Source organism: Pseudomonas sp. SYWMCR5, from assembly GCF_057197165.1.
Map to the genome: position 1 here is coordinate 286250 of NZ_JBXUNH010000005.1, position 57671 is coordinate 343920.

39 protein-coding genes and 1 pseudogene (2 of these 40 running past the window's edge) are annotated in these 57671 nt (G+C 64.1%); 18 read left to right on the forward strand and 22 right to left on the reverse strand.

What is annotated here, in order from left to right:
• The 7 genes from AC2CGW_RS15860 to AC2CGW_RS15890 form a co-directional block, all read left to right on the forward strand.
• Positions 1 to 160 carry the end of a Csu type fimbrial protein gene (locus AC2CGW_RS15860; RefSeq protein WP_186669513.1) on the forward strand. Its footprint begins 368 nt before the window's first position, so only the last 160 of its 528 coding nucleotides appear in the window; its start codon lies off the left edge, out of view; it ends in the stop codon at positions 158 to 160.
• 33 nt (positions 161 to 193) lie between these two features.
• Positions 194 to 727: a Csu type fimbrial protein gene (locus AC2CGW_RS15865; RefSeq protein ID WP_186709219.1), complete on the forward strand. Its 534-nt coding sequence runs from the start codon at positions 194 to 196 to the stop codon at positions 725 to 727.
• Between the two features lie 17 nt (positions 728 to 744).
• Positions 745 to 1278, forward strand: coding sequence for a Csu type fimbrial protein (locus AC2CGW_RS15870; RefSeq protein WP_054894731.1), 534 nt, complete (start codon positions 745 to 747; stop codon positions 1276 to 1278).
• 3 nt (positions 1279 to 1281) lie between these two features.
• Positions 1282 to 1785 carry a Csu type fimbrial protein gene (locus tag AC2CGW_RS15875; RefSeq protein WP_112897910.1) on the forward strand — a complete coding sequence of 168 codons (504 nt, stop codon included), beginning with the start codon at positions 1282 to 1284 and terminating at the stop codon, positions 1783 to 1785.
• 51 nt (positions 1786 to 1836) lie between these two features.
• Positions 1837 to 2616, forward strand: a complete 780-nt coding sequence (locus tag AC2CGW_RS15880; protein ID WP_186669508.1) for a fimbrial biogenesis chaperone — start codon at positions 1837 to 1839, stop codon at positions 2614 to 2616.
• 107 nt (positions 2617 to 2723) lie between these two features.
• Positions 2724 to 5021 (forward strand): fimbria/pilus outer membrane usher protein, encoded by a 2298-nt coding sequence (locus AC2CGW_RS15885; RefSeq protein ID WP_186669660.1) that lies wholly within the window; start codon positions 2724 to 2726, stop codon positions 5019 to 5021.
• Positions 5018 to 5989: a Csu type fimbrial protein gene (locus tag AC2CGW_RS15890; protein ID WP_484574279.1), complete on the forward strand. Its 972-nt coding sequence runs from the start codon at positions 5018 to 5020 to the stop codon at positions 5987 to 5989. The genes AC2CGW_RS15885 and AC2CGW_RS15890 overlap by 4 nt, the downstream gene beginning before the upstream one ends.
• Before the next feature lie 28 nt (positions 5990 to 6017).
• Here the strand turns inward: AC2CGW_RS15890 and AC2CGW_RS15895 are convergent, their stop codons facing one another.
• The 3 genes from AC2CGW_RS15895 to AC2CGW_RS15905 all read right to left on the reverse strand — a co-directional run bounded on the left by AC2CGW_RS15895 (position 6018) and on the right by AC2CGW_RS15905 (position 8542).
• Positions 6018 to 7166 carry a M14 family metallopeptidase gene (locus tag AC2CGW_RS15895; RefSeq protein ID WP_186669504.1) on the reverse strand — a complete coding sequence of 383 codons (1149 nt, stop codon included), beginning with the start codon at positions 7164 to 7166 and terminating at the stop codon, positions 6018 to 6020.
• A 111-nt stretch (positions 7167 to 7277) separates the two neighbouring features.
• Positions 7278 to 7793: a DUF4880 domain-containing protein gene (locus AC2CGW_RS15900; RefSeq protein WP_484574280.1), complete on the reverse strand. Its 516-nt coding sequence runs from the start codon at positions 7791 to 7793 to the stop codon at positions 7278 to 7280.
• Between the two features lie 440 nt (positions 7794 to 8233).
• Positions 8234 to 8542: a DUF6124 family protein gene (locus AC2CGW_RS15905; protein ID WP_186709216.1), complete on the reverse strand. Its 309-nt coding sequence runs from the start codon at positions 8540 to 8542 to the stop codon at positions 8234 to 8236.
• Between the two features lie 130 nt (positions 8543 to 8672).
• Between AC2CGW_RS15905 and AC2CGW_RS15910 the strand changes: the two genes are divergently transcribed.
• Positions 8673 to 9332, forward strand: coding sequence for a S24 family peptidase (locus tag AC2CGW_RS15910; RefSeq protein ID WP_238343291.1), 660 nt, complete (start codon positions 8673 to 8675; stop codon positions 9330 to 9332).
• A gap of 96 nt (positions 9333 to 9428) precedes the next feature.
• On the opposite strand, the gene AC2CGW_RS15915 is transcribed toward AC2CGW_RS15910, so the two are convergent.
• Genes AC2CGW_RS15915 through AC2CGW_RS15930 form a run of 4 tightly spaced genes read right to left on the reverse strand, consistent with a single transcriptional unit; the run spans position 9429 to position 14987 of the window.
• Positions 9429 to 11384 carry an acetyl/propionyl/methylcrotonyl-CoA carboxylase subunit alpha gene (locus AC2CGW_RS15915; RefSeq protein ID WP_186669498.1) on the reverse strand — a complete coding sequence of 652 codons (1956 nt, stop codon included), beginning with the start codon at positions 11382 to 11384 and terminating at the stop codon, positions 9429 to 9431.
• Positions 11381 to 12193: a gamma-carboxygeranoyl-CoA hydratase gene (locus AC2CGW_RS15920; RefSeq protein WP_484574281.1), complete on the reverse strand. Its 813-nt coding sequence runs from the start codon at positions 12191 to 12193 to the stop codon at positions 11381 to 11383. Before AC2CGW_RS15920 ends, AC2CGW_RS15915 begins: the two co-directional genes overlap by 4 nt.
• A 3-nt stretch (positions 12194 to 12196) precedes the next feature.
• Positions 12197 to 13804, reverse strand: a complete 1608-nt coding sequence (locus tag AC2CGW_RS15925; protein ID WP_426353180.1) for a carboxyl transferase domain-containing protein — start codon at positions 13802 to 13804, stop codon at positions 12197 to 12199.
• Positions 13805 to 13823: 19 nt separating this feature from the next.
• Positions 13824 to 14987, reverse strand: a complete 1164-nt coding sequence (locus tag AC2CGW_RS15930) for an isovaleryl-CoA dehydrogenase (protein WP_484574282.1) — start codon at positions 14985 to 14987, stop codon at positions 13824 to 13826.
• 279 nt (positions 14988 to 15266) lie between these two features.
• On the opposite strand from AC2CGW_RS15930, the gene AC2CGW_RS15935 reads away from it, so the two are divergent.
• Positions 15267 to 16928: an AMP-binding protein gene (locus AC2CGW_RS15935; RefSeq protein WP_186709745.1), complete on the forward strand. Its 1662-nt coding sequence runs from the start codon at positions 15267 to 15269 to the stop codon at positions 16926 to 16928.
• Between the two features lie 54 nt (positions 16929 to 16982).
• Here the strand turns inward: AC2CGW_RS15935 and AC2CGW_RS15940 are convergent, their stop codons facing one another.
• Positions 16983 to 17144 (reverse strand): hypothetical protein, encoded by a 162-nt coding sequence (locus tag AC2CGW_RS15940; RefSeq protein ID WP_186669484.1) that lies wholly within the window; start codon positions 17142 to 17144, stop codon positions 16983 to 16985.
• A 139-nt stretch (positions 17145 to 17283) separates the two neighbouring features.
• On the opposite strand from AC2CGW_RS15940, the gene AC2CGW_RS15945 reads away from it, so the two are divergent.
• The 3 genes from AC2CGW_RS15945 (at position 17284) to glgB (ending at position 25077) form a co-directional block, all read left to right on the forward strand.
• Positions 17284 to 19317, forward strand: coding sequence for an alpha-1,4-glucan--maltose-1-phosphate maltosyltransferase (locus AC2CGW_RS15945; protein ID WP_411384179.1), 2034 nt, complete (start codon positions 17284 to 17286; stop codon positions 19315 to 19317).
• A gap of 146 nt (positions 19318 to 19463) precedes the next feature.
• Complete coding sequence (treS, locus tag AC2CGW_RS15950; RefSeq protein WP_484574283.1) at positions 19464 to 22775, forward strand: maltose alpha-D-glucosyltransferase; 3312 nt, start codon at positions 19464 to 19466, stop codon at positions 22773 to 22775.
• 91 nt (positions 22776 to 22866) lie between these two features.
• Positions 22867 to 25077: a 1,4-alpha-glucan branching protein GlgB gene (glgB, locus tag AC2CGW_RS15955; RefSeq protein ID WP_484574284.1), complete on the forward strand. Its 2211-nt coding sequence runs from the start codon at positions 22867 to 22869 to the stop codon at positions 25075 to 25077.
• Positions 25078 to 25122: 45 nt separating this feature from the next.
• Here the strand turns inward: glgB and AC2CGW_RS15960 are convergent, their stop codons facing one another.
• Positions 25123 to 26199 carry an autotransporter domain-containing protein gene (locus AC2CGW_RS15960; protein ID WP_186709741.1) on the reverse strand — a complete coding sequence of 359 codons (1077 nt, stop codon included), beginning with the start codon at positions 26197 to 26199 and terminating at the stop codon, positions 25123 to 25125.
• 708 nt (positions 26200 to 26907) lie between these two features.
• On the opposite strand from AC2CGW_RS15960, the pseudogene AC2CGW_RS15965 reads away from it, so the two are divergent.
• A pseudogene (locus tag AC2CGW_RS15965) lies at positions 26908 to 27666 on the forward strand (Tc toxin subunit A); the annotation flags it as partial.
• A gap of 4235 nt (positions 27667 to 31901) precedes the next feature.
• A complete protein-coding gene (locus AC2CGW_RS15970) occupies positions 31902 to 36581 on the forward strand; it encodes a SpvB/TcaC N-terminal domain-containing protein (protein WP_484574309.1) in 4680 nt (1559 codons plus the stop codon).
• Between the two features lie 105 nt (positions 36582 to 36686).
• Here the strand turns inward: AC2CGW_RS15970 and glgX are convergent, their stop codons facing one another.
• The 8 genes from glgX to AC2CGW_RS16010 form a co-directional block, all read right to left on the reverse strand.
• On the reverse strand, positions 36687 to 38840 hold the full coding sequence (glgX, locus tag AC2CGW_RS15975; RefSeq protein ID WP_484574285.1) for a glycogen debranching protein GlgX: 2154 nt from the start codon (positions 38838 to 38840) through the stop codon (positions 36687 to 36689).
• A gap of 144 nt (positions 38841 to 38984) precedes the next feature.
• Positions 38985 to 39248 (reverse strand): DUF2934 domain-containing protein, encoded by a 264-nt coding sequence (locus AC2CGW_RS15980; protein WP_186669466.1) that lies wholly within the window; start codon positions 39246 to 39248, stop codon positions 38985 to 38987.
• Positions 39249 to 39265: 17 nt separating this feature from the next.
• On the reverse strand, positions 39266 to 42040 hold the full coding sequence (locus AC2CGW_RS15985; protein WP_484574286.1) for a malto-oligosyltrehalose synthase: 2775 nt from the start codon (positions 42038 to 42040) through the stop codon (positions 39266 to 39268).
• Positions 42037 to 44106: a 4-alpha-glucanotransferase gene (gene malQ, locus AC2CGW_RS15990; RefSeq protein WP_484574287.1), complete on the reverse strand. Its 2070-nt coding sequence runs from the start codon at positions 44104 to 44106 to the stop codon at positions 42037 to 42039. Before malQ ends, AC2CGW_RS15985 begins: the two co-directional genes overlap by 4 nt.
• The gene (gene treZ / locus AC2CGW_RS15995; protein ID WP_186709730.1) at positions 44103 to 45845 is read right to left on the reverse strand and encodes a malto-oligosyltrehalose trehalohydrolase; all 1743 of its coding nucleotides are present in this window, start codon (positions 45843 to 45845) and stop codon (positions 44103 to 44105) included. Before treZ ends, malQ begins: the two co-directional genes overlap by 4 nt.
• A 15-nt stretch (positions 45846 to 45860) precedes the next feature.
• Positions 45861 to 47420 carry a glycogen synthase GlgA gene (gene glgA / locus AC2CGW_RS16000; protein WP_186669459.1) on the reverse strand — a complete coding sequence of 520 codons (1560 nt, stop codon included), beginning with the start codon at positions 47418 to 47420 and terminating at the stop codon, positions 45861 to 45863.
• Between the two features lie 445 nt (positions 47421 to 47865).
• Complete coding sequence (locus AC2CGW_RS16005; protein WP_186669457.1) at positions 47866 to 48324, reverse strand: SgcJ/EcaC family oxidoreductase; 459 nt, start codon at positions 48322 to 48324, stop codon at positions 47866 to 47868.
• Between the two features lie 178 nt (positions 48325 to 48502).
• Positions 48503 to 48670 (reverse strand): DUF6026 family protein, encoded by a 168-nt coding sequence (locus AC2CGW_RS16010; protein ID WP_186669448.1) that lies wholly within the window; start codon positions 48668 to 48670, stop codon positions 48503 to 48505.
• A 180-nt stretch (positions 48671 to 48850) separates the two neighbouring features.
• Here AC2CGW_RS16010 and gnd point away from each other — a divergent pair, with 180 nt between their 5' ends.
• Both gnd and zwf read left to right on the forward strand, forming a co-directional pair.
• Complete coding sequence (gene gnd, locus AC2CGW_RS16015; protein ID WP_288375576.1) at positions 48851 to 49858, forward strand: phosphogluconate dehydrogenase (NAD(+)-dependent, decarboxylating); 1008 nt, start codon at positions 48851 to 48853, stop codon at positions 49856 to 49858.
• On the forward strand, positions 49855 to 51360 hold the full coding sequence (gene zwf, locus AC2CGW_RS16020) for a glucose-6-phosphate dehydrogenase (protein ID WP_186669444.1): 1506 nt from the start codon (positions 49855 to 49857) through the stop codon (positions 51358 to 51360). Before gnd ends, zwf begins: the two co-directional genes overlap by 4 nt.
• 176 nt (positions 51361 to 51536) lie before the next feature.
• Here zwf and AC2CGW_RS16025 read toward each other — a convergent pair whose 3' ends face one another.
• A complete protein-coding gene (locus AC2CGW_RS16025; protein ID WP_186669443.1) occupies positions 51537 to 51914 on the reverse strand; it encodes a glycine zipper domain-containing protein in 378 nt (125 codons plus the stop codon).
• A 75-nt stretch (positions 51915 to 51989) separates the two neighbouring features.
• Positions 51990 to 52169, reverse strand: coding sequence for a hypothetical protein (locus tag AC2CGW_RS16030; protein ID WP_186669441.1), 180 nt, complete (start codon positions 52167 to 52169; stop codon positions 51990 to 51992).
• A gap of 224 nt (positions 52170 to 52393) precedes the next feature.
• On the opposite strand from AC2CGW_RS16030, the gene AC2CGW_RS16035 reads away from it, so the two are divergent.
• Positions 52394 to 53539, forward strand: a complete 1146-nt coding sequence (locus tag AC2CGW_RS16035; protein ID WP_186669658.1) for a GGDEF domain-containing protein — start codon at positions 52394 to 52396, stop codon at positions 53537 to 53539.
• A gap of 21 nt (positions 53540 to 53560) precedes the next feature.
• Here the strand turns inward: AC2CGW_RS16035 and AC2CGW_RS16040 are convergent, their stop codons facing one another.
• From AC2CGW_RS16040 to AC2CGW_RS16050, 3 genes are all read right to left on the reverse strand, one after another.
• Positions 53561 to 54514: an ABC transporter substrate-binding protein gene (locus AC2CGW_RS16040; protein WP_186669439.1), complete on the reverse strand. Its 954-nt coding sequence runs from the start codon at positions 54512 to 54514 to the stop codon at positions 53561 to 53563.
• A gap of 9 nt (positions 54515 to 54523) precedes the next feature.
• The gene (locus AC2CGW_RS16045; protein ID WP_186669657.1) at positions 54524 to 55588 is read right to left on the reverse strand and encodes an LLM class flavin-dependent oxidoreductase; all 1065 of its coding nucleotides are present in this window, start codon (positions 55586 to 55588) and stop codon (positions 54524 to 54526) included.
• A gap of 178 nt (positions 55589 to 55766) precedes the next feature.
• On the reverse strand, positions 55767 to 56393 hold the full coding sequence (locus tag AC2CGW_RS16050; RefSeq protein WP_186669437.1) for a glutathione S-transferase family protein: 627 nt from the start codon (positions 56391 to 56393) through the stop codon (positions 55767 to 55769).
• A 266-nt stretch (positions 56394 to 56659) separates the two neighbouring features.
• Between AC2CGW_RS16050 and AC2CGW_RS16055 the strand changes: the two genes are divergently transcribed.
• Positions 56660 to 57671 carry the 5' portion of an OprD family porin gene (locus AC2CGW_RS16055; RefSeq protein ID WP_484574288.1) on the forward strand. 299 nt of this gene lie beyond the right edge of the window, so the window shows 1012 of its 1311 coding nt (coding positions 1-1012); the start codon lies at positions 56660 to 56662; its stop codon lies beyond the right edge, outside the window.

The window sequence follows — 57671 nt, forward strand, 5'->3', positions numbered from 1 at the left end:
TGCCTGGCGTGAGCCACTGGCCGTGGACGTCGCACAATCGGCGCGGGTGCCGGACAGCGGTTCGGTGGAGCTGCCCTTGTACGCGCGCATCGATCGACTGGCCTGGGTACCGAAAGCCGGGCTGTACACCGACCTGGTCAAAGTCACGGTCACCTGGTAGGGAGCGGACCCACATGCGCAAGGACGCGCCGACATGAACCGTACTTCTTTGCTGCTGTTGACCCTCGGCCCATTGCTGCTGCCCGGTGCCTCGGTGCATGGCAGCACCACGGGATTCATCCAGGCGCGCCTGGTGATCAGCTCTGCCTGCCAGATCAGCAGCGACCAGCAACCGGCGACCCTTGCCAATCCCGGGCTGATGGACTTTGGCTCGCAGGCCCCGAGCTGGGATGGTCCGCTGCGCACCCGCGTGGATGATGCGGGCGGGCAGGGCAGCCTGCAGATCAGTTGCACGCCTCAGGTGCGCGCTTTCAGCGTGCGCATCGACGAAGGACGCAATGGCGCAGGGGGTGTGCGACAACTGAGCAACGGGCGCGTGCTCATCCCTTACCAGCTGGCTATCGACCCGGGCGGCAACACCCGATACGGCATCGGCCAGGCGCGCACCTTCACCATCCAAGGCACCCAGCAGGTGCCCGTCCCGATCTACGGCGTGGTCGTCGCCCAGCCGCGCGCGCTGCCGGCCGGGCTGTACCGCGACACCCTTCGAGTAACCCTGGACTGGTAAAACGCAAGGAGATTCCCATGGCAAGCACATCGATTCGCTGCATCCTTACCGCCCTGGGTCTCGCCCTGGCGGCCCAGGCCCAAGCGGCCACCGTGACCGGGACGATCAACTCGACCTTGACGTTGATCTCGGCCTGCCAGGTCAATGGCAGCGCCGGCACCTCCGGGCTCAATTTCGGTAGCCTGAACTTCGGCACCCAGGATGCTCTGTTCACCACTGCCAATGGCCAGGTGCTCGGTGGCGGCGGCGGGGCCATGAGCATTCTCTGCTCGGCTGGCACGGTGCCGGCGATCCGGGTGCGGGCCGGTGCCCACGACGGTGCATCCAGCGGCGGGACGCGCGCGCTGGCCGACGGCGCTGGCAACTTCGTACCGTACGACTTCTACACCGATACCGGTCGTACTCAACTGCTGGCCATCGACGGCACCATCACGCTGCCGACCAGCACCGGTGTCGCCCAGACCGTCAACCTCTACGGCCAGGCGCGTGGCAAGGCGGGCCTGCCGGCCGGGGTGTACACCGACACGGTCGCGGTCGAGCTGACCTTCTGACCCATGCGCGGTTGGCCCCACGCACTGCTGGCGGGCCTGTGGCTGGTGTGGACGTCGCCCTCGACGGCAGCGACCACCAGTACCTTCCAGGTCAGCGCGCAGATCACCGCAGGCTGCCTGGTGGTCGGCGGCGTGAGCGCCTACGGCGTACTCGATTTCGGCACCCAGTCGGCGCTGTCCACCGCCACCCTGAGCACCGCGCTGGGCGGCACCACGGTGACCTTTCAATGTACGCCGGGCGTGACCCTTGGCATGAGCCTCGATGGCGGGCAGAACAGTGCCAGCGGCACGCGCAATCTCAAGCGCAGTGGCGGCACGCAGCTGGTGGCCTACCAGCTGTTTCGCGATGCGGCGTTGAGTCAGGCCCTGACCATCGGCACCAGCGTGCCGGTGAGCTATAGCGATCCGACGGCGATCAAGTTGCCGGTGTATGGCCGCACCCAGTTGCCCGGCAATGTGCCGGCGGGGACCTACACCGATGTAGTGCAAGTGACAGTGACCTGGTGATGCTGATCCGCACGTCCAGGCACGGCTATCGACAAGACAGAGGAGAGCGGCATGGGGGCAGGCGCGAACACGGCGCGGAACATCATCATCGGGGCATTGCTGCTGGCCAGCCTGCCGGTGCCAGCCGCGACGTCGGTGCTGATCTGGCCGATCGATCCGGTGCTCGAGGCCGACCAGAAGGCCGGCGCGCTATGGCTGGAGAACCGCGGTAGCGCGCCGGCCAGCCTGCAGGTGCGGGTGTTCGCCTGGCGCCAGGGCGATTATCAGGAGCAGTTCCAGGCGCAGCGCGAGATCATCGGCAGCCCCCCTGTGGCCAATATCCCGCCAGGTCAGAAGCAACTGATCCGGCTGACCCGCACCGGCAGCTCGCCGGTGGGCCAGGAGCAAGCCTACCGGATCATCATCGACGAGATCCCCTCGCCAACACCGGCCGATGCCAGCACCGAAGGGCCGAAGGCAGCCATTCGCCTGCAGATGCGCTATTCGGTGCCGCTGTTCGTGTATGGCGAAGGCCTGTGGGGCAAGCCCGACCCGGAGGGCAAGCGCAGCGCCGAAGGTGTCGGCAAGCCTCAATTGAGCTGGCGTGCAGTGACGGTACAGGGCAAGCCGTATATCGAGCTGCGCAATACCGGGCCGGTTCATGCGCGCCTCACCGATGTGGTGCTGCAGCAAGGGGGCCAGCAGAAGCCGCTGGTCGAGGGGCTGCTGGGTTATGTGCTGCCGGGGGCCAGCATGCGCTGGCCGGCACCGACCGAACTGGGCGCGAGCAGCGTGCTCAAGGGACGGGTCAATGGCCAGGAGGTGGCTCAGGCCATCCGCCAAGGGCAGTGACCTGCAAACGCGGGTAGTGGAGGGGCCAGGGAGGACCCGCCGATGGTTGGAAACCGTGTGTGAGTGGCTGGCGGCGGACGACGCGCCGGTGGTGGCTGGGCCTGGCGATGCTGGGGCCGATGCTGGGCGTGGCCGCCGATCTGCCGCCACCCCCGACAGAAAGCACCGCGATTGCCGATGCCACCCTGTACCTGGACATGCTGGTGAATCAGGTGCCCAAGGCTGAGCTGGTGCCGGTGCAGCAGCGTGCCGGGCGACTGTACCTGGCCAGCGATGCGCTGCGTGCGGCGGGCATCCTGGTGCCGGGCGATCCTCAGGGGGAGGTGGCGCTGGAGAGCATCGTCGGCCTGCATGTGGACTACGACAGCCCAAACCAGCGCCTGCTTCTGCAGGTGCCGCCGGCGTGGCTGCCCGACCAGCAGTTCGGTGGACGCAACCTGTATCCGGCCAGCGATGCGCGCAGTAGTTTCGGCGCCTTGCTCAACTATGACCTGTACCTGAACGACACCGATGATGCCGGCACCTATCTCGCCGCCTGGAACGAGCTGCGGGTGTTCGACAGTTGGGGCACCTTCTCCACCACCGGGCAGTGGCGTGAGTCATTCAACGGTGCCCCCCGGAATCAGAGCCGCGAAGGCTTTCTGCGCTACGACACCACCTGGCGTTTCACCGACGAGCAGCGCCTGTTGACCTACGAGGCAGGCGATCTGGTCACCAGCGCCTTGCCCTGGAGCAGCTCGGTGCGGGTGGGCGGCTTGCAGGTTTCCCGAGACTTTGCCGCACGCCCGGACCTGGTCACCTATCCGCTGCCGGCCTTTGCCGGAGAGGCGGCGGTACCCACGTCGCTGGATCTGTTCATCAATGGCTACAAGACCAGCACCACCGATCTGCAACCGGGGCCCTACACACTCACCAACGTGCCGTTCATCAACGGTGCCGGTGAAGCCGTGGTGGTGACCACCGATGCGCTCGGGCGCCAGATCTCGACGACCTTGCCGTTCTACGTGACCAGCAGCTTGCTGGCCGAGGGGCTGTCGGACTTTTCGGTGGCTGCCGGTAGCCTTCGCCGTGACTATGCCGTGAAGGACTTCGGCTACGGGCCCGCAGTGGCATCGGCGAGCTTGCGCCATGGTGTGTCCGATTACTTCACCCTCGAAACCCACGCCGAAACGGCCGAGTCGATGATGCTCGGTGGCCTGGGTGGCAACCTGCGCCTGGGAACCTTCGGTGTGCTCAACGCCGCCGTGGCGCAGAGCCGTTTCGAGGGCGACACAGGGCAGCAGGTGGCCTTGGGTTACCAGTACAACAGCCGACGTATCGGCTTCAACTACCAGCGGATCGAGCGCCATGGCGATTATGCCGACCTGACGCTGGTCGACAATCCCTATACCCGCCTGAGCACGCGCAGCGAGCAGGCGACCGTAAGCCTGAACCTGGATCGCTACGGCAGCGTCGGTGCTGGCTATTTCGACGTGCGCGCGGGGGATGGCTCGCGCACGCGGCTGATCAACCTGAGCTGGAGCAAGCCGTTGTGGCGCAACAGCAGCCTGTACCTGTCGGCCAACCGCGATGTCGGTGACAGCCAGTGGGCAGTGCAGGCACAACTGGTGGTCCCGTTCGATACCCATGGCACCCTGGCCTTCAGCGCCGAGCGCAGCAAGGACGGCCAGGACCTGCAGCGCGTCAACTACAGCCGCGCAGTGCCAGTGGGTGGCGGTGTGGGTTACAACCTTGGCTACGCCAATGGGGGGGATCGCGGCGCCTATCGGCAGGCCGATGTGACCTGGCGCCTGCAGTCCGTGCAGCTGCAGGCGGGGGTCTATGGCAGCAGCGAGGAGATGACCCGCTGGGCCGATGCCAGCGGTTCGCTGGTGCTGATGGACTCGGGCATGTTCGCCGCCAACCGTATCGATGATGCGTTCGTGGTTGTCAGCACCAGTGGCTACGCCGATGTGCCGGTGCGCTACGAGAACCAGATGGTCGGTCGCACCGACCGCAATGGCCACCTGCTGGTCCCGTACAGCAGCGGTTACTACCGTGGCAAGTACGAGATCGATCCAATGGAGCTGCCCGCCGATGTGATGGCTTCGACGGTCGAACAACGCGTCGCGGTGCGTCGGGGCAGTGGCTATCTGTTGGAGTTCCCGCTCAAGCGGGTGCTGGCAGCGAGCATCGTGCTGGTCGATGCCAACCAGCAGGAGCTCAAGCTGGGCAGCCGGGTGAGGGGCATCCAGGGTGGCAGCGAGGCCGTGGTGGGGTGGGATGGCCTGGTCTACCTGGAGAACCTGTCGGCGCACAATCGCCTGCAGGTCGAAGTCGCTGATGGCGGCCAGTGCCAGGTCGAATTCGACCTGCCTGAAGGGGAAGGGGCGATTCCGCTGATCGGCCCTCTGGTGTGCCGATGAATGCCCTGGGCAGGGTGGTGCTGGGGCTCGGCCTGTGTGCCGGTTGCGCTCAGGCGTGGTCGGCCTGTTCGGTGGGGGCCACGGTGCCTGCGTCCTTCGGCACGATCAATTCGACGCTGGTGCGCACCACGGTGCAACCGGCTTCGACCACCAATGCCGGGCTGTCCTGCACCGGCTCACTGTTGTCGCTGTTGACCAGCAACGACCATTTCTACGCCACCATCACCTCCGCCAGCACGGGCATGGTCGGCCCGACTGGCGATGTCATCCCCTATACGATCTACGCCAACAACACCACCAACTTTCCGATCAGCCGCGGCACGCGTTTCGATTTCGTCCCCAACGGCATCATCGACGCCCTGGGGCTGCTCAACGGCACCTCGCCCAAGTCGGTGCCGCTGTACCTGCGCACCGTGGTGGGGGCCAACGTTGCGGCCGGGGTCTACACCGAGACCCTGTCGATCTTCTGGGACTGGAACTATTGCTCAGGCATCGGCCTGGGCGGTATCTGCCTGGGACGGGATATCGGCAGCGGTACGCAGACCCTGACAGTGACGCTTACCGTCAGCAACGACTGCCAGATCACCACCCCCAACATCAGTTTTGCCAGTGCGCCGGTGGTGGCCGGGTTTGCGACGGTGAACCAGAGCATCAACATCGCCTGTACCAAGGGCAGCAACTACACGGTCGGGCTGGACGATGGGCAGAACGTGTCGGGTGGGCGTCGGCGGATGAAGTCCACGGCCAACAACTACCTGGCCTACGACATCTTCAAGAGCGCTGGCACCGTGCGTTGGGGATCGGTGGGCGCGGCCCGGCGCGCGAGCAGCGACGCCAACGTGAACCCCGGTGCCGGCACGGGCACCGGCAGCCAGGTGTTCAACTACAACGCCAAGGTCTACACCGATCAGGCGACGCCGCCTGCAGCGACCTACACCGACAGCGTGATTCTCGACGTGCAGTTCTGAGCGGATCAATGGGCCGCTGTCTTGCGGATCAGCGCAACTCCTTGACCATCTTTTCCAACGTTTCCAGCACTGCGCCTGCCAACTTCTTGGAGCGCGCGCCCGACCAGCCGCACTTGGCGTCGGGGTTGTCGTCGTGGTCCTTGAACGGCATTTCCAAGGTCAGCGACAGGCAGTCGTAGGCCTGCCCGACCGCATTGCAGGCCAGCGTCATGTTCGCTTGGCCAGGCTGGTCGCGGGTGTAGCCGTGGACGGTCTGGAAGTCTTTGGTCACGCTGCACAGGGTGCTACGAAACTGCTCCTCCAGCTTGGCGATGCGTGGTGTGTAGCCCGGGTTGCCTTCGCAGGCCGCGGTGAATACATGGGGGATTTCCTCGTCGCCATGGGCGTCGACGAAGGCATCCACGCCGTACTGCTTCATCTGGCTCTGGGCGAAGAACACCTCCGGGCTGAGCTCGACACTGGCGTCCTGCCAGGCACGGTTGAGGTCCTTACCCTTGAAGTTGGTGCGCAGATGGCCGAGGAAGGCGCCGTCAGGGTTCATGTTGGGGATCAGGTACAGGTCGGCTTGGGCAAGCAGGCGCTGGACCGTTGCATCGTTGCTCTCAAGGCAGTCGATCACGCCCTCCATGAACCACTCGGCCATGTGTTCACCGGGGTGCTGCTGGGCGATGATCCACAGTTTGCGCTTGCCGTCGGCGCCATCACCGGCACGCAGCAGCGGGATGTCGCGGCCCTGCACGCTACGACCGCTGGCCAGCAGCGTGACGCCGGGAATATGCCGGGCCCGCTCGATGAGCTGGTTGTGGCGCGCGCGTGGGTAGGGTTCGAAATAGGCGAACCAAGCCTGTGGCTGTTCGGCCGTGAAATCGAACGCCAGGGCCTTGCCGTCGAAGCTGCTGGGTACGCGGAACCAGTTCTGCTGGTCGTACGACGCCACGGCGTGGTAGCCGTCCCAGGCGTTCTTGTAGGAGGACTCATGGGCGTTGTCGAGGCTGAAGCGGTGGGTCTGGCCGACCGTCAGGCCGCTCACCTTGAAATGGAACCACTGGAAGTGGCCGCTGTGGGTGTCGGGGCGGATGGCCAGGCGCACCTGGCGCGGGTCACTGGCATCCAGTACCTGGATATTGCCGGAATCGAAATCGCAGTCGATCTGCAGTGGGGACAGCGTCACGGTCATTGCCAGACTCCTGTGGCTTTGTTGTGACGCTACTGTAGCTCAACGACAGGTGGGGTGTCTTTGCTGGCCCCTTTATGCGACAAGCTCCCGCGCGAGGGCGGCGCCTGCGTATCAGGCGAGCAGCCCGAGGGCGATCAATGCGGCCACGCCCAGGCCTACGGCAATCGAACACCCGCCCAGCGATAACGCGGCACGGCCATTGCGATACCCGCCATCCTGGCCCAACTGGCGAGCTGGAGCCAGCAGGCTGCGCCAGCACAGTTCGATCTGCTCAAAGGCCTGCAGGTGCTGCGGCGCGGCGTCCAGCCAACGGCGGAAATCGATGCGCTCGCAGGTTGTCGCCTCCGGGCTTTGCAGGCGCACGTACCATTGGCCGGCAATGCTGGCCAGGCGGTCGCCACGTGGCAATGCGCTTTGCAGTGCCTGGAAGAGATGGCGTTCGATGGTCAGCTGGGGCAGGTCGAGGCGGGCAGCAATGTCGGCAATGCCGAGCTGGTCGAGGCGATTGAGCAGAAACACCTGCTGAACCCGGCGTGGCAAGCGCCTGAGGCCATGCAGCAACGTGTCTTCGGTAGGCGGGCGGGCGACTTGCGGGCCATGCTCGAGGGGCAGCAGCAGACGGGTCATGGACGGCTCCTTGCGCGAGAAGAGGGGGAGAGGGGGCATCCTCCCTGATGCGCAGGCAGCTTAATCTTAACGAGATTGATTCTCAAGTGCTGTTTGCGCAAAACGCTGTAACACGCATTCACGAATTGACACACCTTTGCTATCATCGCGGCCATTCAACGCGGTAACCCTTCTTCATTAGCCTGAAGAGCCAAAAAAAATGACCCGGCAAAAAGCCGGGTCAAAAACCGTGATTAGCCTGATGAGGAGATAATCTGAGCGCCCGACCTGAGGGCTCCAGGTTATCCAGCGGGTCTCGCGACCTGCTGAGTGCAATAATAATCGTTATCATTTGCAAGTCAAATGATTTTTCTGTCCTCCAGAAAAATAATTTCTTGTGCACTTCCTCTGTCCGGCAACCGGGCAGTGTCAGTTACCCGGTCATCACGTACTCCCGTCTTTCACAACCCTTGTGGCGCATGCCGTTGCTCCAGCATCGCGCGGGCCATGTTCACCATATGCATCAATGCGAACAGCACCTCGCGGGTCGTGCCCTGTTGGTGGCTGCCGGTCTCTTGTGCCGTGGCTGCTGCGCAACGCAGCAGGGCCATGGCGTGGGCGCTGGCCTGCTCTGGGGAGACCTCCTCGCGAAGGGTCCAGGGCACGCTGTCGATGCTGGTGTGGGGGGGCGTCGGGTTGAGGTAGTAATCGAGCGCGCGACGCGCGGCCTCGCTGTCCAAATCCTTTTCTGGATGTGTCATCGGTTTCATCCTGTTACCTGTTGAGCGTGATAGGGAAATCAGTACACTCGAATACTAATACGAAAAGTACTTATGCCTATCAGATTAATAATACAATATGTGTATTGAGCGCTGATGGGCAGTCCGTATCGTGCGGGCGATGGAAAAATGGATCGCGCTGGTCAAGCAAAGGATGCGGGAGCTGGGGCTTTCGCAGGAACAACTCGCCGAACGTGTTGGGGTGACCCAGGGCGGTGTCGGCCATTGGCTGCGTGGCACCCGTCAGCCGAAGGTGGGCATGATGAACCAGGTCCTGCAGGCCCTGGGGATGGCGCACCTGCATGTTTCGCTGCGCATGGTACGCATCGACCAACTGGCCGAGCCCAATGGCGCCTACGCCGCCGAGGCAGGCGGGGATGACGACGACCTGCTGCAGTACATCATGTGCTTCCGCTATCCGGTGCTGGCCTGGACCGAGCTGGAGGGGCCGTGGCCCGAGGGGTGCATCGTCTATGAGCAGACCGACTACCCGGCGCTGGGCAAGGCATTCTGGTTGCCGGTCGAAGGCGACCTGATGAGCGCCGCCACCGGCCCCAGCGTGCCCGAGCAAACGCTGGTGCTGGTGGATCCTGGGGTGCCGGCGGCGCCAGGCAAACTGGTGATCGCCCGGCAGAAGGGCACCTCGGCGATGTTCCGGCAGTTGGTCGAGGATGGCGGGCAGCGGTATCTCAAACCGTTGAACCCGACCTACCCGAAGCTGCTGTGCGGCGAGGATTTCGAAGTGCTGGGCGTGGTGGTGAGGTCGCACGGGCGGCATTGAGCCCGCCCGGCCATGTGGTGCGGCTAGTCTTCATCCAGGCGCGGAAAACCAGCGCAATCCCTGCAGGAGCGGCACATGGCCGCTCCTGCAGGCCCCTCAGCTCTCTTCCAGTTCCACCAGCACCGTCCCTTCGCTGACCATGTCGCCTTCCTGGCAGAACAACGCCTTCACGATCCCCGCCTGCGGTGCACGAATACTGTGCTCCATCTTCATCGCCTCCAGCACCACCAGCGCCGTTCCGGCTTCCACTGCCTGACCCGCTTCGACCAGCACGCGCACGATGCTGCCGTTCATGGGCGCGCCAAGCCCCCCCTGATGGCCATGGCTGGCCTCGGCGGCGGCAATCGGATCGAACGCCGTGACTGCGTGCAGTTCGCCCGCCCATTGCAGGTACAGCACGCCCTCGCGACGAATGGCCAGGTAGCGTCGCCGCAGGCCATCCTGGTCCTGCACCAGTTGCTCGCCGAACAATTGGAACGCTGAGGGCGCGCTGTTCTGCAGCGCCACGGCCTGGTCCTGACCCTCGCATGACAGATGCAGGCTGCTGCGGGCTGGCAGGCCCAGGCGCAAGCCATCGCAGCGGGCCCAGGGCGAGTTGCCGTCGTCTGTGCGACGTCGTGGCGAGCCGCTCTGCAGCCAGGCTTCGGCAGCGGCTTGCCAGAACAGCGCCGGACGCTCGCCGGTGGCGGGCAGCAGCACTTCGTGATGACGGCCAATGAAGCCGGTATCCAGTTCGGCGGCCGCGAAGGCCGGATGGGCGAGGATGCGCCGCAGGAAGGCGATGTTGGTTTTCAAGCCGCCGATGGCGAACTCGTCGAGCATGGCCAGTAGTCGCAAGCGCGCCTGTTCACGATCCTGTCCCCAGGCGATCAGCTTGCCCAGCATCGGGTCGTAGAACGGCGAGATCACATCGCCCTCGCTGACCCCGCTGTCGACCCGGCGCCCTTCGCCTGGCGCCGATTCGCGGTACAGCGCCAGGGTGCCAGTGGCCGGCAGGAAGTCATTGGCCGGATCTTCCGCATACAGCCGCACCTCGATAGCATGGCCAACCAGCGGCACCTGCTCCTGGGTGATCGGCAAGGCCTCGCCGCAAGCGACACGGATCTGCCAGGCCACCAGGTCCAGCCCGGTGATCGCCTCGGTGACCGGGTGTTCGACCTGCAGGCGGGTGTTCATTTCCATGAAGAAGAACTCGCCGCGGGCATCGAGCAGGAACTCCACGGTGCCAGCGCCGACATAACCGATGGCCTGGGCCGCGCGCACCGCCGCTTCTCCCATGGCTTGGCGCAGTTGCGCCGACAGGCCTGGAGCCGGAGCCTCTTCGACAACCTTCTGGTGGCGACGCTGGATCGAGCAGTCGCGTTCGTTGAGGTACAGGCAATGGCCGTGTTGGTCGGCGAACACCTGGATTTCCACGTGCCGAGGCTTGAGCACGTACTTTTCCACCAACATTCGCGCATCGCCGAACGACGATTGCGCCTCGCGTTGTGCCGAGGCCAGGGCGTCGGCCAGCTCGCTCTCCTGCTCGACCACCTTCATGCCCTTGCCGCCACCCCCGGCACTGGCCTTGAGCAGCACCGGATAACCAATGCGTTCGGCAGCGGCACGGAAGGTCTCCAGGTCCTGGGCGTCACCGTGATAGCCGGGCACCAGCGGCACCCCGGCGGCTTCCATCAGGGCCTTGGCCGCCGACTTGCTGCCCATGGCATCGATGGCGCTGGCCGGTGGGCCGAGGAAGATCAGCCCGGCCTGCTCGATGGCGCGGGCAAAGCCTGCGTTCTCGGAAAGAAAGCCGTAGCCGGGATGGATCGCCTGTGCGCCACTGGCCTTGGCTGCAGCGATCAGCTTGTCGATCACCAGGTAGCTGTCGGCGGCCTTGGTGCCGCCCAGGTCGACGCGGATATCGGCTTCGCGGCTGTGCCGGGCGTCACGGTCGGTGGCGCTGTGCACTGCGACGGTGGTCAGGCCCATGGCCTTGGCGGTGCGCATCACCCGACAGGCGATCTCGCCGCGGTTGGCGACCAGCAGGGTGGTCAGCGGGGGGTGGCTCATGGGCGAGGTTCCTTGTCGACGGGCTGCCAGGCGGGGCGGCGTTTTTCCAGGAAGGCGCTCAGGCCCTCCTGGCCTTCGGCGCTGACACGAATGCGGGCGATGGTGTTCTCGGTGTAGCGGCGCAGGGCAGGGCTCAGTTCGCCATCGTCCACCTCGCGCAGCAGGTCCTTGGTGGCGCGCAGGGCCTGAGGGCTGTTGAGCAGCAGGTTGTCGATCCAGGCCTGGACCTGGGTGTCCAGTTCGCTGGCAGGGTACACCTCGGCCAGCAGGCCCAGCTCGCGGGCGCGCGCACCACTGAAGCGCTCGGCGGTCAGGGCATAGCGGCGAGCGGCACGCTCACCGATGGCCTTGACCACGAACGGGCTGATCACTGCCGGTGCCAGGCCGATGCGGACCTCCGACAGACACAGCTGTGCATCTTCAGCGCCGATGGCCATGTCGCAGCAACTGATCAGGCCCAGCGCACCACCGAATGCGGCGCCCTGGACCACGGCCAGGGTCGGCGCCTTGAGGCGATGCAGCGCGTACATCAGCTCGCCCAGTTCATGGGCGTCGTTCAGGTTGGTATTGAAGTCCAATTGCGCCGACTGCTGCATCCAGGCCAGGTCAGCACCGGCGCTGAAGTGCCGGCCACGGCCACGCAGCAGCACGAAGCGCAGGCGGCTGTCTTCGCCCAGTTGGTCGATGGCAACGATCAGCTCGCGAATCATCTGGGCGTTGAAGGCGTTGTTCTTGTCTTCCCGGCTCAGCCACAGGGTGGCGAAGCCGCGAGGGTCCTTTATCACTTCGAGGGTGGCAAAATCGCTCATGGGTCACATCCGGAAAATGCCGAAGCGGCTCTGTTCGATCGGGGCGTTCAGCGCGGCGGACAAGGCAAGGCCCAGCACTTCACGGGTTTGCGCCGGGTCGATGACGCCGTCATCCCACAGCCGGGCGCTGGAATAGTAAGGGTGGCCCTGGCGCTCGTATTGGTCGAGGATCGGCTGCTTGAGCTGCTTTTCGTCCTCGGCGCTGAACACCTCGCCACTGCGCTCGCTCTGCTCGCGCTTGACCTGGGCCAGCACGCCGGCGGCCTGTTCGGCGCCCATCACGCCAATTCGCGCGTTAGGCCACATCCACAGGAAGCGCGGATCGTAGGCGCGCCCGCACATGCCGTAGTTGCCAGCACCGAAGCTGCCGCCGATGATCACCGTGAACTTCGGCACCTGGGCGCAGGCCACTGCGGTCACCAGCTTGGCGCCGTGCTTGGCGATACCGCCCTCCTCGTATTTCTTGCCGACCATGAATCCCGTGATGTTCTGCAGGAACAACAGCGGGATGCCGCGTTGGCAGGCCAGTTCGATGAAGTGCGCGCCTTTTTGCGCAGCCTCGGCAAAGAGGATGCCGTTGTTGGCCAGGATCGCTACCGGGTAGCCATGCAGGTGGGCGAAACCGCACACCAGGGTGGTGCCGAACAGGGCCTTGAATTCATCGAACACGGAGCCATCGACCAGGCGCGCGATGATCTCGCGCACATCGAACGGTTGCTTGGCATCGGCCGGCACCACGCCGTACAGCTCCTGGGCGTCGTACAGCGGTGCGATCGGTGCCTGGCATTGCAGGCGCCCGAGTTTGTGCCAGTTGAGGTTGGCCACGCTGCGCCGGGCGATCGCCAGGGCATGCTCGTCGTTGTCGGCATAGTGGTCGGCCACGCCGCTGGTGCGGCAATGCACATCGGCGCCGCCCAGGTCTTCGGCGCTCACCACCTCGCCGGTGGCGGCCTTCACCAGCGGCGGGCCGGCGAGGAAGATGGTCGCCTGCTGGCGCACCATGATCGCTTCGTCGGCCATCGCCGGCACATAGGCGCCACCTGCGGTGCACGAGCCCATCACCACGGCGATCTGCGCAATGCCGAGGGCGCTCATGTTGGCCTGGTTGAAGAAGATCCGTCCGAAGTGCTCACGATCCGGGAACACTTCGTCCTGGCGTGGCAGGTTGGCGCCGCCGGAGTCGACCAGGTAGATGCACGGCAGGCGATTCTGCAGGGCGATGGTCTGCGCGCGCAGGTGTTTCTTCACGGTCAGCGGGTAGTAGGAGCCGCCTTTGACCGTGGCGTCGTTGGCCACGATCATGCACTCGACCCCTTCGACGCGGCCGATGCCGGCGATCACGCCTGCTGCCGGCACGTCTTCGCCATACACCTCATGGGCGGCGAGCTGGCCGATCTCGAGAAACGCCGAGCCCGGGTCGAGCAGGCGGTCGATGCGCTCGCGCGGCAGCAGCTTGCCGCGCGAGGTGTGGCGCTGCTGGGCCTTGGGCCCGCCGCCCTGGCTGACCTGGGCCAGCAGGGTGCGCAGGGCATCGACCTGTTCGAGCATGGCCGCGCTGTTGCTGGCGAACTCAGCCGAGCGCGGGTTGATCTGGGTGTGCAGGGTAGCCATGGACGCCAGCTCCTTGTACTCAGCGGGTTTCGTTGAACAGTTCGCGACCAATCAGCATCCGGCGAATTTCGCTGGTGCCGGCACCGATCTCGTAGAGTTTGGCGTCACGCAGCAGGCGGCCGGCCGCGAATTCGTTGATGTAGCCGTTGCCGCCGAGAATCTGGATCGCTTCCAGGGCCATCTGCGTAGCGCGTTCGGCGGTGTAGAGGATCACCCCGGCGGCGTCCTTGCGCGTGGTCTCGCCACGGTCGCAGGCCTGGGCCACGGCGTAGAGGTAGGCGCGGCTGGCGTTGAGCTGGGTGTACATGTCGGCGATCTTGCCCTGGATCAGCTGGAATTCGCCGATGCTTTGGCCGAACTGCTTGCGATCGTGGATGTAGGGCACTACCAGGTCCATGCAGCTCTGCATGATGCCGGTCGGACCGCCCGAGAGCACCACGCGCTCGTAGTCCAGGCCGCTCATCAGCACACGCACACCGCCATTGAGCTGGCCGAGGATGTTTTCTTCCGGCACTTCGACGCCATCGAAGAACAGCTCGCAGGTGTTGGAGCCGCGCATGCCCAGCTTGTCGAACTTGTTGCTGCGCGAGAAGCCCTTCCAGTCACGTTCGACGATGAATGCGCTGATGCCGTGCGGGCCCTTGTCCAGGTCGGTCTTGGCGTAGATCACGTAGGTGTTGGCGTCGGGGCCGTTGGTGATCCAGGTCTTGCTGCCGTTGAGTACATAGCGGTCGCCGCGTTTCTCGGCGCGCAGTTTCATCGACACCACGTCGGAGCCGGCATTGGGCTCGCTCATGGCCAGGGCGCCGATGTGCTCGCCGCTGATCAGCTTGGGCAGGTACTTCAGCTTCTGTTCATGGGTGCCGTTGCGGTTGATCTGGTTGACGCAGAGGTTGGAGTGGGCGCCATAGGACAGTGCCACCGAGGCCGAGGCGCGGCTGATCTCTTCCATCGACACCACATGGGCCAGGTAGCCCAGGCCTGCGCCGCCATATTCCTCCGCGACGGTGATGCCCAGCAGGCCCATGTCGCCGAACTTGCGCCACATGTCGGCGGGGAACAGGTTGTCGTGGTCGATCTGCGCCGCGCGCGGGGCGAGTTCGGCGGCAGCGAAGGTGCGTACCTGGTCGCGGAGCATGTCGATGGTCTCGCCCAGGGCGAAGTTCAGGGTCGGGTAATGCATGGGGGCACCTTGTTGTTCTTGAAATTCGAGGTACTGCACCGACCCTGTGGGAGCGGGCTTGCCCGCGATGCCCGTCAGAACGGCCAGCGCTGTTGTCTGGTCCGGCCTCATCGCGGGCAAGTCCGCTCCCACAGGGTCGGTGCTCGTGGTTGACGTTAACGTAAACCTGCCTTTCCGGGCTGTCAATTGGAACATCACCTTTACGTAAACGTAAATCTGCGCCAAAGTAATTGCCGCTTGCTTCAGTCATGCCCAGAACAACCACAAGAAGGGACACTCATGAGTCAACCAAGCTACACCCGCGGCCGCCAGGACCGGCCTCTGCTGACCCAGACCATCGGCCAGGCGTTCGATGCCACCGCCGCCCGCTGGCCCGAGCGCGAGGCCCTGGTGGTGCGTCACCAAGGCCTGCGCTATAGCTGGCGCGCGTTGGCCGAGCAGGTCGAGGTGCATGCCCGGGCCCTGATTGCCCTGGGCGTGGCCAGTGGCGATCGCGTCGGTATCTGGGCGCCTAACTGCGCCCAGTGGTGCATCCTGCAGATCGCCACGGCGAAGGTCGGCGCGATCCTGGTCAACATCAACCCGGCGTACCGGGTGGGCGAGCTGGAGTATGTGTTGCGCCAGTCCGGCTGCAGCTGGCTGGTGTGTGCCGATGCCTTCAAGTCGTCCGACTATCACGCGATGGTCCAGGAAATGCTGCCCGAGCTGGGTGCGCAGCCGCTGGCGAGTGAACGCCTGCCGGACCTGCAGGGCGTCATCAGCCTGTCGTCGCACCCGCCCGAAGGCTTTCTGCCCTGGGATGCACTGGCCGAACGGGCAGGGCAGGTCGATGCCCAGGCGTTGCAGGCGAGGCAGCAGGGCTTGCAGTTCGACCAGGCGGTGAACATCCAGTACACCTCCGGCACCACTGGCGCGCCGAAAGGCGCCACGCTCAGCCACTACAACATCCTCAACAACGGCTTCATGGTCGGCGAAAGCCTGGGCCTGAGCGAACGGGACCGCATGGTGATCCCGGTGCCGCTGTACCACTGCTTTGGCATGGTCATGGCCAACCTGGGTTGCATCACCCACGGCAGCACCATGATCTACCCCAACGACGCCTTCGATCCCGAGTTGACGCTGCAGGCCGTGGCCGAAGAGCGTGCCAGCATCCTCTATGGCGTGCCGACCATGTTCATCGCCATGCTCGACCACCCGTCGCGCAGCACCCTGGACCTCTCGACCCTGCGCAGCGGCATCATGGCCGGTGCCACCTGCCCGATCGAGGTGATGCGCCGGGTGATCGAGCAGATGCACATGGGTGAGGTGCAGATCGCCTACGGCATGACCGAGACCAGCCCGGTGTCGCTGCAGACAGGCCCGGATGACGAGCTGGAACTGCGCGTGACCACGGTCGGGCGCACGCAGCCGCAACTGGAGACCAAGCTGGTGGACGCGCACGGCGCCATCGTCCCGCGTGGCGAGATCGGCGAGCTCTGCACCCGCGGCTACAGCGTGATGCTCGGTTACTGGGATAACCCCGAAGCCACTCAACAGGCGATCGATCCGGCGCGCTGGATGCGCACGGGTGACCTGGCGGTGATGGACGAACAGGGCTATGTGCGCATCGTCGGGCGCAACAAGGACATGATCATTCGCGGCGGCGAGAATATCTATCCGCGAGAGCTCGAGGAGTTTTTCCATACCCACCCGGCGGTTGCCGATGCTCAGGTGATCGGCATCCCTTGCAGCCGCTATGGTGAAGAGGTCGTGGCCTGGATCAAGCTGCACCCCGGGCACAGCGCCACGGTCGAGGACTTGCAGGCCTGGTGCAAGGCACGCATCGCGCACTTCAAGGTGCCGCGGCATTTCCGCTTCGTCGAAGCGTTCCCGATGACGGTGACCGGCAAGGTGCAGAAGTTCAGGATGCGCGAGATCAGCATCGAAGAAATGCAGATGTAAGGTTCAAGCGGCGGGCGCAGCTTGCCGCTTGCAACTCGCCACTTGCAGCTATCCTCAAGCTTTCACCGGCGGCTCCTGGCTCGGCGGATCACCCACCGTCGGCGGCACGGTCGGCTTGATCGGCAGTTCGTCCGGATCTTCCTCGGGCACCGGCGGCGGCAGCGCCGGGTCGTCGATGTTCGGATCGGGCGTCTCTGGTGGAGTGGGAATGTTCATGGCCTGACCTCGCGCAGTGGATGAAGAGGTTGTGCAGGCTTCGACCTGCCGTACCAGCCATTCGCTCAATTTTTTTGAACCCGCCGCGCACCCACGGCTCTGAACCCTTACCGCCACCAGCTTAGGGGAGCAAGGTTCGATGTCCGGTAATGAGCCCGTCGCAAAAGCGCCTTTCGAGCAAGTGCCCAAGGCCAACGATCATCCCGACCAGGCCATCAGCCTGTCCCAGGCCTTGCTGGCGCCACGCATCGTGATCGAGGACACCACTCCCGTACTCGACGGTGGCACCTTCGCGGCCAAGGCGGTAAGCGGACAGCCCGTGCAGGTGACCAGCAAGGTCTACAGCGACGGTCATGACCGCCTGGCGGTGGTCTTGCACTGGCGCCAGGCCCACAGCCGCCACTGGCATGGCGTGCCGATGACGTCGGCAGGCAATGACCTGTGGGTTGCCGAGTTCACGCCAGTGGAACTGGGCTTGCACCTGTTCGGCATCGAAGCCTGGATCGATCCCTACGCCACCTATTGCCACGACCTCGAGAAGAAGTACCACGCCGGTGTCGAGGTCAAGCTGGAGCTGGAGGAGGGCAGGCTGCTGCTGGGTAAGGGCATCGAGCGCAGCGAAGGGCCGTTGCGCGAGCAGCTCGAACAGTTGCAACAGCGTTTGCCGACGCTGGCACCGGACGAGCAGGTGGCTTTGCTGCTGAGCCCTGAAAGCGCCAGCCTGATGAGTCAGGCCGAACACCGCGCTTACCTGACTCGCAGCCCCGAGCTGCCGCTGGACGTGGACCGCGAGCGCGCCCTGTTTGCCAGCTGGTACGAACTGTTTCCGCGTTCGATCACCGACGATCCGGCGCGCCATGGCACCTTCGACGATGTGCACCAGCGCCTGCCGATGATCCGCGACATGGGCTTCGACGTGCTGTACTTCCCGCCCATTCACCCCATCGGCAAGCAGCACCGCAAGGGGCGCAACAATGCCTTGCAGGCAGGCCCCGACGACCCGGGCAGCCCCTACGCCATCGGCAGCCCCGATGGCGGCCATGACGCCATCCACCCGCAACTGGGCAGCCGCGAAGACTTCCGTCGGCTGGTCGCCGCCGCCGCCGAGCATGGTCTGGAAATCGCCCTCGACTTCGCCATCCAGTGTTCCCAGGACCACCCCTGGCTTACCGAACATCCTGGCTGGTTCAGTTGGCGCCCGGACGGCACCATTCGCTACGCCGAGAACCCACCGAAAAAATACCAGGATATCGTCAACGTCGATTTCTATGCGCCTGACGCTGTCCCCTCGTTGTGGCTGGCACTGCGCGATGTGGTGGTCGGCTGGGTCGAGGAGGGCGTGCGCACCTTCCGCGTCGACAACCCGCACACCAAGCCGCTGCCCTTCTGGCAATGGCTGATCGCCAATGTGCGCAGCCAGTACCCTGATGTGATCTTCCTCGCCGAGGCGTTTACCCGCCCGGCGATGATGGCGCGCCTGGGCAAGGTCGGGTACGCGCAGAGCTACACCTATTTCACCTGGCGCAATACCAAGCAGGAGCTGCGCGAATACTTCGAGCAGCTCAACCAGCCGCCGTGGAGCCTGTGCTACCGGCCGAACTTCTTCGTCAACACCCCCGACATCAACCCCTATTTCCTGCAGACCAGCGGGCGCGCCGGCTTTCTCATTCGTGCGGCGCTGGCGACCATGGGCTCGGGGCTGTGGGGCATGTACTCGGGGTTCGAGCTGTGCGAGGGCACGCCGTTGCCGGGCAAGGAGGAATACCTGGATTCGGAGAAGTACGAGATCCGCCCGCGCGACTTCACCGCGCCCGGCAACATCGTCGCCGAGATTGCCCAACTCAACCGTATTCGCCGACAGAACCGCGCCTTGCAGACGCATCTGGGCGTGGCCTTCTTCAACTGCTGGAACGACCAGATCCTGTATTTCGCCAAGCGCACGCCCGAGCGCGACAACTTTATCCTGATCGCCATCAGCCTCGATCCGTACAACGCCCAGGAGGCGCACTTCGAACTGCCGCTGTGGGAGCTGGGGCTCGATGACAACGCCGATACGCAAGGCGAGGACCTGATGACCGGGCACCGCTGGACCTGGCATGGCAAGACCCAGTGGATGCGCATCGAGCCCTGGCACCAGCCGTTCGGGATCTGGCGTATCGAGAAAGCCTTGTAAATGCAGGGGCCGCGTTGCGGCCCTTCGCGGGCAAGCCCGATCCCACAGGTTTTGCGCCGCCTTTGTAGGAGCGGGTTTACCCGCGAAGGACCGCAGAACGGTCCCGACAGCCTCACGCCGAAATTCGATCTTGAAAGGAGTCGCACATGGCCAAGCGTTCCCGCCCGGCAGCCTTCATCGACGACCCGCTGTGGTACAAGGATGCGGTGATCTACCAGTTGCACATCAAGTCGTTCTTCGATGCCAACAACGACGGTATCGGCGATTTCGCCGGCCTGATCAGCAAGCTCGACTATATCGCCGAGCTTGGGGTCAACACCCTCTGGTTGCTGCCGTTCTACCCCTCGCCGCGTCGTGACGACGGCTATGACATCGCCGAGTACAAGGCCGTGCACCCCGACTACGGCAGCATGGCCGATGCTAGGCGCTTCATCGCCGAGGCGCACAAGCGGGGGCTGCGGGTGATCACCGAGCTGGTCATCAACCACACCTCCGACCAGCACCCCTGGTTCCAGCGTGCCCGCCACGCCAAGCGCGGCAGCAAGGCGCGGGACTTCTACGTGTGGTCGGACGACGACCAGAAGTACGACGGCACGCGGATCATCTTCCTCGACACCGAGAAGTCCAACTGGACCTGGGACCCGGTCGCCGGTCAGTATTTCTGGCATCGCTTCTACTCGCACCAGCCGGACCTGAACTTCGATAATCCGCAGGTGATGAAAGCGGTGATCGAGGTCATGCGTTTCTGGCTCGACATCGGTGTCGATGGCCTGCGTCTGGACGCGATCCCCTACCTGATCGAACGCGACGGCACCAACAACGAGAACCTGCCCGAAACCCACGACGTGCTCAAGGCGATCCGCGCCGAGATCGACGCCAACTACCCCGATCGCATGCTCCTGGCCGAGGCCAACCAGTGGCCGGAAGACACCCGCCCGTATTTCGGCGAGGGCGATGGCGACGAGTGCCACATGGCCTTCCACTTCCCGTTGATGCCGCGCATGTACATGGCCCTGGCCATGGAAGACCGTTTTCCGATCACCGACATTCTGCGCCAGACCCCTGAGATTCCCGCCAACTGTCAGTGGGCGATCTTCCTGCGCAACCACGATGAGCTCACCCTGGAAATGGTCACCGACCGCGAGCGCGACTATCTATGGAACTACTACGCCGAGGACCGCCGCGCGCGCATCAACCTCGGTATCCGTCGACGCCTGGCGCCGCTGTTGCAGCGCGACCGCAGGCGCATCGAACTGCTGACCAGCCTGCTGCTGTCGATGCCCGGCACCCCGACGCTGTACTACGGCGACGAGCTGGGCATGGGCGACAACATCTATCTCGGTGACCGGGATGGGGTGCGCACACCAATGCAGTGGTCGCCGGACCGCAACGGTGGTTTCTCCAAGGCCGACCCGCAGCGCCTGGTGCTGCCGCCGATCATGGACCCGCTGTATGGCTACCAGACGGTCAATGTCGAGGCCCAGAGCCACGACCCGCATTCGCTGCTCAACTGGAACCGGCGTCTGCTCGCGGTGCGCAAGCAACAGAAGGCCTTCGGTCGCGGCACCTTGAAGATGCTGACCCCGAGCAACCGGCGCATCCTCGCCTACGTGCGCGAATACACCGATGCCGATGGCAACAGCGAGACCATCCTGTGCGTGGCCAACGTTTCGCGCGCGGCGCAGGCCGCCGAACTGGACCTGTCGCAGTATGCCGAGCGGGTGCCGGTGGAAATGCTTGGTGGCAGCGCCTTCCCGCCCATCGGCCAGTTACCCTTCCTGCTGACCCTGCCGCCGTATGCCTTCTACTGGTTCCTGCTGGCTTCCCACGACCGCATGCCCAGCTGGCATATCCAGCCTGCCGAAGGCTTGCCTGAACTGACCACATTGGTGCTGCGCAAGCGTCTGGAGGAGTTGCTCGAAGCGCCGTCGGTGGACACCCTGCAGGCGTCGATCCTGCCGCAGTACCTGCCCAAGCGCCGTTGGTTCGCCGGCAAGGAAGGACCGATCGATGCGGTGCGCATTCGCTATGGCGTGCGCTTCGGCACGCCGGCCACCCCGGTGCTGCTCAGCGAGCTGGAGGTGCTCAGTGACGGCGTGACCAGCCACTACCAACTGCCGTTCGGCCTGCTGCCTGAAGAGCAGATCCACAGCGCCTTGCCTCAGCAGTTGGCGTTGTCGCGGGTACGCCGAGGTCGACAGGTCGGGCTGATCACCGATGCCTTCGTGCAGGAGTCGTTCGTGCGGGCGGTGTTGCGCGCCTGCGAGGATGATACCCGCTTGCCCTCAAGTGCCGGCGAGCTGCGCTTCGAGTGCACCGGGCAACTGGCTGACCTGGCGCTGGGTGAGGACAGTGAGGTGCGCTACCTGAGTGCCGAGCAGTCCAACAGTTCGGTGGTGATCGGTGAACGTGTGGTGCTCAAGCTGATCCGGCGGGTCAATCCGGGCGTTCACCCGGAGCTGGAAATGAGCGCTTATCTCACGGCAGCCGGCTTTGCCAATATCTCGCCGTTGCTGGCCTGGGTCAGTCGTGTGGATGAGCAGGCGCAATCGCACCTGCTGATGATTGCCCAAGGTTACCTGAGCAACCAGGGCGATGCCTGGTCGTGGACCCAGAACACCTTGGAGCGAGCGATCCGCGACGAGATGGAACCCACGCAGACCAGTGCCGAGGCGCACACCGATGCCTTGTCGGAGCTTTCGGGCTTTGCCACCTTGTTGGGGCAGCGCCTGGGTGAGATGCACCTTTTGCTGGCCGCGCCCACCGCCGACCCGGCCTTTGCACCGCGCCCCAGCGACAGCCAGGACAGCCAGCGCTGGGGGCGACAGATCAATGCCGAGCTCAGTCATGCCCTCGACCTGCTGGCCGAGCATCGCGAGGAGCTGGACGGCGAAAGCCAGGCGTTGGTCGATGACCTGCAGCAGCAACGCGAAGGCCTTGCCCAGCACATCGACACACTCGCACGCCAGGCCCAGGGCGGCTTGCTGATGCGGGTGCATGGCGACCTGCATCTGGGTCAGGTACTGGTGGTGCAAGGCGATGCCTACCTGATCGATTTCGAAGGCGAGCCAGCGCGGCCTTTGGACGAGCGCCGGGCCAAGCACAGCCCGTACAAGGATGTCAGCGGCGTGCTGCGCTCGTTCGACTATGCTGCAGCGATGATCCTGCGCAGCGCCTCGGCGGTAGACCTGTCCGATGCCGCGCGCCAGGCCCGTCAACGGGTTGCCCGGCAGTACCTGCATCAGTCGCGTCATGCCTTCGTCGAAGCCTATGGCCTGGCCACCGCCGCCATTGCCCATGCCTGGCAGCACGCCGAGGGCGAGCGCGCCGTGCTGGAGCTGTTCTGCCTGGAAAAGGCCGCTTACGAAATCACCTATGAAGCCGACAACCGACCCGGCTGGCTGGCCGTGCCTTTGCATGGTCTGCATGGGTTGATCAGTACCTGGGGCGAAGCATGAACCCTGGAGGGACGGTAGTGTTGCCTGGCACCGGCGCAGCCCGTGCCAGGCACTGCGTTACTTTGACAAATACATGGAAAGGGGCAGTGAGATGAATGCATCAATGCGTAGCAACGGCGGCCTTCGCCAACGCGATCTCGACGCCCTGGCCAGCGCCGCGCACGCAGATCCGTTCGCGGTGCTCGGCCCGCACGTCGACGGGGCGGGCGACGAAGTCATCCGCGCCTTCCTGCCAGGCGCCTTGAACGCCCGGGTGTTGGCGCGTCACGACGGGCGCATCCTCGCCGAGATGGAGCAGGGCAGCCTGCCGGGCCTGTTCAGCGCATACCTGGACGAGCGCCAGCCCTACCTGCTGCAGATCGGCTGGGCCGGTGGCGAGCAGATCACCGAGGATCCCTACAGCTTCGGCCCGCAGCTTGGCGACATGGATCTGTACCTGTTCGCCGAGGGCAATCATCGCGACCTGTCAGGGCGCTTCGGTGCCCAGCCGATCCAGGTCGACGGCGTCGACGGCGTGTGCTTCTCGGTCTGGGCGCCCAACGCCCGGCGTGTCTCGGTGGTGGGCGACTTCAACAACTGGGACGGCCGTCGCCACCCCATGCGTCTGCGCCACGATGCCGGGGTGTGGGAGCTGTTCATCCCGCGCCTGGCCGTGGGCGAAACCTACAAGTTCGAAGTGCTGGGGGCGGACGGTGTGCTGCCGCTGAAGGCCGACCCCCTGGCCCGCGCCACCGAACTGCCGCCGAGCACCGCCTCGAAGGTCGCAGGGGCACTCAGCCACGACTGGCGCGACCAGCAGTGGATGGAGCAGCGGGCCCAGCGCCATGCCTACAGTGCGCCGCTATCGGTCTACGAACTGCATGCCGGCTCCTGGCGCTGCGAGCTGGACGAAGCCGGTGAGGTCGCACGCTTCCACAACTGGCGCGAGCTGGCCGAACGCCTGGTGCCCTATGTGCAAGAGCTGGGTTTCACCCATATCGAACTGCTGCCGATCATGGAGCATCCCTTCGGCGGCTCCTGGGGCTATCAGCCGCTGTCGCTGTTCGCGCCAACCTCCCGCTACGGCAGTGCGGAGGATTTTGCTGCCTTCATCGATGCCTGCCACCAGGGCGGCATCGGCGTGATTCTCGACTGGGTGCCGGCGCATTTCCCCACCGACGAACACGGCCTGGCACGCTTCGACGGCACCGCGCTGTACGAGTACGACAACCCACTCGAAGGCTTTCACCAGGACTGGAACACGCTGATCTACAACCTTGGCCGCAACGAAGTGCGAGGCTTCATGCTCGCCTCGGCGCTGCACTGGCTCAAGCATTTCCATATCGACGGCCTGCGTGTCGATGCCGTGGCCTCCATGCTGTACCGCGACTATTCGCGCAAGGCCGGCGAGTGGGTGCCCAACCGCTATGGCGGGCGTGAGAACCTCGAGGCGATCGACTTCATTCGTCAGCTCAACGACATCGCGCTGCACGAGGCGCCCGGTGCGCTGATCATCGCCGAGGAATCCACGGCCTGGCCGGGCGTCAGCCAACCCACGCAGCAGGGCGGCCTGGGCTTCGCCTACAAGTGGAACATGGGCTGGATGCACGACACCTTGCACTACATCCAGAACGATCCGGTACACCGTGCCCATCACCACAACGAAATGAGCTTTGGCCTGATCTACGCCTACTCCGAGCATTTCATCCTGCCCATCTCCCACGATGAAGTGGTGCACGGCAAGCGCTCGCTGATCGACAAGATGCCCGGCGATCGTTGGCAGAAATTCGCCAACCTGCGTGCCTACCTGACGTTCATGTGGATGCACCCGGGCAAGAAGCTGTTGTTCATGGGCTGCGAGTTCGGCCAGTGGCGCGAGTGGAATCACGACCATCAACTGGATTGGTACCTGTTGCAGTATTTCGAGCACCAGGGCGTGCAGAAGCTGGTGGGTGACCTGAACCGGCTATACCGCGAGCTGCCGGCACTGCACGAGCAGGATTGCCAGCCCCAAGGGTTCCAGTGGCTGATCGGCGACGATGCCGTCAACAGCGTGTATGCCTGGCTACGCTGGAGCAGCGCCGGCGAGCCGCTGCTGGTGGTGGCCAACTTCACCCCGGTGCCGCGTGAGGGTTACCGTATCGGCGTGCCGTTCGGCGAGCGTTGGGTCGAGCTGCTCAACAGCGATGCCGAGCTGTATGCCGGGAGCAACGTCGGCAACCTCGGGGCGGTGGCCGGTGAAGCGGTGGCAAGTCATGGGCAGCCGCTGTCGCTGGCCTTGAACCTGCCGCCGTTGGGCGTTCTAGTCATGAAACCTGCCTGATGTCACGGCGCATCCTCCTGCAGGGGGATGCGCCGCATGCGCTGATCACCAGCGCATCCGTACCCCAAGGCTTCCGATCAACCCATTCAGATCGTTGTCATCCACATCACTGCTGTAGTCGGCGCTGACGAACAGCGCCACCGTCGGCGTGACCCGCGCTACCAATCCCAGGCCCAGTTCCACGGTCGCTGCACTGCGCGAGCTGGAGATCTTGTCGACCTGATCCAGCTTGACCGCATCGCTGTTGTTGAAGTCGTACCAGACGTTGGTCCGCACATAGGGTTCGATTGGCATGCCCCGCACTTCGTAGCGCCCCGACAGTTTCGCGCCCACTCGGCCACTCCAGCTCGGCTGGCTGTCGAACGCCTGCAGGGTCTCGGCCTGGGCCTGGCCGGCGGGGAAGAACTGCTGGTTGATCAACTGCGCCTGCGGCTCGATCACCCAGTGGTTGCCCAGGCCGATGGGGAAGCCACCCTCGACCGAGAAGGTCATGGCATGGCCGCTGTCATCCAGGCGCTGGCCGCTCTGGCTGCGACCGTTGACATCGATGCGCGTGCCCATGGCCACTGCATCCACATGCCAGCCCTGGTCGTGGGTCATGCTCCAGTAAACGCCCAGGCTTTCGCCGCTGAGGTTGACCGCGTTGCGCTGCTTGTCACCGAGCAGGGAGCGCATGCCGTTGAAGCTGCTCTGCAGGTTGTTGTGGCCGACGAACACCCCGGCGCGGTGCACGTTACCGCCGGCGGTCTCACGTACGAAGAGGTCCGGGCCGATCGTCAACTGCTGGCTGGGCGCCTCAAGCCGCGCTGGCGGCACGGAGGTCGGGTGCGGGGCGCCGGGGAAGAACTGTGCCCATTGGCTGGCGACCATGCCCATCGGCACATCCCCGTGACGCGCACTCATGCGTTCGGAGAACGCCTGCAGGGTGCCCATCCCCAGGCCACTGGCGCTCACAGGATTGAGCGACAGCAGGGGTATCGCCGGTGGCTGCAACGGGCTGGCGAAAGGGGTCTCTTCGTCAAGGTCGAGCGCGAACGTTTCCACCGGGGTTGCCAGAAGCAGCGACGTGGAAACCGCACAGAACAGCCGGTCGAAGCGCAAAGGATTCGATGCTCGTTTCATGGCGGATCTCCTGTTTCTTGTGGGTAACAGCCAAGGCCTGGCCTGGTGTCACGAGCTGTACGACACGAAACAGGGGGCGACACAAACCAGCACGCGGAGTTTGCTGGCGCGCGTAAAGACGCGGGCCAGAGAGCTCGGCGCGAAGTTTTCGCAGTGGGCGATATGTTCAGCTAAGGAGAGCTGGCGCCTTGCGTCAAGAAAAGGTTGGTGCGATCAGAAAATTGTGTTGTGACGGGTAACGCGTTGAATAAGCGTGTGATTGTCCTTCGGTTAGTAATGTGGGTTCTTTGTCTGGGTTTGGTTATGCCAAAACATTGCTAGCCAGGTTTGGCTGTATTAGCGGCCCTTTGATCGACTGGCTACCTGCTAATTCTGTCAGTTTCGCTCGGGCGTATTTGTACCTAGCATCCAGTGACACCCACGAAAGGGCCAGCGCAACGCAGGCCCGCTTCGCTCGCTCACGCCAAGGATCGCCAGGGGGAAACCATGGCCAAACGCCAGAGCCGCAAACAAGTTGGCCTACTCGACAGACTGCTGGACACCGAGCCGGGAATCAAAGTCAAACTCACCCCAGCGACCCTGGAGCAAGACTCGATCATTGGCCTGCAGTGCAAGACGACCGATGCGCTGATGGCGCATTATCCGAGCTTGCACAGCGACGAAGCCCAGCGACTGAAGGGGCGTCTGAATGCTGCGGCAGCGGCGATGATGCGTACTTTCCGGGAAAAGCGCCTGATTGCCGGGGCGCGCCGCCCCTCAGATGAGCTAAAGGGCCCTCTGGACTTATCCAGAGGCCCGACCTTCGAAAATCAGTTCTTGCCCAGTTGGGGCAACAACGCACATCCGCAGGCGGTGGATGCCACCACCTCGCCAGTGGCCTACCTCATCGATCTACTGACGTTCATCCAGGATCACGTCGAGGCCCAGGGCGATGCGGATCTGATCCTGACGCTAAAAACCCGGCGCCCTGATCTGTTCGAGCGCCTGATCGATGAGGCGTTCATGAACCGTGAACTGCCGCAGGTCCAGGTGATCATCCATGTCCTGGAACAGTTGATCGAAGAACATCGCCAGCAAGCGGACAGTGAGCGCACGGCCACTGAAGACAAGCTGCTCAAGGTTCGCTATCCCATCAAGCAGTTTCCCTATGAAGCGTATTGGGCGCAGATCCGTACCGTGCTGTCGCACAACTCGCTGCTGATGGGTGATGTGGCACGCCTGTCGGACATCGACAACCCTTACTTCATCCAGCCCGGTGCGCATTCACCCTGGTCCGATGCCGCGCTGCAGCAGGAAGCCACGCTGGGCCCGCTGCTGCGTGCCCTGCTGATCGAGCCACCCTACTTCGGCACAGCGGCGCAGAGTCGTGGGCTGAAGACACAGTCCGATGAGCCCGGGGAGCGGCATCAGGCGTTCTTCGAGGACAACTTCGGAGTGCCGAATGCCATGTACCTGCAAAAGGTGGTGACCTTCTGTCAGGCGGTGCAGATCAGTCAGGATGAGATGGAGTCGCTGTTCGGCCTGGCGGCCTATGCACCCACGCGTTCGGACAACGTGACCAGCAATGTGCTGGCCGAGCAGGTTTCGCCGGCCCTGTTCGTCGCACGCTTCATCAACAGCGGCGAGGCAGCGCCGGTTGGGGTTGTCAGCGATGCGCAGGACCCACAGCTGCACACCTTCGAAAACTTGTCCGAAATGCGGTTTGACCGGGTCCAACGTCTGGTGCGCGTGGCCAGCGCGTTGAATCTGACCTATGCCCAGGCCGACCAGGTGGTGTGTGCGGCAATTGATGCGGAAAAGCGCGCTGTCGCCGAAGTCAGGCGCATCAAGTCCGATGACTCGCCGTTATGGATGACGGTCAATACCCATCGGGCCTTGGGTTTGTTCCAGTTCTTGCGAGAGCGCTTCGCCTGTAGCGCTGAAGACTTTTCCGTGCTGCTCTCGGATATGGCTGTTCACGGCATTGGCGCGACTGCGAGCCATTTCGACCGGGTCTTCAACAGCGATCCCACGTCGCGTCTGGTGCTCGACGGTAGCGACTTCAGCCTCTCGGGCGACGATGTCGTGAGCAAACGTACCGTTGACCAGTTATGCCGCGGGCTGGGCATCAACCTGGAGACGTTCCGTTACCTGTCGCGTGTGTTGATGCAGGGGCAAGGGGGCGACAAGCTGCAGCGCTCTGTGCGCGTGGTCAGTGCCTTCTACCGTGTAGCGATGCTGGCCCGTCTGCTTTCGGTTACCACCATCGAGCTGCTGGCACTGTTGGAAACCCTGAGCCCCGAGGGGCTTTATGCCTTGCAACTGGCGGGGGCACCGCAAAATGCCATGTACCGCAGTTTTGCCCAGACCGACACCCTCAGCGTCATCCATGCCATCAGCCACTGCGTGCTCTGGTGTCAGGAGCAGGACCTGCCGATCAGCTGGCTGGTGCAGCAGTTGCTGCCGGTCGAGACGCCCGATGTGGTGCCCCAGGAAATCTCTGCACTGTTCGGCGAACTCAAGACTCAGTTGCTACCTTTCCAGGCCTTCGAGCAGGCCCTGCTGGATGCCGGTGTTCTGGCCCTACCTGCAGGTGAGTGGTTGAAAGCCTTGGTACAGGTCGTCGATGAGCAGGGCTTGCTGGCGGACACTGGCGACCCCGAACAGGACTTCGACCCGGAACAGTACGAGCAATTTGCCGAGCGGGAAATCAAGGCGGCGGTCGATCAGTTGGCCAGCGCCGGCAAAAGCCAGTTGCCCGATATGGACAGCGCTGAAAAGGAGCGCCTGACCGGCATTATTCTCGGCGTGGTCCTGCGCATTCGTTCGCAGCAGTGGGGCGTCGTTCAACAGGGTCTTTCACAGCTTCTGAAGGTCAATGCCGACATGGCGATCCCGATGGTCTACTGGGCCGAGGGCACAGTGCACCAACTGCTGGAGAGTGCGGTGGCCTTCGACCCGCAGCAATCCCAGTCCGATGCCATGAAGGCCATGCTGGGGCTGGTGCAGCGGATGCAGCGCTGTGCACAAATCGCGACGCGTTTCGAGTTGACGCCCACGTTGTTCTCCAGCTTGTTGATGCGCGCGCACCGCGCACGGTTCGGTATCGACGCCTTCGACTTGTCCTTGCACACGCTCTACCATCTCGATCGCTACGCCCGTGGCCTGCGTCTGGCCAAGCAAACGGAAGCACAACTGCTGGGCTATTTCTCGGCAATCGAGGGATTGCATGACCTGACCGCGAATGAACAGCGTCTGATCAGGGATGCGGCTGCCCAGCGTATCTCGGCCTGGTTGGGTTGGGGGATCCGTGAGGTGCTGGACGTGGCGGCCCGGGTTTCGCCCGATGGCATCATTCGCGATCTGAGCCAGTTGCGCATCGTGGTCGACACCAAGCTGCTCAGCGAGACCACGGGGCTGAGCGCTGAATCACTGATGAAACTCAGCAAGCTGACTGCCTATTCAGACACACAGGACTACCGCGATGCCGCCCAAGAGATGCTCAGCAGCCTCGACGGTGACAGCGCGCAACGCCGGGACGAGGCAGAGCTGCGTCAGAGCCTGGCCACGCGCTGCACCGTGAGTGAAACACGTCTGATCGCCAGGGCGCCTGATCAGGAAACCACGGTGACCTTGAAACTGCTCGATATGCAGAACGAGCCGGTTTCAGGTATTCGCGTCACCTGGTCCACCGATCTGGGGGTTTTGCAGTCCCATTCCAGCTACACCGATGAAGAGGGGGTGGCCAAGGTGCGACTGCAGGCCGGTACGCAGTTGGGCAGTGCCCATGTGCAGGCCAGCTACCTGCTCGATGGCAAGGCATTCGCGCCGCCGGTGGTGATCGACTGTGACGAAGAGACGGTGCGATTGATCAGGATCGAGGGACAACCAGGTGCCAGGGCGCCTCTGGAGCTCGCAGGCGGACAAGGCATTTATCGCTTGGCTGCCCTGCTCGTCGACCGTTATGACAATGATGGGGTGGATCGTCTGGTCAACTGGTCCACCACCATCGGCTACTTTGTGGACAACATCGGTGAAACCTTGACTGACCACACCGGCTACAGCCGGATTGCGCTAAGAAGCCGGGAGGCAGGCACGGGCGAGGTCCGCGCGTGGTACGCAGGCAAGCCCGATGACGTCACTGTGGTTCAGATTGGCTTTGCCGACAGACCCTACATCAGTTCGCTCGTACTGCAATCTGCGTTGGTCGTGGATGAGCCGATCACGGTTCAGGCCAGGGTCCTGGGGCTTGATGGCGAGCCGGTCGCTGGCCAGGCGATGTCCTGGTTGCTTGAAGGGGGCGAACTGGTCAGCGCCGACAAAACCAGTGATGGAGCCGGGCTGGGTCGAGCCGTACTGCAGGTCGGTACGGCTGGGCGGGTGAAGGTGACCGTGACCCTCAGTACTGCCGATGAAACCGCAGAGGCCTATCACAGCAAGGATCTTGCGTTCGACGTGCTTCCCGATGCGGTGATGCGGCAGTACAGGAAGATGGGGAGCTGGCCGTTGGCCGATGGCATCAGCACGGTGGAGTATGACATCCATATCGCCACTTCCGATGGCATCCCCGTGAGCATTCCGCCGGGCACGACAATGTTGCAGATGTGTCCGGTGTTGTTCGGTGGTCGGTTGCACGTGATCTGGTGGTACTTCACTGCACCGACAAAGGTCCTCGGTGCGAATGGTGAAGAAAGCAACAAGCGTTCGTATGCGCTGACCTTGGACATCATTCACCTTGGGCTCGATAACCAGTGGACTACGCCGGAGCGACTGTGGCAGCACGGCGTCGAAGTTACCGATTCTGACGACTCGTCGCAGATACCCTCTAAAGTGAAGAATTTCAGGGTGATGGCGGTTGCGCTTGGGCGCGTGAACGGGGATGACGATCAACTGTTCGTTGCTGTTCACGATACGTCGGACAATGACGCCTGGGAGGAGAGATTCAGCCTTCAACGGGATGTCTTGAAACGTGGCACCGCACCCGCTATCGATCCTATCAACAGCGCAGCCCTTTCTCGACGATTCACAGGTAGCGCGAGCCGCTTGGCCTTTTCGCAGCGTATTGCAGCGGTCGATGCTGCGGTGAAAAGCATCAAGCCGAGTGGCAACCCTCATATTGCACTCGATGCTGTACTCGAGCAGGGCCCGACGGCGCCTTCACTGCGAGTACGTGCACGCTCCAGCGAGTTGCGCATGCGTTTTCAGACATTGGCCCTGTTGTTTGACGAAATTGGTTGGGATTACTACGGTCTTTACGTGGACTTCCGACTATACGCCATTGAATCACGAGGCGAAACGCAACTTAATTTTATCGCCGTCACGCATGGTGCCCCGAACTTTGAGTCCATCACAATCCAGCATGATGGTAAGACCCTGGCGGTATTGAAACGGTCCGATTTTAGTGGAACGTGGTACCCCAACATGTTTTCGGGTATGACAAATTTCGCGTTACCGGAACTTTCGCGTCCACTCTCCAAGGAGTACATCCGTGAAGGCATGGGTTTCACGGTCATTATCGATGAAGCGTCGGGCCTGCCGCTGCAGAGCACGCGAAACCGAGTCAATGGGACTGTTGAAAGTATCCGTTTGCCGAAAGTGGAACTCCTACATCGGCAAGGCGATAAATCGACAACATGCTGGTCGGGGCCCTGGGTTCTCAATAAGCATGCCGTCAGCACCTGGAGGCCTCTGGTGGTGAGACCTACAGCGTCACCCCTTGGTGCCTGCGCAGCGGCGCGCCATCGCAGCGTCTTGAGCATTGGGTCGTCAAAGGCGCTGCGGCTGACCCTGGTTTCTGGCTGCACTGGCAGCCCGATGGCAGCCTTTCGTTGTTCGGCTGGTCGGCCTCTGCACGTCTGCGCGATCCCGCAGCCCCTGAACGTGTGGCGGGCTGGTACCTGGAGGAGCGCGTTTCGGCCCGTGGCGAGCACCTGGTGTACCGCTATCGCGCCGAAGACGACAAAGGCTGCAGCGACCAGGAGCTCAAGGCCCACCCGCAGGTCGCCAACCTCTATGCCGATACTGTCTATGCCATGAACGCCACGCCTTCGCAGGCGCTGCTGATTCCCCAGGACGGCTTCGACGAGACGGATTTTCTCACCTTCACCCAATTCGACTATGGCGAGCGCGGCGCCGACCCCGAGCGGGTGCCTGGGCTTGCGCCGGAGCAGGATTGGCCGGTGCGCGACGACTGCCATTCGTTCTGGCGCTATGGGTTCAACGTGCGCATCCGCCGGCTGTGCCGCGATGTGCTGCTCTGGCACCGCACCGCACGCATGAACGGCGAGGCCGACGACACGCCAGAGCTGGTGGCACGGCTGCACCTGCAGTACGACAGCGGCCCGGTCTGCAGCATTCTGGTGTCGGTGCAACAACTGTCGAGCGTATCCGACTGTCGCTTGCCGCCGATGGAGTTCGAGCTGACCCGACCTGGCAGAGCTACGCCCGGTTGGGAAGCGGTGCCAGCGCTCGACGGCTTCTGGGCCCCTGCATGGCAGATGGCCGACTTGCAGGGTGAAGGCGTGCCAGGGCTGTTGTACCGGGATCGGGGCGCCTGGCATTACCGGCCGCCGATGCGCCCGGACAAGGCCCGAGGCGCGGCGCAGGATGCGATCATCTGGGGGGCGCCGCAGCTCTTGCCCAAGCGTCCGGCCGATAGCACCGGCAGCCTGACCGACCTGGATGGCGATGGCCGCCCCGAGTGGTTGATCACCGAATCGGGAATGCGTGGCAGTTTCACGCTGGCGCCCGACGGTATCTGGGGGGCGTGGAAACCGCTGTTGGGCTTGCCCAGCGAGTATGGCCATCAGGCTGCGCAGATGACTGATCTCACCGGCGACGGCCGCTCCGATGTGGTCATGCTGCGCGCCCTCGGCCCACGGAGCGTACGGCTATATCCCTCCGCAGGCGCCGACGGCTGGCTGGCGGCGGTCACTGCAGAGTACGCGGGGCGCGAAGCGCTGCCATCACTGGATGGGGCCGACCGGCAACTGGTCGCCTTCGCCGATCCTGCCGGCAGTGGCCAGTCGCACCTGCTGCGCATCACTGGCGACAGTGTGACGCTCTGGCCGTCCCTGGGCTATGGCCGGTTCGACGAGGCCATCAGTATCCCGGGTTTCAAGGTGGAGGATTTCAACGCCTCGCGGGTGTTCCTCGCCGATACCGACGGTGCGGGCACCACCGATATCCTTTACCTGGAACCCGCCCGTATCCGTGTGTTCATCAGCCAGTGCGGCAACCGTTTCGTCGAGGGGCCTGCGATCGAGATGCCGCAGGGGGTGACGCTGGGCAATGAAGCCCAGCTGCAGGTGGCCGACATCCGTGGCCAGGGGACTGCCGACTTGCTGGTGACGGTGCCGGGCCATGGCCCTGAAAAAACACCCCGCAGTTGGCTGTACCGCTTCAACGACCACCGGCCGTGGTTGCTGTCGACCATCGTCGACAACATCGGCAACCGCACCGAGTTGCAGTACCGCAGCTCGGCCCAGGCCTGGCTCGACGAAAAGGCCGAGCAACTGGCCCGCGGCCAGACGCCGGTCAGCTACTTGCCGTTCCCGGTCCATACCGTGAGCCGGATCACGACGATCAATGAAATTACCGGTTTGTGCATGGGTCGCGAGACTACCTATCTCGGCGGCGTGTGGGATGGCCGCGAACGTGAATTTGCCGGGTTCAGGCGCCTGATCCAGACCGACACCCATGACATGGTCCGGTCGATGGCCGCCCATCTGTCGCCGCCCTCGCGTACCTGCACCTGGTTCTACACTGGGGTGGAGGCGCTCGATGCGGTGCCTGACGACGCCTTTGTCGACATGGATGCCCGATTCCCTCAGGCTCCACCGCGTTTCACCCAATGGCGTGACGATGCAGAGGAGGCGCTCGAGGTAACGGGGGCGCTGCGCGCCTGGTTGTACCGCGCGGTCCGTGGCCAGGTCATGCGCAGTGAGGTGTACGGGGAAGACGGCCATCCGCGTGCCGGCAACCCCTACAGCCTCGAGCGCTCGCGCCTGCAGATCCGGGCCTTGGCCAGTGCCGATCCTCAGCGACCGAGTGCGCTGGTGACGCCGGTCCAGCAGCTGGCATTCAGTTGTGAACGGGTGCCGCAGGACCCGGTGGTCGCCCAGACGCTCGTTCTCGCCCAGGACTTGTATGGCAACGTGCTGCAAAGCGCTGTCGTCAACTATCCGCGTCAGTTGCGCGAGGCGGACCTGGTCAAGGAGGAGGGTGAGCGGCAGATCTATCCCGACAGCTTGCCGGCGGGCTTGATCGAGGCAAGTTGCGATGAGCAGCAGTACGACTGTTGGGTCAATCTGACCCGCTCCCGCGTGCACAATCTGGTCCGTGGCGATGACTTTGTCATCGGTCTGGCGGATGGCACGCGCCGGGATGTGATCAAGCTGGCGGCCAGCGACGTGCCCATGGACGGTTTCAGTGTAGAGAACCTGGCAGTGGATGAACTGCTGATGGCCGATCCGCAGAGGACGACGCTGGTCGGCTACGAGAAGGCGATCTGGCGGAAAGCCGATGGCTCAGGCGCCGCGACGGTCCCTTCGCGTCAGGCACTGCTGGCCTATACCCGCACGGCGATGCTCGACAAGGCTTCACTGGATGTCCTGCGGCCGACCTTCGAGCAGACCTTGGGCAATCTGGTGGAGCAGGCGCTGGCCAACCCGAATGCCGACCCGGCAGTGCTGCGCCGGGTGCGCGATCGCCTGCCGCACGTGACGGCGGTTGCGACCTCGTACTCACTGCTGATGGCTTATCTGCAGTGCTCGCCCCAGGACGAGCAGGCGCTCGGGATTCTGCGCGCGGCGCTCAAGACCGTGATTTCGGTGGATGCCTTGCGCGAGCGGCTGTACCAGGCCGACGCTGCGGTGTTGCCGGAGGGCTTGCAGGCGGCGTTGCGCAAGCAGAGCCGTGTGGCCGATGCGGCCCTGCCAGCGGTGGTGGCATGGTTCGCCGGCCAGGCGCAAGGCAGTGCGGATCTGCAGCGCCTGCATGGCGCAGTGGCGGACGGACTGGCCGTGACCGGTGCTGACAGCGTGTTCTGGCGAGTTGTGCTGGCCAATCTTGCGATGCGCGGTGGTGATCCATCCCACCCAGTCCAGCTCCAGGCATGGTTGGCAGACGTCCAACACTTGCTGGACACCCGGGTGCAGGCCGAATCCCTGACCGAGCTGCTCAAGCGTGGCGGCTATGTCGCCATGAGCCGACCGGAGGATGCCGAAGAACTGGCCGAGCCGCACGATCCCTCCGATACAGGCGCGCCTTCGATTCCGTGGTCGCCGCCAGTCGAAGAGGCGTACTGCGGCCACCACGGCATTTCGGAGTATCGTGGCGCCGAGCATTTCTGGATGCCCGACACCGTCCAGGAAAGCACGGTGACTGGCCCCAGCCAACTGCAGTACAGCGCCCATGACATCGCCGTGTGCAAAGTGACCGATGCTGCCGGTCTGACCTCCACTGTCGAGGTGTATGACTGGCGCTTCATGCAGCCAGTGCAGATCAAGGACGCCAATGACAACACCCACACCAGCAGCCTCGATGCTCTGGGGCGGGTGATGCATACCCGTTTCTATGGTACCGAAACCCCGGCAGGCAGCGATGAAGCCGTCATGAGCGGCTTCTCCCCCGATGCTGCCTTCACGCCCCCTCGCACGGTCGAGCAGGCCGTGGCCCTCAACGAGAGCAAAGGGGTGCCGGTGGCCATGGCACTCACCACCGTGGTCGACAGCTGGATGCCCTTGGCGCTGCAGGCCGATGGTCATGTCGTGGGCACCCGCCGTTGCGGTGCATTGGCCTGGCAGCGGGATGCGCAGCGTTTGCGTCGGGATGGCATAGAGGTGTCTGGCGAGCTGTTCATGGCCGGGCGCACGCCACCCCATGTGATCCAGATCCAGCCCGACCGTTATGACAACGATCCCGAGCAACAGGTGCGCGTGCAGGTGTCGCTGACAGGCGGCTCGCAGTTGTTGCAGGTCGCCATCCTCAATCCGGGCGGCGAGGCGTTCGTGCGTACCGAGGAGGGAGGCCTTGCCCAGGATCAGGATGGGCACGCGGTGTCGGCTCACACCGAGGTGCGCTGGGCGGTCACCGGCAAGACCGAGTTCGACAACAAAGGGCAGGCGGTTCGAATGTGGTTGCCGTTCTACCTCGACGACTGGCGCTGGGTCAGCGACGACAGTGCGCGTGAAGGCATCTATGCCGACACGCATTTTTACGATGCGTTGGGCCGCCAATGCAGGATCGTGCGCGCCAATGGCGAGGATGTCGAAGGCGAGTGGGCGAACTACGAGCAGCGCGTGCAGGTATACCCCTGGTTCAAGGTATCGGAGGACGAAAACGATACCTGGCAGGAGGTCATCGAGCGGGCACGGCTCAAGGCGCGCAGTACTTTGCATTGAGGCGCGGGCCTCGGGCCATCGATGTGGCTCGAGCAACGTGCCGATGGGCTGCCGCGCAGCCCATCGGCAATGGTCACGCGGGCGGGGGTGGGTATCGCTGGCTGGTCATTCCTCTTCGCGCTGCAACACCAGCAACAGCACCGAGCGGCCCTGTACCTCGAACAGGCTCTCGAACGCCAGGTGCTGTGCCTTGCGCAACTGCGGCCGATCGGTATCGACCAGGCAACTCCAGTGTTCGCCTTCAGGTACGCTCGGCAGCTTGAACGGCACCACGTCATGGTGCGCATTGACGATCAGCAGCACCGTCGCTTCCGCTCCTGGCCGGGCAATCCCGCTGACTTGCGCGCGGCCGTCGATCAGCATGCCCAGGCAACGCCCGTGCGGGTCTTCCCACTGCTCCACGCTCATCTCGCTGCCGTCGGGAGCGAGCCAGGTGACGTCCTTGACTCCGATCGCCTCGTTGTAGTCGCCGACCAGGAAGCTCGTACGGCGCAGCACCGGGTACTGTAGCCTGAGCCGGGTCAGACGCTTGACGAAGGCCAGCAGTTGCGTGCCGTCCTCGTCCAGGTCCCAGTTGACCCAGCCGATCTCGCTGTCCTGGCAGTAGGCGTTGTTGTTGCCATGCTGGGTGCGGCTGAATTCATCACCCGCGACGATCATCGGCGTGCCTTGGGACAGCAGCAGCGTGGCGAAGAAATTGCGCATCTGGCGCATGCGCAAGGCATTGATCTGCGGGTCGTCGGTGGGGCCTTCGACGCCGCAGTTCCAGGACAGGTTGTTGCTGGTGCCGTCCTGGTTGTTCTCGTCGTTGTCCTCGTTGTGCTTCTCGTTGTACGAGACCAGGTCGCGCAGGGTGAAACCATCGTGGGCGGTGATGAAATTGACCGAGGCGTAAGGGCGCCGGCCGCGGTTGTTGAACATGTCGCCGGAGCCTGTCAGGCGCGCGGCAAAATCGGCCAGTTGGCCCTCGTCACCTTTCCAGAAGGCGCGAGCGGTATCGCGGAAGCGGTCATTCCATTCCGCCCAGCCGGGGGCGAAGTTGCCCACCTGGTAGCCGCCGGGGCCGCAGTCCCAGGGCTCGGCGATCAGCTTGACGCTGCGCAGCAGCGGGTCCTGGCGGCAGGCGACGAGGAAGCTGTGACGTTCGCTGTAGCCGTCGTGATAGCGACCCAGGATGGTCGCCAGGTCGAAGCGGAAACCGTCCACATGCATCTCGCCTGCCCAATAGCGCAGTGAGTCGGTGACCAGTTGCAGTACGCAGGGGTGGCTCAGGTCGAGGGTATTGCCGGTGCCCGAATCGTTGATGTAGAAGCGTTTGTCGTCAGGCATCAGGCGGTAGTAGGAGGCGTTGTCGATACCGCGCATGGACAGGGTCGGGCCACGCTCGTTGCCCTCGGCGGTGTGGTTGTAGACCACATCGAGGATCACTTCCAGGCCCTTCTCGTGGACGTGCGCGACCATCTCCTTGAACTCGGCGATCTTGCCACTGGCCAGGTACTTGGGATGGGGGGCGAAGAAGGCCAGGGTGTTGTAGCCCCAGTAGTTGTTCAGGCCCTTGTCCAGCAGGTGCTGGTCGTTGACGAAGGCGTGCACGGGCAGTAGCTCGATGCTGGAAACGCCCAGGTCCTTGATGTGGGCCAGCAGCGCGTCGTTGGCAAGCCCCGCGAAAGTGCCGCGCAGATGCTCGGGCACTGCCGGATGGCGCATGCTGATGCCACGGGCGTGGGCCTCGTAGATGACGGTCTGCTCCCAGGGAATCTGTACCCGCTGGTCGCGACCCCAGGTGAAGGCCGGGTCGACGACCTTGCACTTGGGCACGAAGGGGGCGCTGTCGCGTTCATCGAACGACATGTCGTCGTCGGGGTGCCCCAGGGTGTAGCCGAACAGCGCCTCGGACCATTTCAGCTCGCCCACCAGTTGCTTGGCGTAGGGGTCGATCAGCAGTTTGTTGGCGTTGAAGCGGTGACCGTTCTGGGGCTCGTAGGGGCCGTGCACGCGATAACCATAGACCAGCCCCGGATGCGCGTCGGGCAGGTAACCGTGGTAGATCTCGTCGGTGTATTCGGGCAGCTCGATGCGCTCGAGCTCGTTTTCGCCGGTCGCGTCGAAGATGCACAGCTCGACCTTGGTGGCGTTGGCGGAGAACAGCGCGAAATTGACGCCCAGTCCGTCCCAGGTGGCGCCGAGCGGGAAGGGCAGGCCCTCGCGAATCCGGGTGGGCGCGACGGAACGGGTTTTCTTCGGCGTGCGTGGGTTCATGGCAGTCCTCGTCGGGCCAGGTGAATTCAATTCGGCAGTGCGCTGTGGGAGCGGGCAAGCCCGCTCCCACAGGGAGGGGCTGGCCTTTGGATGTTTAACAAGACAACCGCTCCCACAGGTCATGGGTTGAGCTGCAGGCGGATATCAGCCGGCGGCGGGCTTGCGTGGCGCCCGTGGTTTCTTCTCGGCCACAGGCTTGCCCGCCGGCAGCGCGGCGGCCTTGGGTTCGGCAGGTGCCTTGGGCTTGGCCGGGGCCTTCTTGCGTGGTGCGGCCTTCGGCGCCAGGGCCTCGGCTTCGGCCAGCTTGTGGGCCATCTCCCAGTGGCGCTCTTCCTGGCCTACCGGTTTACCCTCCGACTCCCAGATCTGGTAGGCGAATTCGCGGATACGCTTTTCATCGACACTCATTTCGACGCTCCTGAAGTTCATGCATGTTCAATCAACAGGTTGAGCGGAAATTCCGACAGCACATTGCTCAGCATCAGCTCCCTAGAAGGGCTGACAGCGGTGTGTGCGAAAAGTCCCGTGCAAGTGGCAGGCGACAAGGCAAACGGCAGGATCAGCCGGGTATCGTCCCAGTTCTGTGCTGGGATCAGGGGGATCGGGGCCGCGTCCAGCAAGCTGCTGGCCAGCCGTGGCACGATGACGATGGCACGCTCGCCCTCACCGAGGCGGGCGAAGGCCAGCACCTTGTCGGCGTGGCGACCCTGGGCGTTGAGCGGCAGGTAGGCACCGCGCAGGAACAGCTCGGGATGCGCTTGGCGCAGGTCCAGCACGCGGGCGATCAAGGCCTGCTTGATGCGTCCGTCGCGCCAGTGTTCGAGCAGCTCGGCCTCGGGCAGGCTGGCGTCCAGGCTGGCGCGTCTTGCCGGGTAGTCCACTGGGCGGCGGTTGTCCGGGTCAACCAGGCTCAAGTCCCAGTATTCGTTGCCCTGGTACAGGTCAGGAACACCCGGCGTGGTCATGCGCAGCAGGCACTGGACCAGGCCATTGAGCGCACCGGGGCAGGCGATGCGCGCGGCGGCGTCGGCGAGCGAGTGGCGCAGTTGCTGGTTTTCGCGGTCGAGCAAGAGGCCATCGAGGTAGCGGGCGCAGGCCTGTTCGTAGCACTCGTTGGGGGCGGCCCAGCTGCTGCGCAGCTTGGCTTCGCGCAGGGCTTTCTGCTGCCACTGGCGCACACGTTCGGCAAAGTGCTCGAGCCCCTTCGGGTCGTCACGGCCCAGCTCCATGGGCCAACTGGCGAGCAGGGTCTGGAACAGCAGCAACTCATCGCCGGGGCTGGGTGCCGGGCCGTCTTCGAGGGTTTCACGCAGCGGCTCGGCCAGTTCGCGCCAGTGCTCGACGCGGCTGGCGAGCCACTGGCTGTGTTCACTGAGCACCGCCAGGCGCGCGCGACAGTCTTCGCCGCGCTTGTGATCGTGGGTGGCAGTGGCCAGCAGGTTATCCGGGAAGTCGCGCAGGCGGCGCTGCGCTTCGTTGTGGAACTGCGCAGGTGTGGTGCTGAACCGCTCGGCCTCGAAGCCCACGTCGTTGCGCGAGAGCAGGCGGGCGCTGCGGTAGAACGCGGTGTCCTCGACCGCCTTGGCGGCGCTGGGTGCGGTCAGTTGCTGGAAGCGCACGCACGCATGGCGCAGGTGCTTGCGGGCACGGCCGACAGGCAACTGACGCCAGGGCTGTCCGCCGAGCCAGCGCTCGAAGTGTTCGAGCAATGGCCAGTCGGCTTCGCCGAGCGACTGCCGGGCACCTTCCAGGGCGCGCTGGAAGAACGCCTCATCCTGCTGGGGACGGCCACAGGCATTGATGTAGGTGCGGTACACCGGGTAGTGCTCGACCAGCGCCTGCAGGGCACGACGGATTGCGCCGAGGGTGAGGTCGCGGGTCATCAGATCGTCGCGGGCGACCTGCAACAGCGCCTGGGCCACCGACTCGCAGTCACCGGCCAGGCTGGCATTGAGTACCAGACGTCTTGCGATGCGCACTTCCTCGTCGAACTCGGGGCGCTCGCTGACGTTGCGCCAGAGGTCGGTCAACGGCACTTCGCCGGACGGGTCGTGCTGAAGCAGCGAGACCTGGTTCATGAACTCGTAGCCGGTGGTGCCGTCGGTGAGCCAGTCCTGGTGCAGGTGCTCGTCGGCACCGAGGATCTTTTCCACGTAGATCGGGAAATGCTCGAGTGCCGCTTCTGGTGGACGCAGGACCAGCAAGTGATCGACACGGCGGCGCAGGTTGCGGCAGTAGCGGCGAGGGTCGGCCAGGCCGTCGATATGGTCGATGCGCAGGCCATCGACCAGGCCGCGAGCGATCAGCTCGAACAGCTTGGCGTGGGTCGCTTCGAACACCGTCGCTCGCTCCACACGCAGGCCGCCGAGTTCGTTGATGTCGAAGAAACGTCGCCAGTTGATGTCGTCGGCGGCGGTGCGCCAACTGGCCAGGCGGTAGGTCTGGCGCTCGAGCAGCAGGTGCAGGCGCTTGAAGCCCGCTTCGCTGTGGCTGTCGAAGGCGGCCAGGGCCTGCTCCAGGTGAGCGCCCTCGCGTACCAGGTGGGCCAGTTCCGCGTGCAATGGCAGGCTCTCGGCCAGTGGGTCGGTGGAGTCGCCCAAGGCGCCGAAGCGCGTGCCCAGCGCCTGCAGCGAGGGGGCATCGCTCTGGCTGAGGATCCGTCCGTAATCCAGCGGACAGATCGGGAAACGGTGCTCGTAGTGCTCGATCTGCAGCACCCCGTGCTCAGCGTCGAAGGTCAGCGGAATCTCGCCATTCTGCAGGGCAATGCCATAGTCGTTGCCCAGGAACGGCAGCAGCAACTGGCCAGCCAGCAGCGGGTCGCTGGAGTGCCACTGGATATCGAAGAATTCGGCGTAGGGGCTGCGCCGCCCCCAGGCCAGGAGGCTCTGCCACCAGGGGTTGTCGGCACCGCCCACGGCCATGTGATTGGACACGGTGTCGAGGATCAGCCCCATGCCGTGCTGGCGCAGCGCGGCCACCAGCCGCTGCAGCGCCGCTTCGCCGCCCAGCTCGGGATTGACCTGGGTCGGATCGACCACGTCGTAGCCGTGTCGGGAGCCGGCGCGGGCCTTGAGTATGGGCGAGGCGTACAGGTGGCTGATGCCCAGCCGGGCGAAGTAGGGCACCAGTGGCACGGCATCGTCGAGGGTGAAGTCGCTGTGAAACTGCAGGCGCTGGGTGGCGGTCAAGGGCTTCATCGGTCGCGCTCCCAGGCTTGTTCGCGGGCCTGCGCCAGCAGTTCCAGGCGACGTGCGGCATCCTCGTCGTCGAGCAGTTCGCTGACGGGCAGGGCGAAGCGTCGACGCCAGTTGGGGTGGCCGTCGGTGGTGCCAGGCAGGTTGGGTTGTTCGTCGCTGCCAAGCAGGTCTTCGAGTGGGACCAGCACGAGCGGTGCGCGGGTGTGGCCGACATAACGGATGGCGGTGTCGATCAAGGCGTCGTTACCCTTCAAAGGGCCATAGTTCGCTTCCAGGCTGCGGCGCAGGCCGTGAATCTCCTGCTCGCGCTCATGCCGCCAGTGCAGTTCGGTGGCGGCGTCGATCAGTTGCAGGCGGTGGTTCCAGTCGATGTCCCGTGCTCGCAGCCAGCCGGCCAACGGGGCGAGGTCGTGGGTGCCGGTGGTGGCCAGGGCGGTATCGGGCCAGTCGAGGATCGGTTTGAAGTGGCCGGGCGAGGTCTGCTCGAACGGCAGCACGCGCATGCCCAGCACGCCCTTGTCCGCCAGTTGCTCACGCAGCCCGGGCGGTACGGTGCCGAGATCTTCGCCGAGGATCACCGCCTGATGGCGTGTCGATTCGAGCGCCAGCAGGCGCAGCAGGTCTTCGACGGGGTAGTTCAGATACGCCCCCTCGCTCGGCTTGGCGCCGCGCGGGATCAGCCACAGGCGGCGCAGCCCCATCACGTGGTCGATGCGCAGGCCGCCGGCGTGGGCGAGATTGGCTCGCAGCATTTCGATGAAGGCACGGTAGCCGTTGCGCTTGAGGCCGTCGGGCGAGAAGGCGCAGATGCCCCAGTCCTGGCCCGAACGATTGAGAATGTCGGGCGGCGCGCCGACCTTGAGGTCGGCCAGCAGTTCGTCCTGGCGGCTCCAGGCCTGGCTGCCGGCACCGTCGGCACCCACCGCCAGGTCAGCGATCAAGCCGATGCCCATGCCGTTGCTGCGCGCGGCATCCTGGGCGCGTTGCAGGCTGCGCTCGGTGAGCCATTGGCAGAAGGCATGAAACTCCACCAGCGCCGGGTAGGCCGCAGCCATGGCCTGCACTTCCGGCTCATCGGGGCTGCGCCAGGCGTCCGGCCATGCGCGCCAGTCGGCGCCCAGGCCTTGCTCCACGGCTTCGGCCTGCAGCACTTCGAAATGGCAATGGTGCTCCAGGGCTTGGCCAGCGGACTGGCGAAAGCTGTCGAAGTCCGGGCGCAGGGGGTGTTCCCTCTGGCTGAAATCTGCATACAGCGCCTTGAGCAGCTTGTGCCGCACATCGGCCGCGCGCGGCCAGTCGACCAGCGACGTCTGCTCCAGGTCTTCGAGGCTCTGGGTCAGGCCCGCAGCTTCGGCCGCCATGCGCACCTCGCGCTCGCCGAGCAGTACCGAGGGGCTGGCGTAGAGCGTGTTGAGCAACAGGCGGCTGGATGGTGAGTAGGGGCTGAAGTGCTGTTGGTCGTACATCGACAACGCATGGATCGGGCTGATCGCCAGCGCATCGGCGCCTCGCTCTGCCGCACTGCGCGCCAGTTGCTCCAGGGCCAGGCAGTCGCCATAGCCACCGTCACCAGGGCGGCGCAGGCTGTAGAGTTGCACGGCCAGGCCCCAGCAACGCGGAGGGTGTTGCTCGGTGCCGTCCTGCAGGCTGTGGCAACGCGGCGGCGCGACGGCGATGGTGACCTGTCGGTCATCGATTTCCAGGCGGTGGTAGCCGATAGGCAGTTCGCCGGGCAGTTGTGCCAGTGGGTCGAGGGTCAGCGCGTGCACGCTGCCGTCTTCCTGGGTGCAACGTACCGGGCTGTTTGGGCTGAACCAGCGTGCCAGGGCCAGCGGCTGGCCAAGGTCGGCGGTGAGCAGTGGCGGCAGGTGCTCGCTGTCCTCGAGCTGCTCCAGGGCGGCCAGGCTGCGCGCGATGGCAGCGTCATCCTCGGCCGGATGGCCAAGCCCTTGCAGAACCCGGCGCAGAGCCTCGTCAGATACCTGCTGGGGACGATCGTTCGCGTCTATCCAGTCGCGGGCAAGGCCCGCGCGGGCGGCGAGACGGTGCAGGGGCATTTCGCTCATGGCGTCTCCAGGCGAGAGGGAAGCAGGCTGACCACGCAGCTGTACGCGGCCAGGGTGGAGTCTGGATGGGCGTTGTCACTGCTGTCGAACAGGCGTGTATCTATGCCCGGCAAAGTAATGGGCTGCGCAGATGCGCCAAGGTTCAAATCGATGCGCAACTCGCAGCCGTCGCCCAGTCGCCAGCGGGCGCTGAGGGCTTTGTCGCCGAGCACTTCGACGCCCAGTGCGCGGCTGCCCACCAGGCGCGGGACGATCTGGCGATGGCGGATATCCAGCAGTTGGTGATAGAGGCCGTGCCAGCCAGCGAGCACTTGTGTGTTGACCGGGCGTGAGGCTTCGAAGGTTTGCAGGGCGTTGGGGTCGGGTATGTGCGCGCGCTTCTCGGGGTCGGCGAAGGCTGCGAAGTGGGCGAATTCGCCGCGCCGACCTTCGCGCACGGCATCGGCCAGCTCATCGTGGAAATCGGTGAAGAACAGGAACGGCTGGCAGCTGCCTTCTTCGTCACCCATGAACAGCAGCGGGATCATCGGCGCCAGCAGCAACAGGCCGGTGGCGGCCCGCAGCGCCGGGGGCGGGCACAGGCGGCTGAGACGCTCGCCAAGGGCGCGGTTGCCGATCTGGTCGTGGTTTTGCAAGAACAGCACGAAGGCACTCGGTGGCAAGTGAGCGCTGGGCTCGCCACGGGGTGTGCCATGGCGATTGGGCTCGCCCTGAAACACGAAGCCTTCGCTCAGGCAGCGGGCCAGTTGCTCGATCGGGCGGTGCTTGTAGTCGGCGTAGTAGCCTTCGGTCTCGCCCGTGAGCAGCACGTGCAGGGCGTTGTGGCCGTCATCGTTCCACTGCGCGTCGAAGCCTTGCTCGAGCAGCGCCGCTTGATTGTGTTCGTTCTCCAGCACCAGCCACACTTCGCGGCCCGGCTCGACAGCGGCGCGCACGCGGCGGGCCAGTTCGACGAGAAAGTCCGGCTGGTCGATGGCGTGCACGGCGTCCAGGCGCAGCCCATCGAAGCGGTAGTCGCACAGCCACATCAGGGCGTTCTGGATGAAGAACTCGCGTACTTCTGCACGGCGAAAGTCGATGGCGGCGCCCCAGGGGGTCTGGCGGTCTTCACGGAAGAACCGGCTGGCGTACTGCGGCAGGTAATTGCCGTCAGGGCCAAAGTGGTTGTAGACCACATCGAGCATCACCATCAGCCCGTGGCCATGGGCCTGGTCGATTAGTGCGCACAATTGATCCGGGCTGCCGTAAGCGTTGTGCGGGGCGAAGGGCAGGGCGCCGTCGTAGCCCCAGTTTCGCTCGCCGGGGAACTGGTTGATCGGCATCAGCTCGATGGCGGTGATACCCAGTTCCGCCAGGCGTGGCAGCTGCTGGGAAACACCTGCATAGCCGCCGAGCAGGCCCACGTGCAGTTCCTGGATCACCGCCTCGTGCCATGGGCGGCCGCGCCAAGGGTGCTGCCAGCCGTAACGCTGGAGATCGACGACTTCACTGGGACCGTGCACGCCGTCGGGCTGGTAGCGCGACGCCGGGTCGGCCACCTTCAGGTGGCCGTCGATCCTGAAATGGTAGCGATCACCCGCCTGGCAGGGAGCGATACCGCTGAACCAGCCATCTCCCTCGGACAGCAGCTCGACAGACGGCTGCCGCTCGATTTCCACGCTCACGTTGCGCGCATCCGGCGCCCAGAGGGCGAAGCGCGCCGACGTGGCGTCCAGTTGCTGTGCGCCATGCCTGTGCATCTTCGTAGCCCTCGTTCAGTAGTGGCGGCTGCGTGCCTGGCAGACCAGTTCCTCGTAGAGGCGAGCGTAGGGTTCCACCGCCTGGCACCAGTTGAACGGTTGGGTCATCGACAGGCAGCGCATGGCATTGAGCAGGTCTTTCTTGCCGTGTACGTAGAAGGCGCGGTTCAAGGCTTCGCGGTAGCTCTCGGCGCTCGACTCGTTGAACAGGAAACCCGTGACGCCATCTTCGATGGTGTCGGCCAGCCCACCGGTATTGCGTGCCACCGGCAGTGAGCCGAAACGCTGTGCGTACATCTGGCTCAATCCGCAGGGCTCGTAGCGCGAGGGCATCAGCAGGAAATCGCTGCCGGCGAACATGCGCCGGGCATCGGTTTCGTTGAAGCCGATGCGCACGCCGATGCGACCAGGATGGCGCAGGGCCAGATCGCGCATGGCCTGTTCCTCTTCCGGCTCGCCGCGGCCGATGATCGCGATCTGCCCGCCTTGCTGGACGATGTCGGCGGCCACGCTCAACGTCAGGTCCAGGCCTTTCTGGTAGACCAGGCGCGAGACCACGGCGAACAGCGGCCCTTCGGACGGCTCCAGGCCGAACAGCTCGCGGACCTGCTCGGCATTGCGCGCCTTGCCTTCCCAGTCGTTGATGCTGAAGTTGTGCAGCAGATGGGTGTCGGTGGCCGAATCCCAGCTCTCGTCGATGCCATTGGGGATGCCGCCCAGCAGGCCTTGCTGGGCCTTGCTGGCGAGAAAGCCGTCGAGGCCGCAACCGAACTCGGGCGTGGTGATCTCTCGGGCGTAGGTGGCACTGACCGTGGTGATGTGGCTCGAGTAGGCCAGCCCGGCCTTGAGGAACGACAGCTTGCCGTAGAATTCCATGCCTTCCTGCTGCATGGCATGGTCGGGAATGGCCAGCTCCGGGCTGCAGCCTCGGCTGTAGACACCCTGGTACGCCAGGTTGTGGATGGTGAACAAAGTCGGTGTATTCAGGCCGCGCCAGTGCATGTAGGCAGGCGCCAGACCGGCTGGCCAGTCATGGGCGTGCACCAGATCGGGGCGCCAGTGCGCCATTGCATCGCCTGCGGCGATCTCTGCGGCGGCCAGGCCCAGGCGGGCGAAACGGATGTGGTTGTCCGGCCAGTCACGGCCATTGTTGGCACCGTATGGGGTGCCTTCGCGCTCATACAACTCGGGGCAGATCAGCACGTAGATGACCAGGCCATCCGGCAGGTCCATGCGCCCGATCTTGCACGGCGGAAGCGCAGCATGGCCACCGAGTTCGCCAACGATGTGAATGGGGTTGTCGCTATCGACCACTTGCGGGTAGCCGGGGATCAGCACACGCACATCGTGCAGGTGTGACAGCGCCCGGGGCAGGGCGGCGGAAACATCGCCCAGGCCGCCCGTCTTGACCAGGTCGGCGATTTCGGAGGTGACGAACAGCACCTTGCGCTTGTGCGGATTGTTGCGGCGCGTGGTAGCGGGTGCCTTGCCTGTCGTGGCGAAGCCAGGTGCAACAGGCTCGCGGTTTTCCAGGTTGAATGATTCTGCGTGAGGCTCGACAGCGGCACTGATCATACTTCTCTCCGTCCCTTGTTCATGCGGGTGCTGGCACCCGTTACGTTTATCTCGTATCTGTTCTCGCTTTGGCTTTCAGCATCTTCGTAGTGCATTCCTTGCCCCATGGTCGTGCGCGCAGGCACAGCGCGAGCGGCATTCCGGCCGAACAGGCGCCTGGACAGTGTGGGGTGGGCGGGCTGACGCGTGAGGAAGTCCCTTTGCGTGGCCTACTTACTTCCTGACCTGCCCGTGTTTCGGAAAGTTCGACTTGATTGCGTCACTGGTTTTCGGAGCAAAACACGGGCCGAATCCGCAGTGTAGGGGACGAAAGGTAGGCAGGATGACCCGCTGGTCACTATTTGCATGACCGTTGATCTGCGCAAACGTTGGCGCACCAAAGCCGCAGCGACATTGCGTTGCTGCGGCGCAACAGGCATCCGTTGGGCGGGGAATGCGGGCAGTGTCAGGTGGTCGGCAGCAGCGAGGAATGGTGGTGGTGGATCAGCCACTGCTGGCCATCCCAGCGGTAGGTGAAGGTGTAGCGCGCAGCGACCTGTTGCCCGGTCTTGGCGAAGTCGAAGGTGTACAGCCCGGCCAGTGTGGCTTTGTTGCAGGTCTGGCTCAGGTGATGAGTGTCGAGCTTGCCGGAGGGCTGGTCGGCGAGGAAGTGCTTGAAGTAGTCGAGGCGCTCGACGGTGGTCAGGCGTGGGGTTCTGGAGACCGTCGGCAGCAGCACCGCATCGTTTTCGTACAGTTTGGCCACTTGCTGTGGATCGCCGCTGCGCAGGCTGTCGTTCCAGCGTTCGAACAGCGCCAGGGCTTGTTTCTCGTCGAGCTGCTGGCACGGCTGCGGCGCGGCGTGCGCGTGCAGGCTGAGGCTTCCCAGCAAAACGAGCGGGAGCCAGTACGTCAGTTTGTTCATGGGTGTTTTCCACGCGAAGCAGGCACCGGAATGGGCCCGCGGCGTCGCTCAATCTAGGTAGCCTGAGATGAGACCTATATAGGAACAGGCGACTATCTTTGAAGGCATTTTCGCTGGTTAAGGAGGCGGGGCACGACAGGGCGTCGCGTGCGCAGGGGCTGCGCGGTGCGGCGAAAGGTCAGCGTCCGGCAGCCTTGTTGCCCAGGCGGGCCTGTTCGAGCAACAGGTTCAGCTCGGCCACCTGTTGCCGCAGTTGGTCGCGCTCGTCCTTCAGTTGGCGCAGTTCGTCGCGGCGCACGGTGACATAGAGGGTCTGGGGGGGAGTGGCAGGCATGTAGGTACCCATGAGCACACCTCGCAGTTTGGCTGGTGACAGTGACAAGCGTAGACGCTTCGTGCGGCGCGCATTCTGAATTCTTTCCCCGCCCTTGGGAACTTTTTTGTTTATGGTGGTCACGCCGTTCGTCGGTGAACCCTCGTGCGGTACGCTGGACTAACCTGAACACCTGAATCGCGTTCGTCATCTATTTCGCAAGGGGAGCATCGGCACATGCAACTGGGAATCGTCGGGCTGGGCCGCATGGGCGGTAATATCGCAAGACGGCTGATGCGCGCAGGCCACCAGACCGTGGTACATGATCGCAACCGTGAGGCCATCAGCGCCTTGAGCGACGAGGGTGCCCTGGGCGCCCACGACCTGGGCGCGCTGGTACAGAAACTCAAGGCGCCTCGGGCCGTTTGGATCATGCTGCCGGCGGGTGAGCCCACCGAGCAGACCATCACCCAGCTCGCCGAGCTGCTGGAGCCGGGCGACGCGATCATCGATGGCGGCAACACCTTCTACAAGGATGACGTGCGCCGAGCTGCTCACCTGTCAACGCGTGGCCTGCACTATCTGGACGTAGGCACCTCCGGTGGGGTCTGGGGCCTGGAGCGCGGCTATTGCATGATGATTGGCGGCGAGAAGGGGGTGTTCGAGCGCCTGGAGCCGTTGTTCAAGGCGCTGGCCCCGGGTGTGGGTGACATTGCGCGTACGCAGGGGCGCACGGGCGAGCCTGGGCGTGCCGAGCATGGCTACATTCACGCCGGCCCGCCCGGTGCCGGGCACTACGTGAAGATGGTGCACAACGGTATCGAGTACGGCCTGATGCAGGCTTATGCCGAAGGTTTCGACCTGCTGCGCAGCAAGGGCGGCCCCGAGCTGCCCGAGGACCAGCGTTTCGACCTGAATGTGGCAGAGATCGCCGAAGTCTGGCGGCGTGGCAGTGTGGTCACTTCCTGGCTGCTCGACCTCACCGCCGATGCGCTGGTTGCCGATCCGCACCTGGCCCAGTTCAGCGGTTCGGTGTCCGACAGCGGTGAAGGGCGCTGGACCATCGATGCGGCGGTCGAGCAGGCGGTGCCGGTGCCGGTGTTGTCCAGCGCGCTGTTTGCCCGTTTCCGCTCACGGCAGCAGCAAGGCACCTTCGGCGACAAGGTGTTGTCTGCCATGCGCCTGGGCTTTGGCGGCCATGTCGAGAAGAAGGGTTCATGAGCAAACAGACGATTCCCGCAGCGCCGCCTTGCACGCTGTTCCTGTTCGGCGCCAATGGCGACCTGGTCAAGCGCCTGCTGATGCCGGCACTGTACAACCTCAGCCGTGACGGTTTGCTGGACCGCAACCTGCGGATTGTCGGGGTCGACCATAATCACGCCAGCGCCGAGCAGTTCGCCGAGCGCCTGCACGACTTCATGATCGAGCGCGACAAAGGCGGCGAGGGGGCGGGCAAGTGTCTGGACGAAGGGCTGTGGTCGCGCCTGGCCAAGCGCCTGGACTACCAGACCGGCGACTTCCTGGACCCTGCGACCTATTCGGCGATCGGCAAGCGCATCGCCAAGACCCGTCACGGCAACGCTATCTTCTACCTGGCCACTTCGCCGCGTTTCTTCCCAGAGGTGGCCCAGCGCCTGGGCGAGGCCGGCTTGCTCGACGAGTCTGCGGGCGGTTTTCGCCGGGTGGTGGTGGAGAAGCCGTTCGGTACCGATCTTGCCAGTGCCGAGGCGCTCAACGCCTGCCTGCTCAAGGTGATGAGCGAGCGACAGATCTATCGCATCGACCATTACCTGGGCAAGGAGACGGTGCAGAACATTCTGGTCAGCCGCTTCTCCAATGGCCTGTTCGAGTCGTTCTGGAACAACCACTACATCGACCACGTGCAGATTACCGCCGCCGAGACGGTCGGTGTCGAGACGCGTGGCGCGTTCTACGACAATACCGGTGCCTTGCGTGACATGGTGCCCAATCACCTGTTCCAGTTGCTGGCGATGGTCGCCATGGAGCCACCGGCAGCCTTCGGCGCCGACGCCGTTCGCGGCGAGAAGGCCAAGGTGATCGGTGCCATCCGCCCCTGGTCGCAGAAGATGGCGCTGAAGAACTCGGTGCGGGGGCAGTACGTGGCGGGCAAACAGGGGCGCAAGCGGCTGGCCGGTTATCGCGAGGAAAACAATGTCGACACGCAAAGCCGCACTGAAACCTACGTCGCGCTCAAGGTGATGATCGACAACTGGCGCTGGGCGGGTGTGCCGTTCTACCTGCGTACCGGCAAGCGCATGAGCGTGCGCGACACCGAAATCGCCATCTGCTTCAAGCCTGCACCTTACGCGCAGTTCCGCGAGTCGGAGCTGGAGCGACCCAAGCCCAACTACCTGAAGATTCAGATTCAGCCCAATGAAGGCATGTGGTTCGACCTACAGGCCAAGCGCCCCGGGCCTGAACTGGTGATGGAGAACGTCGAGCTGGGTTTTGCCTACAAGGACTTCTTCAAGATGACCCCGGCGACCGGTTACGAAACCTTGATCTACGACTGCCTGACCGGTGACCAGACGCTGTTCCAGCGGGCCGACAATATCGAGAATGGTTGGCGTGCGGTACAGCCATTTCTCGACGCCTGGGCCAAGGGGGGCGAAGTGCACGAGTACGAGGCGGGTGAGGATGGGCCCGAGGAGGGCAATGAGTTGCTGAGCCGGGACAAGCGCGAGTGGCACCGCCTGGGCTGAAAGACGGCTGAGCGTCTTGTTCACAATCCAGAGGCCAGCCCAATCCCTGTGGGAGCGGGCTGGCCCGCGAACACGGGCGCAGCCCGTGCCAGGCTGCGCGGTGTCTTTTTCGCGGGCAAGTCGGGGCGCCGAACCGCCGCTCCCACACGTACCGCTCCTGCAGGCGAGTGCGTCAATCAGTGGCGACGGTGCTTCTTGTTCTTGTCGCCCAGGTGGTTGCCGATCGCGCCGCCGGCTGCGCCGCCAAGGCCGGCGCCGATGGTCGAGCCATTGCTGCCGCCAAGTTTGCCGCCCACCAGCGAGCCGCCGGCCGAACCCAGGCCGCCACCGATGGCTGCTTCGGTGCGGTTGCCCTTGCGTGCGCCAACGGCGCTGCCGGCTGCGCCACCCAGGCCCGCGCCGATGGCGGCGCCGGTGCTGCCGCCGATCTGTTTGCCGACGACGTTGCCCAAGGCACCACCCAGGCCGCCGCCAATGGCTGCGGTTCCGTCACCGGCGAACGCTCCCTGGCACAGCAGCAGGCCCAGGGCGAGGGAAGGCAGAGTCAGACGCATGATTTCATGAACCTCGAAGGAATCATCAGGGTTGAATGCCGCAGGTGTGCGGCGGATAGGGATTGGGCAGACGCTTCAGCGGTAATAACGGTCACGGTAGCGACGATCGTCGTCATCGCGATCATCGCGGTGATGATAACGGTGACGGTCGCGGTCGCCGTCACGCCAGCCATCGTCATCATGGTGGCGATGGCTGTGGCAACCGGCGAGGAGCACGACGGCGGCGATCAGCGAAACACTGGCAAGGCGTGGCATGGCGATGGAAATCCTTGATCCGCAAAGGTTTACGGGACAACTGCTGAGACCGGGCAGGATTCATTTGGTTTCAAAGTGGCACAAAATATTACCGCGCAAGGGACAGGCGGCGTGCCTGTAGGCTGCTGTTCTGTCCCGCTCGGTCATGGTCGCGGGCCTGCACGGCTCCTAGACTGTCAGGCAGGCCGCGACGAAGACGGCCATCTGCCACACGGTGAATCATGATGATCGCCCATACCCCTACGCTGTTCGCTGCGGTCGCGCTGGTGGCGACGATCCTGGCCTTCTGCCTGTTGCTGGTCGGGCAGTTCAACCGAGGCGACAACCTCTTGCTGACCGGTTGTGGGCTGTTGGCCCATGCCTTGGCCTATGTCTGTTACACGTTGTTCGGGCATGCGCCTCTGTGGGTGAGCTATGCCTTGGGCAACAGCCTGCTGTCGCTGGCGCTGGCGTTCTATTCAGCGAGCCTGTTCCGGATGCGCGAGCGCCCGGTGCCGTGGCGGCCTATCTTCGCCATTCCGCTGTTGATGCTGCTGGGCCTGATGTCGCTGCTCGAGACGGTGGAGCCGCGCATGCTGCTGGCGACCCTGGTGCTGATGTTGCAATGCGCGTTGATTCTCTACTGGGCCCGGCAACGGGCCCTGGGCAAGGGCCGGGCACACCTGCTGCTGGTGATCGGTGCTGCCATCAGCCTGGTGGGGCTGGGCATGCGGGTGGTGGCCGTGCTGGCGGGCACGGCGCAGGAGATGCGCTACGACACCAGCAACCTCAAGCAGACGGTGTCGGTGGCCATCGGCACGGTCACGGTGATGATGTATTCCATTGGTTTGGTGCTGATGGCCAAGGAGCGCAGCGAATCGCGCTTACAGCACCTTGCCGGACACGACGTGCTGACCGGGACGGGTAATCGTCGCGCCATCCTGGAACGTTTCGAGCGTGAGCTGGAGCAGGCGCGCGTGGCGCAGTACAGCCTGGCCGTGGCGATGATCGATATCGATCACTTCAAGCGTATCAACGATGTGCACGGTCATCTGGCAGGGGACGAAGTGCTGTGTCACTGCGTGCGCCAGTTGCAGCAGAGGCTGCGCGAAGGGGACAGCCTGGGGCGCTACGGCGGCGAGGAGTTCCTGCTGCTGTTGCCACGAACCGAGGGGGAAGGCGCCCTGGCGGCGCTGAACGGCCTGCGCGAAGCCATGGCGAAGAACCCGGCGCGGTTCGCCGGGCTGGAGATCGAGCTGTGCTTCAGTGTCGGGCTCTGGTGCGGTGTGCCGGGTGAGGGTGATACCCCGGCACGGCTGATCGCCCAGGCCGATGCCGCGTTGTACCTGGCCAAGGCTGGCGGGCGCAATGCGGTGCGGCTGGCGGCTTGATCCTTCGCACTTACGGGGAGGCTACCGGGCGAATGCGCCGTCGAACGACGTGTCGATGATCGTGCCGGTGTCCAGGTGCTTGGGCAGGGTGCCGGTCTGGACAAGGAAGTCGGCGGTATCCTGGTAGTCCTTCGCGGCCTGCGCATCGACCGGGCCTACGCTCATGTCGGCCTGGCCGATCCAATGACGCGAGACGCTTTGGTCGAGGTTGGCTTTCTTGGCCCAGAGGTCGGCATAGGCTTCCTTGTGCTCACCGACCCAGGCCCGTGCTTTCTGCAGACGGCCCAGGAAGTCCTCGATGGCGGCGCGCTTGCTGTCGATCGAATCGTTGCGCGCCGCGATGCTGCTCAGGCCAGGCATCAGGCCCTGGGCGGTGACCAGCTTGCGCGCACCGGAAAACACGATCTGTTGCGAGATGTACGGTTCCCACACCGGGAAGGCATCGATACTGCCGTTGGGCAGTGCGGCGGCAGCATCGATTGGCATCAGTTTGACGAACTCGACGTAGTCATGCGGCAGGCCGGCCTTGTCCAGTGCGCGCAAGGTCAACTGCTGGCTCCAGGCGCCGGGCCAGTAGGCGACCTTCTTGCCCTTGAGGTCGGCAATGGTCTTGGCGGGGGAGTCCTTGGGCACCAGCAGGGCGATGGTGTCGAGGTTCTGCCGTGAGACGCCGATCAGCTTGACGGGTGCCCCTTTGGCGGCCAGGAACAAAAAGCCCGAGTCGCCGAGAAAACCGATGTCCAGGCCACCGGCCTCCAGCCCTTCGGCCACCGGTGCGGCCGACTGGAAGTGCTTGAACTCAACCTTGTAGGGCGCATCCTTGAGTGCCCCGGAGGCTTCCAGCGATGCGCGCACGTTGTAGTAGTTCTGGTCGCCGATGCGCAGGGTGACCTGCTCGGCGGCGATGGCTTGCGCCAGCGGGGTGCCAAGGAACAGGCCGGCGAGGGTGACGCGAATCAGGTGGTGCAGTTTCATGGGGCTTCCTCAGCTGGCCTGGCGAGTGTCCAGGCGTTCGATCTGGCGATGGATGGCGGGGATCAGGGTCTTGCCGTATTCGATGGTGTCGTTCAATGGATCGAAGCCGCGGATCAGGAAGGTCGAGACGCCGAGCTTGTAGTACTCGCCCAGCGCCTGGGCGACCTGCTCGGGGGTGCCGACCAGCGCGGTGGAGTTCCAGCGTGCTCCGGTCAGGCGGGCAACGCCCATCCACAGGCGTTGATCGAGCACTTCGCCCTGGTGCGCGGCGGCCAACAGACGCTGGGAGCCGACGTTCTCGGGGTGATGGTCGTGCAGCGCTAGCCCGAGTTTCTGGCGTGCGTCGCGGACCTGTTCGAGGATTTCGGCGGCGCGCTTCCAGGCGGCTTCCTCGGTATCGGCGACGATGGGGCGGAACGATACCGAGAAGCGCGGGGCGCGCTGTTGCGCGGCGGCAGCCTTGCGGACCTTGGCGAGATGCTCAGCGACGGCGGCCAGGGGCTCGCCCCAGAGCATGTAGGTATCGGCATGTTGCGCGGCGACCCGCACCGCGGCATCCGATGAGCCGCTGAAGTAGATCGGAATATGCGGGCGCTGCACGGTCCTTACGGCGGGCGAGGCGGCGTTGAAACGGTAGAAGTCGCCGGCGAAGTCCACCGGTTGTTCGGCGGTCCAGATGGCTTTCAAGGCGTCGAGGTATTCACCGGTGCGCGCATAGCGGTGGTCGTGATCGAGGAAGTCGCCGTCGCGTTGCAGGTCCTGGTCATTGCCGCCGCTGACCACATTGAGGGCCAGGCGGCCCTTGCTGAACTGGTCGAGGGTCGCCAGTTGCCGTGCGGCCAGGGGCGGGCTGATCACCCCTGGACGGTAGGCGAGCAGGATACCCAGGCGCTCGGTGGCAGCGACGGCGAACGAACTGACGACGGCGCCTTCCGGCCCGTTGGAGAAGTAACCGACCAGAATCCGGTCGAAGCCTGCTGCTTCGTGGGCCTGGGCGAAGCGACGCACGTAGTCCGGATCGACCGCATCGCCCGTGGGTTGGTCGACCTCCGAGCCGGGTGACGCGGTGATCATGCCAAGGATTTCGACGCTCATTGCTGGGTTCCTTTGGTGGGACAAGGCTGCCTGGCGTTGAGCGGTTTATAAGAAAACGAGCTGGCCGGGCATCTTCTTAGAATCTAACGGCCAGCGATAAATGATGGAAATTCATTTTTTTCATATTCTAATATGCAAAATAATTTTATTCCCTTGGTCAGGGCGTTCCGTTTCTGCCGTGCAGTCGATAGCCTTCCCGCTCGCTCAGGCGCGCGTAGTAGTCATCCACTGCAGGCAGGTGCGGGTGCTTGAACGGTGTCTGGAACCAGCGGTTTACCGACAACCCGATAGGAATGTCTGCCAGGGAGAGCGTTTTGCCGGCAACGTAGGCGCCAGTCTTTGCCAGCTGCTGGTCGAGGATCTGCATATGTCGCGACCATTCGCCGATGCTGGCATTGAGCGCCTGTTCATCCTGATGCGCTGCCGACTGCCTGACCAGAGACATGAAGGCGTAGCTCCAGGAGCGGTTGAGATCGCTGGCCTGCCAGTCGATCCATTGATCGACACGCGCTCTGGCCACTGCGTCGGCCGGATAAAGCCCTGCCGCTTGACCATAGCGGTTGGCGAGATAGCGGACGATGGTGTTGGACTCCCACAGCGTCAGGTCGCCGTCCTGGATCACCGGGACCATGGCATTGGGGTTCAGGGCCAGGAACTCCGGGGTCTGGGTCGACTGAAAGCCTGAGCCCCAGTCTTCCTGTTCGAAAGGCACGCCGATTTCAGCGCAAGTCCAAAGCACCTTGCGCACGTTGATGGAGCTCGCCTTACCCAATATTCGCAGCATGTCATCATCCTTTTTGCATAGCGGCCGAAACAGCAGTGTGCTGTGGCGACCAAGCGTATCTCTAAAAGCCCTGCCTGCGGTCATGGAACTGAAACCTTTCTCCCTGCCGATGGTGGTTTTTTGCTAGCATTCGGTCCCTATAGCACAATCGAATAAAAATCTTTTTCGGTTGTTGTTAAAGTAATAACGCGTGACATTCAAACGTATCGAAAGTCGGCCCTCGCGTTCAGCGAGAGGCCTATAAGAAAAGCTAGAAAGGAGCACACATGTACAAATGCACATTGCCAGTGGCCGTTGCACTGGCCAGCCTGTCGCTGGGGGCGCAGGCTGCAGGTTTCGTGGAAGACAGCAAGGCTTCGGTCACTGCCCGTAACTTCTATATCAACTCCGACAACCGCAATGGCACTGCCAACCCGTCCAAGCAGGAAGAGTGGGGCCAAGGCTTCATCTTCAACTTCACCTCCGGCTACACCCAGGGCACCGTCGGCTTTGGTGTAGACGCCATCGGCCTGACCGGTTTCCGCCTGGATTCGGGCAAAGGCACCCACTACAACCCGACCAGCACTGCCAAGGGCGGTACTGTGTTCCCGACCGATTCCGATGGCCGCGCCGTTGACGACTTCAGCAGCCTGGGCGTAACCGGCAAGGTCAAGATCTCCAAGACCGAAGCCAAGCTCGGTGTACTGCAGCCCAAGCTGCCAGTAGTCACCTACAACGACGGTCGCCTGCTGCCGCAAACGTTTGAGGGTGGCCAGATCACCTCCAACGAGATCGACAACCTGACCCTTATCGGCGGCAAGCTCGAACACGCCAAGGGGCGTAACAGCACCAACATGGAGTCGCTGACCATTAGCGGCAACTCCAACCAGCGTAGCAATGCGTTCTACTACGCCGGTGCCGACTACAAGCTGAGCAAGGACCTGCTGCTGCAGTACTACTACGGCAACCTGGACGACTTCTACAAACAGCACTTCCTGGGCCTGACCCACAATCTGGCGCTGCCGGTTGGTGCACTGAAGTCCGACCTGCGCTACTTCTACAGCGATTCCGATGGCAAGAACGCCAGCACCGAAGGCCGTCTGGCTGGCTATCGCGCATCGGGCTACCAGAACAACGGTGAAGTGGACAACCGCACCTGGAGCGCCAAGTTCACCTACTCCCTGGGCAGCCACGCACTAAGCGCCGGTTACCAGCGTGTCAACGGCACCAGCGACTTCCCGTTCCTGAACCAAGGCGACGGTGCAAGTGCTTACCTGATCACCGACGTGCAGATCGGCA

Excerpts from the sequence above, each read along its gene's own strand:
- AC2CGW_RS15865 (WP_186709219.1), top strand. The coding sequence starts at position 194 with ATGAACCGTACTTCTTTGCTGCTGTTGACCCTCGGCCCATTGCTGCTG.
- AC2CGW_RS15870 (WP_054894731.1), top strand. The coding sequence starts at position 745 with ATGGCAAGCACATCGATTCGCTGCATCCTTACCGCCCTGGGTCTCGCC.
- AC2CGW_RS15875 (WP_112897910.1), top strand. The coding sequence starts at position 1,282 with ATGCGCGGTTGGCCCCACGCACTGCTGGCGGGCCTGTGGCTGGTGTGG.
- AC2CGW_RS15880 (WP_186669508.1), top strand. The coding sequence starts at position 1,837 with ATGGGGGCAGGCGCGAACACGGCGCGGAACATCATCATCGGGGCATTG.
- AC2CGW_RS15885 (WP_186669660.1), top strand. The coding sequence starts at position 2,724 with ATGCTGGGGCCGATGCTGGGCGTGGCCGCCGATCTGCCGCCACCCCCG.
- AC2CGW_RS15890 (WP_484574279.1), top strand. The coding sequence starts at position 5,018 with ATGAATGCCCTGGGCAGGGTGGTGCTGGGGCTCGGCCTGTGTGCCGGT.
- AC2CGW_RS15895 (WP_186669504.1), bottom strand. The coding sequence starts at position 7,166 with ATGACCGTGACGCTGTCCCCACTGCAGATCGACTGCGATTTCGATTCC.
- AC2CGW_RS15900 (WP_484574280.1), bottom strand. The coding sequence starts at position 7,793 with ATGACCCGTCTGCTGCTGCCCCTCGAGCATGGCCCGCAAGTCGCCCGC.
- AC2CGW_RS15905 (WP_186709216.1), bottom strand. The coding sequence starts at position 8,542 with ATGAAACCGATGACACATCCAGAAAAGGATTTGGACAGCGAGGCCGCG.
- AC2CGW_RS15910 (WP_238343291.1), top strand. The coding sequence starts at position 8,673 with ATGGAAAAATGGATCGCGCTGGTCAAGCAAAGGATGCGGGAGCTGGGG.
- AC2CGW_RS15915 (WP_186669498.1), bottom strand. The coding sequence starts at position 11,384 with ATGAGCCACCCCCCGCTGACCACCCTGCTGGTCGCCAACCGCGGCGAG.
- AC2CGW_RS15920 (WP_484574281.1), bottom strand. The coding sequence starts at position 12,193 with ATGAGCGATTTTGCCACCCTCGAAGTGATAAAGGACCCTCGCGGCTTC.
- AC2CGW_RS15925 (WP_426353180.1), bottom strand. The coding sequence starts at position 13,804 with ATGGCTACCCTGCACACCCAGATCAACCCGCGCTCGGCTGAGTTCGCC.
- AC2CGW_RS15930 (WP_484574282.1), bottom strand. The coding sequence starts at position 14,987 with ATGCATTACCCGACCCTGAACTTCGCCCTGGGCGAGACCATCGACATG.
- AC2CGW_RS15935 (WP_186709745.1), top strand. The coding sequence starts at position 15,267 with ATGAGTCAACCAAGCTACACCCGCGGCCGCCAGGACCGGCCTCTGCTG.
- AC2CGW_RS15940 (WP_186669484.1), bottom strand. The coding sequence starts at position 17,144 with ATGAACATTCCCACTCCACCAGAGACGCCCGATCCGAACATCGACGAC.
- AC2CGW_RS15945 (WP_411384179.1), top strand. The coding sequence starts at position 17,284 with ATGTCCGGTAATGAGCCCGTCGCAAAAGCGCCTTTCGAGCAAGTGCCC.
- treS (WP_484574283.1), top strand. The coding sequence starts at position 19,464 with ATGGCCAAGCGTTCCCGCCCGGCAGCCTTCATCGACGACCCGCTGTGG.
- glgB (WP_484574284.1), top strand. The coding sequence starts at position 22,867 with ATGAATGCATCAATGCGTAGCAACGGCGGCCTTCGCCAACGCGATCTC.
- AC2CGW_RS15960 (WP_186709741.1), bottom strand. The coding sequence starts at position 26,199 with ATGAAACGAGCATCGAATCCTTTGCGCTTCGACCGGCTGTTCTGTGCG.
- glgX (WP_484574285.1), bottom strand. The coding sequence starts at position 38,840 with ATGAACCCACGCACGCCGAAGAAAACCCGTTCCGTCGCGCCCACCCGG.
- AC2CGW_RS15980 (WP_186669466.1), bottom strand. The coding sequence starts at position 39,248 with ATGAGTGTCGATGAAAAGCGTATCCGCGAATTCGCCTACCAGATCTGG.
- AC2CGW_RS15985 (WP_484574286.1), bottom strand. The coding sequence starts at position 42,040 with ATGAAGCCCTTGACCGCCACCCAGCGCCTGCAGTTTCACAGCGACTTC.
- malQ (WP_484574287.1), bottom strand. The coding sequence starts at position 44,106 with ATGAGCGAAATGCCCCTGCACCGTCTCGCCGCCCGCGCGGGCCTTGCC.
- treZ (WP_186709730.1), bottom strand. The coding sequence starts at position 45,845 with ATGCACAGGCATGGCGCACAGCAACTGGACGCCACGTCGGCGCGCTTC.
- glgA (WP_186669459.1), bottom strand. The coding sequence starts at position 47,420 with ATGATCAGTGCCGCTGTCGAGCCTCACGCAGAATCATTCAACCTGGAA.
- AC2CGW_RS16005 (WP_186669457.1), bottom strand. The coding sequence starts at position 48,324 with ATGAACAAACTGACGTACTGGCTCCCGCTCGTTTTGCTGGGAAGCCTC.
- AC2CGW_RS16010 (WP_186669448.1), bottom strand. The coding sequence starts at position 48,670 with ATGGGTACCTACATGCCTGCCACTCCCCCCCAGACCCTCTATGTCACC.
- zwf (WP_186669444.1), top strand. The coding sequence starts at position 49,855 with ATGAGCAAACAGACGATTCCCGCAGCGCCGCCTTGCACGCTGTTCCTG.
- AC2CGW_RS16025 (WP_186669443.1), bottom strand. The coding sequence starts at position 51,914 with ATGCGTCTGACTCTGCCTTCCCTCGCCCTGGGCCTGCTGCTGTGCCAG.
- AC2CGW_RS16030 (WP_186669441.1), bottom strand. The coding sequence starts at position 52,169 with ATGCCACGCCTTGCCAGTGTTTCGCTGATCGCCGCCGTCGTGCTCCTC.
- AC2CGW_RS16035 (WP_186669658.1), top strand. The coding sequence starts at position 52,394 with ATGATCGCCCATACCCCTACGCTGTTCGCTGCGGTCGCGCTGGTGGCG.
- AC2CGW_RS16040 (WP_186669439.1), bottom strand. The coding sequence starts at position 54,514 with ATGAAACTGCACCACCTGATTCGCGTCACCCTCGCCGGCCTGTTCCTT.
- AC2CGW_RS16045 (WP_186669657.1), bottom strand. The coding sequence starts at position 55,588 with ATGATCACCGCGTCACCCGGCTCGGAGGTCGACCAACCCACGGGCGAT.
- AC2CGW_RS16050 (WP_186669437.1), bottom strand. The coding sequence starts at position 56,393 with ATGCTGCGAATATTGGGTAAGGCGAGCTCCATCAACGTGCGCAAGGTG.